Annotated in this window: 69 protein-coding genes and 1 pseudogene (2 of these 70 cut by a window edge); 39 read left to right on the plus strand and 31 right to left on the minus strand. The window is 64.4% G+C overall.

Annotated elements, in window-relative coordinates:
- Window positions 1–2054: the 3' portion of an error-prone DNA polymerase gene (locus HDC29_RS10595; protein WP_179497466.1), read on the plus strand. The gene continues 1264 nt to the left of window position 1, outside the view; the window shows 2054 of its 3318 coding nt (coding positions 1265–3318); its start codon lies beyond the left edge, outside the window; the stop codon is at window positions 2052–2054.
- A 115-nt stretch (window positions 2055–2169) separates the two neighbouring features.
- Window positions 2170–2613, plus strand: a complete 444-nt coding sequence (locus tag HDC29_RS10600; RefSeq protein WP_257018150.1) for a glycine zipper 2TM domain-containing protein — start codon at window positions 2170–2172, stop codon at window positions 2611–2613.
- 84 nt (window positions 2614–2697) lie between these two features.
- Here HDC29_RS10600 and HDC29_RS10605 read toward each other — a convergent pair whose 3' ends face one another.
- Window positions 2698–2901: a hypothetical protein gene (locus tag HDC29_RS10605; protein WP_179496949.1), complete on the minus strand. Its 204-nt coding sequence runs from the start codon at window positions 2899–2901 to the stop codon at window positions 2698–2700.
- Window positions 2902–2938: 37 nt separating this feature from the next.
- On the opposite strand from HDC29_RS10605, the gene HDC29_RS10610 reads away from it, so the two are divergent.
- Window positions 2939–3433, plus strand: coding sequence for a hypothetical protein (locus tag HDC29_RS10610; protein WP_179496951.1), 495 nt, complete (start codon window positions 2939–2941; stop codon window positions 3431–3433).
- A 28-nt stretch (window positions 3434–3461) separates the two neighbouring features.
- Here HDC29_RS10610 and HDC29_RS10615 read toward each other — a convergent pair whose 3' ends face one another.
- Together HDC29_RS10615 and HDC29_RS10620 are read right to left on the minus strand one after the other, a co-directional pair.
- Window positions 3462–3797: a hypothetical protein gene (locus HDC29_RS10615; protein WP_257018152.1), complete on the minus strand. Its 336-nt coding sequence runs from the start codon at window positions 3795–3797 to the stop codon at window positions 3462–3464.
- A 106-nt stretch (window positions 3798–3903) separates the two neighbouring features.
- Complete coding sequence (locus HDC29_RS10620; protein ID WP_077029184.1) at window positions 3904–4074, minus strand: DUF1328 domain-containing protein; 171 nt, start codon at window positions 4072–4074, stop codon at window positions 3904–3906.
- A gap of 318 nt (window positions 4075–4392) precedes the next feature.
- Here HDC29_RS10620 and HDC29_RS10625 point away from each other — a divergent pair, with 318 nt between their 5' ends.
- From HDC29_RS10625 to HDC29_RS10665, 9 genes are all read left to right on the plus strand, one after another.
- Complete coding sequence (locus tag HDC29_RS10625) at window positions 4393–4578, plus strand: DUF3606 domain-containing protein (protein ID WP_257018153.1); 186 nt, start codon at window positions 4393–4395, stop codon at window positions 4576–4578.
- Entirely contained in the window at window positions 4575–4841 is a 267-nt protein-coding gene (locus tag HDC29_RS10630) for a hypothetical protein (RefSeq protein ID WP_179496955.1), read from the plus strand. Before HDC29_RS10625 ends, HDC29_RS10630 begins: the two co-directional genes overlap by 4 nt.
- Window positions 4842–4883: 42 nt before the next feature.
- Window positions 4884–5516, plus strand: coding sequence for a TIGR02281 family clan AA aspartic protease (locus HDC29_RS10635; protein WP_179496957.1), 633 nt, complete (start codon window positions 4884–4886; stop codon window positions 5514–5516).
- Between the two features lie 70 nt (window positions 5517–5586).
- On the plus strand, window positions 5587–6042 hold the full coding sequence (locus tag HDC29_RS10640) for a hypothetical protein (RefSeq protein WP_218844320.1): 456 nt from the start codon (window positions 5587–5589) through the stop codon (window positions 6040–6042).
- Between the two features lie 10 nt (window positions 6043–6052).
- On the plus strand, window positions 6053–6712 hold the full coding sequence (locus tag HDC29_RS10645; RefSeq protein WP_179496961.1) for an SOS response-associated peptidase family protein: 660 nt from the start codon (window positions 6053–6055) through the stop codon (window positions 6710–6712).
- Window positions 6713–6770: 58 nt separating this feature from the next.
- On the plus strand, window positions 6771–7445 hold the full coding sequence (locus HDC29_RS10650) for an SOS response-associated peptidase (RefSeq protein ID WP_179496963.1): 675 nt from the start codon (window positions 6771–6773) through the stop codon (window positions 7443–7445).
- The gene (locus HDC29_RS10655; protein WP_179496965.1) at window positions 7445–7624 is read left to right on the plus strand and encodes a hypothetical protein; all 180 of its coding nucleotides are present in this window, start codon (window positions 7445–7447) and stop codon (window positions 7622–7624) included. The genes HDC29_RS10650 and HDC29_RS10655 overlap by 1 nt, the downstream gene beginning before the upstream one ends.
- Complete coding sequence (locus tag HDC29_RS10660; protein ID WP_179496967.1) at window positions 7621–8220, plus strand: alpha-ketoglutarate-dependent dioxygenase AlkB; 600 nt, start codon at window positions 7621–7623, stop codon at window positions 8218–8220. The genes HDC29_RS10655 and HDC29_RS10660 overlap by 4 nt, the downstream gene beginning before the upstream one ends.
- A gap of 71 nt (window positions 8221–8291) precedes the next feature.
- Window positions 8292–8567: an HU family DNA-binding protein gene (locus tag HDC29_RS10665; RefSeq protein WP_179496969.1), complete on the plus strand. Its 276-nt coding sequence runs from the start codon at window positions 8292–8294 to the stop codon at window positions 8565–8567.
- 177 nt (window positions 8568–8744) lie between these two features.
- Here HDC29_RS10665 and HDC29_RS19120 read toward each other — a convergent pair whose 3' ends face one another.
- The gene (locus HDC29_RS19120; protein ID WP_218844321.1) at window positions 8745–9002 is read right to left on the minus strand and encodes a hypothetical protein; all 258 of its coding nucleotides are present in this window, start codon (window positions 9000–9002) and stop codon (window positions 8745–8747) included.
- 39 nt (window positions 9003–9041) lie between these two features.
- Between HDC29_RS19120 and HDC29_RS10675 the strand changes: the two genes are divergently transcribed.
- Both HDC29_RS10675 and HDC29_RS10680 read left to right on the plus strand, forming a co-directional pair.
- Entirely contained in the window at window positions 9042–9323 is a 282-nt protein-coding gene (locus HDC29_RS10675) for a hypothetical protein (protein WP_179496971.1), read from the plus strand.
- A gap of 14 nt (window positions 9324–9337) precedes the next feature.
- Window positions 9338–9496, plus strand: coding sequence for a hypothetical protein (locus tag HDC29_RS10680; RefSeq protein WP_179496973.1), 159 nt, complete (start codon window positions 9338–9340; stop codon window positions 9494–9496).
- Between the two features lie 286 nt (window positions 9497–9782).
- On the opposite strand, the gene HDC29_RS10685 is transcribed toward HDC29_RS10680, so the two are convergent.
- Genes HDC29_RS10685 through HDC29_RS10705 form a run of 5 tightly spaced genes read right to left on the minus strand, consistent with a single transcriptional unit; the run spans window position 9783 to window position 14347 of the window.
- Window positions 9783–10166: a nuclear transport factor 2 family protein gene (locus HDC29_RS10685; protein ID WP_179496975.1), complete on the minus strand. Its 384-nt coding sequence runs from the start codon at window positions 10164–10166 to the stop codon at window positions 9783–9785.
- Between the two features lie 60 nt (window positions 10167–10226).
- Window positions 10227–10517, minus strand: a complete 291-nt coding sequence (locus HDC29_RS10690) for a hypothetical protein (RefSeq protein ID WP_179496977.1) — start codon at window positions 10515–10517, stop codon at window positions 10227–10229.
- Window positions 10514–13045: a cbb3-type cytochrome c oxidase subunit I gene (locus HDC29_RS10695; protein ID WP_179496979.1), complete on the minus strand. Its 2532-nt coding sequence runs from the start codon at window positions 13043–13045 to the stop codon at window positions 10514–10516. Before HDC29_RS10695 ends, HDC29_RS10690 begins: the two co-directional genes overlap by 4 nt.
- On the minus strand, window positions 13042–13989 hold the full coding sequence (coxB, locus tag HDC29_RS10700) for a cytochrome c oxidase subunit II (RefSeq protein WP_179496981.1): 948 nt from the start codon (window positions 13987–13989) through the stop codon (window positions 13042–13044). Before coxB ends, HDC29_RS10695 begins: the two co-directional genes overlap by 4 nt.
- A complete protein-coding gene (locus HDC29_RS10705) occupies window positions 13982–14347 on the minus strand; it encodes a cytochrome c family protein (RefSeq protein WP_179496983.1) in 366 nt (121 codons plus the stop codon). Before HDC29_RS10705 ends, coxB begins: the two co-directional genes overlap by 8 nt.
- Before the next feature lie 155 nt (window positions 14348–14502).
- On the opposite strand from HDC29_RS10705, the pseudogene HDC29_RS19440 reads away from it, so the two are divergent.
- Window positions 14503–14940 (plus strand): annotated as a pseudogene (locus tag HDC29_RS19440) (cytochrome c); the annotation flags it as partial.
- Window positions 14941–14965: 25 nt separating this feature from the next.
- Here the strand turns inward: HDC29_RS19440 and HDC29_RS19260 are convergent.
- Window positions 14966–15628 (minus strand): cytochrome b, encoded by a 663-nt coding sequence (locus tag HDC29_RS19260; protein WP_373562785.1) that lies wholly within the window; start codon window positions 15626–15628, stop codon window positions 14966–14968.
- Window positions 15625–16338 carry a cytochrome c oxidase assembly protein gene (locus tag HDC29_RS10715; protein WP_179496987.1) on the minus strand — a complete coding sequence of 238 codons (714 nt, stop codon included), beginning with the start codon at window positions 16336–16338 and terminating at the stop codon, window positions 15625–15627. The genes HDC29_RS19260 and HDC29_RS10715 overlap by 4 nt, the downstream gene beginning before the upstream one ends.
- Window positions 16339–16429: 91 nt before the next feature.
- On the opposite strand from HDC29_RS10715, the gene HDC29_RS10720 reads away from it, so the two are divergent.
- Both HDC29_RS10720 and HDC29_RS10725 read left to right on the plus strand, forming a co-directional pair.
- A complete protein-coding gene (locus tag HDC29_RS10720; RefSeq protein ID WP_179496989.1) occupies window positions 16430–16876 on the plus strand; it encodes a DUF2231 domain-containing protein in 447 nt (148 codons plus the stop codon).
- The gene (locus HDC29_RS10725; protein ID WP_179496991.1) at window positions 16873–18219 is read left to right on the plus strand and encodes a sorbosone dehydrogenase family protein; all 1347 of its coding nucleotides are present in this window, start codon (window positions 16873–16875) and stop codon (window positions 18217–18219) included. Before HDC29_RS10720 ends, HDC29_RS10725 begins: the two co-directional genes overlap by 4 nt.
- An 18-nt stretch (window positions 18220–18237) precedes the next feature.
- On the opposite strand, the gene HDC29_RS10730 is transcribed toward HDC29_RS10725, so the two are convergent.
- Window positions 18238–18825, minus strand: coding sequence for a DedA family protein (locus HDC29_RS10730; protein ID WP_179496994.1), 588 nt, complete (start codon window positions 18823–18825; stop codon window positions 18238–18240).
- Window positions 18826–19121: 296 nt separating this feature from the next.
- Between HDC29_RS10730 and HDC29_RS10735 the strand changes: the two genes are divergently transcribed.
- The gene (locus tag HDC29_RS10735) at window positions 19122–20105 is read left to right on the plus strand and encodes a cation diffusion facilitator family transporter (RefSeq protein WP_179496996.1); all 984 of its coding nucleotides are present in this window, start codon (window positions 19122–19124) and stop codon (window positions 20103–20105) included.
- Window positions 20106–20248: 143 nt separating this feature from the next.
- Window positions 20249–20443, plus strand: a complete 195-nt coding sequence (locus HDC29_RS10740) for a hypothetical protein (protein ID WP_179496998.1) — start codon at window positions 20249–20251, stop codon at window positions 20441–20443.
- A gap of 71 nt (window positions 20444–20514) precedes the next feature.
- Here the strand turns inward: HDC29_RS10740 and HDC29_RS10745 are convergent, their stop codons facing one another.
- The 5 genes from HDC29_RS10745 to HDC29_RS10765 form a co-directional block, all read right to left on the minus strand.
- Complete coding sequence (locus HDC29_RS10745) at window positions 20515–21000, minus strand: nicotinamide-nucleotide amidohydrolase family protein (protein ID WP_179497006.1); 486 nt, start codon at window positions 20998–21000, stop codon at window positions 20515–20517.
- Between the two features lies 1 nt (window position 21001).
- Entirely contained in the window at window positions 21002–21502 is a 501-nt protein-coding gene (locus HDC29_RS10750; protein ID WP_179497008.1) for a hemerythrin domain-containing protein, read from the minus strand.
- A 69-nt stretch (window positions 21503–21571) separates the two neighbouring features.
- Window positions 21572–22054 carry a DUF421 domain-containing protein gene (locus tag HDC29_RS10755; RefSeq protein WP_179497010.1) on the minus strand — a complete coding sequence of 161 codons (483 nt, stop codon included), beginning with the start codon at window positions 22052–22054 and terminating at the stop codon, window positions 21572–21574.
- Window positions 22054–22539, minus strand: coding sequence for a hypothetical protein (locus HDC29_RS10760; RefSeq protein WP_179497012.1), 486 nt, complete (start codon window positions 22537–22539; stop codon window positions 22054–22056). The genes HDC29_RS10755 and HDC29_RS10760 overlap by 1 nt, the downstream gene beginning before the upstream one ends.
- A gap of 89 nt (window positions 22540–22628) precedes the next feature.
- Window positions 22629–22811 carry a DUF3606 domain-containing protein gene (locus HDC29_RS10765; protein WP_179497014.1) on the minus strand — a complete coding sequence of 61 codons (183 nt, stop codon included), beginning with the start codon at window positions 22809–22811 and terminating at the stop codon, window positions 22629–22631.
- A gap of 271 nt (window positions 22812–23082) precedes the next feature.
- Between HDC29_RS10765 and HDC29_RS10770 the strand changes: the two genes are divergently transcribed.
- Together HDC29_RS10770 and HDC29_RS19265 are read left to right on the plus strand one after the other, a co-directional pair.
- Window positions 23083–23259 (plus strand): hypothetical protein, encoded by a 177-nt coding sequence (locus HDC29_RS10770; protein WP_167346272.1) that lies wholly within the window; start codon window positions 23083–23085, stop codon window positions 23257–23259.
- Window positions 23260–23393: 134 nt separating this feature from the next.
- Window positions 23394–24023, plus strand: a complete 630-nt coding sequence (locus tag HDC29_RS19265) for a DUF1543 domain-containing protein (protein WP_257018154.1) — start codon at window positions 23394–23396, stop codon at window positions 24021–24023.
- Window positions 24024–24319: 296 nt separating this feature from the next.
- Here the strand turns inward: HDC29_RS19265 and HDC29_RS10785 are convergent, their stop codons facing one another.
- The 3 genes from HDC29_RS10785 to HDC29_RS10795 form a co-directional block, all read right to left on the minus strand.
- Window positions 24320–24595 (minus strand): hypothetical protein, encoded by a 276-nt coding sequence (locus tag HDC29_RS10785; RefSeq protein WP_179497016.1) that lies wholly within the window; start codon window positions 24593–24595, stop codon window positions 24320–24322.
- Window positions 24596–24674: 79 nt separating this feature from the next.
- Window positions 24675–25466, minus strand: a complete 792-nt coding sequence (locus HDC29_RS10790) for a DUF1206 domain-containing protein (protein WP_179497018.1) — start codon at window positions 25464–25466, stop codon at window positions 24675–24677.
- Between the two features lie 160 nt (window positions 25467–25626).
- Window positions 25627–26454 (minus strand): alpha/beta hydrolase, encoded by an 828-nt coding sequence (locus HDC29_RS10795; protein ID WP_373562786.1) that lies wholly within the window; start codon window positions 26452–26454, stop codon window positions 25627–25629.
- A 231-nt stretch (window positions 26455–26685) separates the two neighbouring features.
- On the opposite strand from HDC29_RS10795, the gene HDC29_RS10800 reads away from it, so the two are divergent.
- The gene (locus HDC29_RS10800; protein WP_179497020.1) at window positions 26686–26982 is read left to right on the plus strand and encodes a plasmid stabilization protein; all 297 of its coding nucleotides are present in this window, start codon (window positions 26686–26688) and stop codon (window positions 26980–26982) included.
- A gap of 37 nt (window positions 26983–27019) precedes the next feature.
- Here HDC29_RS10800 and HDC29_RS10805 read toward each other — a convergent pair whose 3' ends face one another.
- Window positions 27020–27244, minus strand: coding sequence for a hypothetical protein (locus HDC29_RS10805; RefSeq protein WP_179497022.1), 225 nt, complete (start codon window positions 27242–27244; stop codon window positions 27020–27022).
- 495 nt (window positions 27245–27739) lie between these two features.
- Here HDC29_RS10805 and HDC29_RS10810 point away from each other — a divergent pair, with 495 nt between their 5' ends.
- Window positions 27740–28771: a mannose-1-phosphate guanylyltransferase gene (locus tag HDC29_RS10810; protein ID WP_179497024.1), complete on the plus strand. Its 1032-nt coding sequence runs from the start codon at window positions 27740–27742 to the stop codon at window positions 28769–28771.
- A gap of 30 nt (window positions 28772–28801) precedes the next feature.
- On the opposite strand, the gene HDC29_RS10815 is transcribed toward HDC29_RS10810, so the two are convergent.
- A complete protein-coding gene (locus tag HDC29_RS10815) occupies window positions 28802–29065 on the minus strand; it encodes a DksA/TraR family C4-type zinc finger protein (protein ID WP_179497026.1) in 264 nt (87 codons plus the stop codon).
- A gap of 127 nt (window positions 29066–29192) precedes the next feature.
- Between HDC29_RS10815 and ligD the strand changes: the two genes are divergently transcribed.
- The 4 genes from ligD to HDC29_RS10835 all read left to right on the plus strand — a co-directional run bounded on the left by ligD (window position 29193) and on the right by HDC29_RS10835 (window position 33319).
- Window positions 29193–31076: a DNA ligase D gene (gene ligD / locus HDC29_RS10820; RefSeq protein WP_257018155.1), complete on the plus strand. Its 1884-nt coding sequence runs from the start codon at window positions 29193–29195 to the stop codon at window positions 31074–31076.
- Window positions 31073–31876, plus strand: a complete 804-nt coding sequence (gene xth / locus HDC29_RS10825; protein ID WP_179497030.1) for an exodeoxyribonuclease III — start codon at window positions 31073–31075, stop codon at window positions 31874–31876. The genes ligD and xth overlap by 4 nt, the downstream gene beginning before the upstream one ends.
- Window positions 31873–32250 (plus strand): hypothetical protein, encoded by a 378-nt coding sequence (locus tag HDC29_RS10830; RefSeq protein ID WP_179497031.1) that lies wholly within the window; start codon window positions 31873–31875, stop codon window positions 32248–32250. The genes xth and HDC29_RS10830 overlap by 4 nt, the downstream gene beginning before the upstream one ends.
- Before the next feature lie 187 nt (window positions 32251–32437).
- The gene (locus HDC29_RS10835; RefSeq protein WP_179497033.1) at window positions 32438–33319 is read left to right on the plus strand and encodes a Ku protein; all 882 of its coding nucleotides are present in this window, start codon (window positions 32438–32440) and stop codon (window positions 33317–33319) included.
- A 38-nt stretch (window positions 33320–33357) separates the two neighbouring features.
- Here HDC29_RS10835 and HDC29_RS10840 read toward each other — a convergent pair whose 3' ends face one another.
- Window positions 33358–33600, minus strand: a complete 243-nt coding sequence (locus HDC29_RS10840) for a KTSC domain-containing protein (RefSeq protein ID WP_257018156.1) — start codon at window positions 33598–33600, stop codon at window positions 33358–33360.
- Window positions 33601–33768: 168 nt separating this feature from the next.
- On the opposite strand from HDC29_RS10840, the gene HDC29_RS10845 reads away from it, so the two are divergent.
- The 3 genes from HDC29_RS10845 to HDC29_RS10855 all read left to right on the plus strand — a co-directional run bounded on the left by HDC29_RS10845 (window position 33769) and on the right by HDC29_RS10855 (window position 36424).
- Entirely contained in the window at window positions 33769–34602 is an 834-nt protein-coding gene (locus tag HDC29_RS10845; RefSeq protein WP_257018157.1) for a GNAT family N-acetyltransferase, read from the plus strand.
- A 198-nt stretch (window positions 34603–34800) separates the two neighbouring features.
- Window positions 34801–35628, plus strand: a complete 828-nt coding sequence (asd, locus tag HDC29_RS10850) for an archaetidylserine decarboxylase (RefSeq protein ID WP_179497035.1) — start codon at window positions 34801–34803, stop codon at window positions 35626–35628.
- A gap of 184 nt (window positions 35629–35812) precedes the next feature.
- Window positions 35813–36424, plus strand: a complete 612-nt coding sequence (locus HDC29_RS10855; RefSeq protein ID WP_179497036.1) for a flavodoxin family protein — start codon at window positions 35813–35815, stop codon at window positions 36422–36424.
- A 228-nt stretch (window positions 36425–36652) separates the two neighbouring features.
- On the opposite strand, the gene HDC29_RS10860 is transcribed toward HDC29_RS10855, so the two are convergent.
- Together HDC29_RS10860 and HDC29_RS10865 are read right to left on the minus strand one after the other, a co-directional pair.
- Window positions 36653–37141, minus strand: coding sequence for a GFA family protein (locus HDC29_RS10860; RefSeq protein ID WP_179497037.1), 489 nt, complete (start codon window positions 37139–37141; stop codon window positions 36653–36655).
- A 196-nt stretch (window positions 37142–37337) separates the two neighbouring features.
- On the minus strand, window positions 37338–38150 hold the full coding sequence (locus HDC29_RS10865; RefSeq protein ID WP_179497038.1) for a class I mannose-6-phosphate isomerase: 813 nt from the start codon (window positions 38148–38150) through the stop codon (window positions 37338–37340).
- Window positions 38151–38651: 501 nt separating this feature from the next.
- On the opposite strand from HDC29_RS10865, the gene HDC29_RS10870 reads away from it, so the two are divergent.
- Window positions 38652–38837, plus strand: coding sequence for a YdcH family protein (locus tag HDC29_RS10870; protein ID WP_179497039.1), 186 nt, complete (start codon window positions 38652–38654; stop codon window positions 38835–38837).
- Window positions 38838–39064: 227 nt separating this feature from the next.
- Window positions 39065–39541 carry an Hsp20 family protein gene (locus HDC29_RS10875; RefSeq protein WP_179497040.1) on the plus strand — a complete coding sequence of 159 codons (477 nt, stop codon included), beginning with the start codon at window positions 39065–39067 and terminating at the stop codon, window positions 39539–39541.
- A gap of 94 nt (window positions 39542–39635) precedes the next feature.
- Here the strand turns inward: HDC29_RS10875 and HDC29_RS10880 are convergent, their stop codons facing one another.
- The gene (locus HDC29_RS10880; protein WP_179497042.1) at window positions 39636–39905 is read right to left on the minus strand and encodes an usg protein; all 270 of its coding nucleotides are present in this window, start codon (window positions 39903–39905) and stop codon (window positions 39636–39638) included.
- Complete coding sequence (locus HDC29_RS10885) at window positions 39902–40129, minus strand: hypothetical protein (protein ID WP_179497045.1); 228 nt, start codon at window positions 40127–40129, stop codon at window positions 39902–39904. Before HDC29_RS10885 ends, HDC29_RS10880 begins: the two co-directional genes overlap by 4 nt.
- A 261-nt stretch (window positions 40130–40390) precedes the next feature.
- On the opposite strand from HDC29_RS10885, the gene groES reads away from it, so the two are divergent.
- Both groES and groL read left to right on the plus strand, forming a co-directional pair.
- A complete protein-coding gene (gene groES / locus HDC29_RS10890; RefSeq protein WP_179497047.1) occupies window positions 40391–40705 on the plus strand; it encodes a co-chaperone GroES in 315 nt (104 codons plus the stop codon).
- A 47-nt stretch (window positions 40706–40752) separates the two neighbouring features.
- Entirely contained in the window at window positions 40753–42372 is a 1620-nt protein-coding gene (gene groL / locus HDC29_RS10895; protein WP_179497049.1) for a chaperonin GroEL, read from the plus strand.
- A 502-nt stretch (window positions 42373–42874) separates the two neighbouring features.
- Here groL and HDC29_RS10900 read toward each other — a convergent pair.
- Window positions 42875–44881, minus strand: a complete 2007-nt coding sequence (locus HDC29_RS10900) for a PAS domain-containing sensor histidine kinase (protein WP_179497051.1) — start codon at window positions 44879–44881, stop codon at window positions 42875–42877.
- A complete protein-coding gene (locus tag HDC29_RS10905; RefSeq protein ID WP_179497053.1) occupies window positions 44878–46392 on the minus strand; it encodes an ATPase domain-containing protein in 1515 nt (504 codons plus the stop codon). Before HDC29_RS10905 ends, HDC29_RS10900 begins: the two co-directional genes overlap by 4 nt.
- Before the next feature lie 644 nt (window positions 46393–47036).
- Here HDC29_RS10905 and HDC29_RS10910 point away from each other — a divergent pair.
- From HDC29_RS10910 to HDC29_RS10920, 3 genes are all read left to right on the plus strand, one after another.
- Entirely contained in the window at window positions 47037–47216 is a 180-nt protein-coding gene (locus HDC29_RS10910) for a hypothetical protein (protein WP_179497054.1), read from the plus strand.
- Between the two features lie 492 nt (window positions 47217–47708).
- A complete protein-coding gene (locus HDC29_RS10915) occupies window positions 47709–48224 on the plus strand; it encodes a DUF421 domain-containing protein (protein ID WP_179497057.1) in 516 nt (171 codons plus the stop codon).
- Entirely contained in the window at window positions 48221–48598 is a 378-nt protein-coding gene (locus HDC29_RS10920; RefSeq protein WP_179497059.1) for a DUF202 domain-containing protein, read from the plus strand. Before HDC29_RS10915 ends, HDC29_RS10920 begins: the two co-directional genes overlap by 4 nt.
- A 142-nt stretch (window positions 48599–48740) precedes the next feature.
- Here HDC29_RS10920 and HDC29_RS10925 read toward each other — a convergent pair whose 3' ends face one another.
- Window positions 48741–49991 (minus strand): sodium:proton antiporter, encoded by a 1251-nt coding sequence (locus tag HDC29_RS10925; RefSeq protein WP_179497061.1) that lies wholly within the window; start codon window positions 49989–49991, stop codon window positions 48741–48743.
- Window positions 49992–50261: 270 nt separating this feature from the next.
- Here HDC29_RS10925 and HDC29_RS10930 point away from each other — a divergent pair, with 270 nt between their 5' ends.
- Window positions 50262–50636, plus strand: a complete 375-nt coding sequence (locus HDC29_RS10930) for a PRC-barrel domain-containing protein (protein ID WP_179497063.1) — start codon at window positions 50262–50264, stop codon at window positions 50634–50636.
- Between the two features lie 243 nt (window positions 50637–50879).
- A complete protein-coding gene (locus tag HDC29_RS10935) occupies window positions 50880–51764 on the plus strand; it encodes an AraC family transcriptional regulator (RefSeq protein ID WP_179497065.1) in 885 nt (294 codons plus the stop codon).
- Window positions 51765–51818: 54 nt separating this feature from the next.
- Here the strand turns inward: HDC29_RS10935 and HDC29_RS10940 are convergent, their stop codons facing one another.
- Window positions 51819–52318: the final stretch of a sulfotransferase gene (locus HDC29_RS10940; RefSeq protein WP_257018159.1), read on the minus strand. Its footprint extends 904 nt past the window's final position; only the last 500 of its 1404 coding nucleotides appear in the window; its start codon lies off the right edge, out of view; the stop codon is at window positions 51819–51821.

A 52318-nucleotide genomic window follows, 5' to 3' on the forward strand; every position in this document is an offset into this window, starting at 1 on the left:
GCGAGGTGGGCAAGGCGCTCGGGCTTAGCGAGGACATCACCGCCGGTCTCGCCGGCGCGGTCTGGGGCTACAGCCGCGAGGGCGTCGAGGAAAAGCATGCCGAAGCCCTGAACCTCGACATGGGCGACAAGCGCCTCGCGCTGACGCTCGAGCTCGCGCGCACCCTCATCAACACGCCTCGCCATCTCTCGCAGCACCCCGGCGGCTTCGTGCTCACCCGCGACCGGCTCGACGAGCTCGTGCCGATCGAGCCGGCCGCGATGGAAGACCGGCAGGTCATCGAATGGGACAAGGACGATATCGACGCGCTCGGCTTCATGAAGGTCGATATCCTCGCGCTCGGCATGCTCAGCTGCATGCGCCGTGCCTTCGAATTCCTTCATCATCACAAGGGATTGAAGCACGATCTTTCCACTATTCCCGCGGAAGATCCCGCGACCTATGCGATGATCCGCAAGGCCGACACGCTGGGCGTCTTCCAGATCGAGAGCCGCGCGCAGATGGCCTCCATCCCGCTAATGGCGCCGCATACCTTCTACGATCTCGTGATCCAGGTCGCGATCGTCCGGCCCGGCCCGATCCAGGGCGACATGGTCCATCCCTACAGGCGGCGCCGGAACGGACAGGAAGAGGTCACCTATCCCACGCCGGAACTCAGGCGTGTGCTCGAAAAGACCTTGGGCGTCCCGCTCTTCCAGGAGCAGGCGATGCGCGTCGCGATCGAATGCGCGGGCTTCACCCCGAGCGAGGCCGATCTCCTCCGCCGCGCGATGGCGACTTTCAAGCTCACCGGCGGGGTCAGCCATTTCCGGGACAAGCTCATCGATGGCATGGTCGGCCGCGGCTACGACCGCGAGTTCGCCGAAAAGACCTTCAAGCAGATCGAGGGGTTCGGCTCCTACGGCTTTCCCGAGAGCCACGCCGCGAGCTTCGCGCTCATCGCCTACGCCTCTAGCTGGATGAAATGCCATCATCCCGACGCCTTCTGCGCCGCGCTGCTCAACGCGCAGCCGATGGGCTTCTATGCGCCCGCGCAGATCGTCCGCGATGCGCGGAACCATGGCGTCGAGATCCGCCCGATCGACGTCAATCACAGCCGCTGGGATTGCACGCTCGAAGAAGCGGGGGGCAAATATCATGCCGTCCGTCTTGGTCTTCGCATGGTCCGCGGCCTCGCCAACGAGGACGGCGCCGCGATCGCCGCCGCCCGCGCCGACGAGGCCTATACCAGCGCCGAGGAAATCCAGCGCCGCGCGGGGGTCGGGCGCGGAGCGCTCGACCGGATCGGCGATGCCGATGGATTTGCCTCGCTCGGAGCCACGCGCCGCGAAGGACTGTGGGAGGTAAAGGGTCTCGGCCCTGCCGCCCTTCCCCTCTTCCAGGCGGCCGACGAACGCGCCGGACGTCTCCAGCGCGAGGCGCTGGAACCCGAGACCTTGCTCGCGCCGATGGGCGAAGGCGCCGAGGTCGTCGAGGACTATCGGGCGTCGGGCCTATCGCTCAGGTCGCATCCGCTCGCCTTTCTTCGCGACGAACTTCGCGCGCGCAAGATCGTCACCTGCCGGGAACTTCAGGACATCAAGGACGGCCGCTGGGTCAACCTCGCAGGGGTCGTTCTCGTCCGCCAGAAGCCGGGTTCGGCGAAAGGCGTCATGTTCATCACCCTCGAAGACGAGACCGAGGTCGCGAACCTCGTCGTATGGACCAATATCTTCGAGAAATATCGCCGCGTCGTCCTGGGGGCCGCGATGATGGGGGTGCGCGGTCAGGTCCAGCGCGAGGGACAGGTCATCCATGTCATCGCGCAAAGGCTCGACGATCTTTCCCCGCTGCTCGCTAGCGTCGGGCAACGCACGGACATCGCCGACATCTACCGGGTCGGCCGCGCCGATGTCGTGAAGAGCCCCGTTGGCCCCGATCCCAGAGACCCAGAAACAAGGCCACTGGGGCGCAATCCGCGCGACATATATATTCCCGATCTCCGTCTGGGCTCGGGCATCATCCCCGGCCAGCCGACCGAAGGCATCAAGATCAAGCCGCGCGATTTCCGCTAGCCGGCGATGCGCGGCCCCCGCCACGGAACTCCACCTGGCTTCAAGGGTCTAGATCATGAGGGGCCAAAGCATGCCCCGCCATGTCGGCAGGCACGCAATTAATGGAGTGATGCCGATGAACCGCCTCATGATCATCCCCCTCGCCGCCGCGACCGCCATGGTCGGTGCCTGTGCCTCGACGGGTAGCAGCTATGCCTATGACGACGACGGCTGGGGCTATTACGACAGCGCCTATTACGACCAATATGGCCGTTACGATTACGACCGGCCCGATCCCCGCTACAGCGGCTATTATGCGGAAAATTATTATCGCAACGATCGGCGCTATCGCGAACGGCGGCTTAGCGACAACGACCGCATCTATCGCGGCCGCGACGACAAATATTATTGCCGCCGGAAGGACGGCTCGACCGGGCTCATCGTCGGCGGCATCGCCGGCGGCGTGATCGGCAATGTCATCGCCTCGGGCCGTTCCGAGACGCTCGGCACCGTGATCGGCGCGATCGGCGGCGCAGCAGTCGGGCGCGAGATCGACCGCAGCAATGTTCGCTGCCGATAATAGAAAAAAGAATAGACGGCCGTGGCAAGAATCCGGCCATCGGACGTGTAGATAATTTGCAAGCTCGGGTCTCAGGATCCGACGTCAGGAAAGCTCCGCAGCCGTGTGCAGCGGGGCTTTACCTTTTGGGGCCATCGAACGCGCGACCTCGAACAATTGATCAGCCTCGCCGACGAAGCGCTCAATGAAACGACGCGGAGCAGCGGCAGCATCTGCCGATATCAAAATGCTGCCGGCGTGCACGCGCGGGCATGAAAAGCGCCCAGTAGCAGCAACATCCGCGCTCATGGCGCGTTGGTACTGCAAGGGGGCATAAGGACGATCGATGCCCCGTATTCTTCTGCTAATGACCTCCGTTCTGGCGATCGGCGCCGCGACGCTTTCGCTCCAGTCCTGCGGCAGCGAGCCGGTTGAGGCCGCACCACCGGAGGAGGTAAAGAGCGTGCTCGTTACCCTGCCCGACGGCTCGACCATGGCTGCCACCAAAGGATCGCTCGCGCGCGAGATGGGCGACTGGCTCGCATCGCGCGACGGTCAGAGCCGGGCATTCACGTTCCAAGGGTTTGACGAAGACAGACCTCGGCTGACGAGTGCCGGGCTTGGCCGCGCCGCAGACCTTGCAACCGTGCTGCGCGCGGCTCCGGCCGCGACCATCGAAATAGCGGGGGGTGAAGGCCAGATCGGAGTCTTGGCCCATCTGCTTGAGGACCGCGGCATTGCGCCCGAAAGGATGAAAATCGTTCCGGCAGCCGGGATCGGAACGGCAGTGCTGACGCTCCATCGCGGCTCGACGTCTCCGCTGGTGACGGCAAAATCATGAAGCTCTGCGCGCGCGAAAGCGCGCTGCGTCAGACCGCGAGACCCTCGAACCACGCCGCATAGGGTGTGTTGACTGCCATGTGCCGATTATAGTCGGGGGCTCCGTCGTCCCACCAGACCGGCCCGCGCTCGCCTAGCGCGCGCTTGCACCGGTCGACCGCCGAGCGCGCTCTTCGCAACGCAATGGCATCCTTGGCTGCGAGCGCCGCTTTGACATCTCGGCGGGCCGCCATCAACTCGGTCACCAGTTGTTCGCGTCTGTCAGGATCGAGCGACGGGTTCGACATGCGCCAAAGGCGGCCGCGAGTAACGAAATAGCGGCCGTCGGGCGTGACATCGAGGATATCGGGAGGCTGCTCAGACAAGGTCGGCATAGGAGAGGAATATAGTCGTGTGCCGGCGATCGAGGGGTTGTTGATCGCCGGCACCCGTGAGGATGGCCAAGTCGGAAACTTCCGCCATCCCGGAAACTCAGGGCAAGGTGCGGCGCCCGCGCCCGAAAACGAAAGCGACAATGAAGAGGACGACGCCGATCACGAGCAGGATCTTGGCGAAATCGGCCGAAAGACCGGCGATCCCTCCGAAACCGAGCAGCGCCGCGACGAGCGCGACGACAGCGAAGATGATGGCCCATCTGAACATGATAATTCTCCCGTCTGGACGCAGTCCGCCATTCGCCCGGCCGCACTTGCGGAGGGACGGTGAAAGCTGCGCCAATTCATCCGTGATGGATGTGCGGGTAACGCTGTCTCGCCGCCAAAGTTCCGCGCCGAGCCAGCATCCCTGCCCCCGGAAAAACCTGTGTTAATCCGAAAAATTTCTTGGGAACGCTTGCCGCTATCGGCGCGTCTTCCGGGGTTGTGAGAGCCAATTCCGCCGAACGGGCGGAAGGCCTTCGATTCGGCCGGGCCGCAGCTCCCGCGCTGCCCGGCTTCGCGAAGGGTTTGGCACAGGAGACCCATGATGGCGGACGACAAGAAGCAGACGGGCGCCCCCGATCGCGACCGGATCAGCCTTTCCGAAGATTATGAGATTCACGACTGGACCGAGAGCCTCGGCGTCGGCGAAGCCGAGCTTCGCGAGACGGTCGATGCCGTCGGCAACAGCGCGGATGCGGTCCGCGCCTATCTGAACAGCGGCCGATGACCTGGGACGCTGCCGCAACGGCGCCGGTCGAACGCATAGCCCGGGTTCTTGCCGGACATGAGCTCAGCCGGAACGGCGAAGGAGATATCAAGTCGGCCGCTGCGGCCGTCGATGTGTCGTGGCCGGACTATACCGACGCGGCACTCGCAATCCTCAAGACGATGCGGGAACCGAGTGGCCGCATGCTGGCGGTCGGGGACGCCGCAATATGGGACCGGATGATCGCCGCCGCCATCGAGGACGAGACGATCTCCGAGCGCTGATCGTTCAGCCAGGCGACACAAGACCAGCGCTAAGACCCACCAATGCCCGTCACAACCGACGTTCCCTTGGAGCAACTCGCCATCTATGCGATCTGCGCCGCGCTGATCCTGATCCTGCTGTTCAAAATCCCCTATGTCGGCCGCGTGCTGCGCGGCCTCTTCTCCTTCGCGCTGCTTGCCTTCGCGATCTTCCTCTTTCTTCAGCAGGCGCCTTTCGATCCGAATATGGGCCGCATCACGGCCGCGCTCGGCATCGACAGGCAAGAGGTCGTGGGCAGCGAGGTCCGCATCCCCATGGCGCGCGACGGCCACTTCTGGGCCAATGCCCGCATCAACGGCGTCGAACGCCGGATGCTCGTCGACAGCGGCGCGACTGTCACCGCCCTATCGGAGGCGAGCGCAAAGGCCGCGGGCGTCGAGCCCGATGCGATGCTCGTGCCGATCCTGATGCGGACCGGCAACGGCACCGTGCGCGCCGATGCGGCAACGCTCGATACGCTCGCGATCGGCTCTACGCAGGCGAAAAATCTCAAGGTGGTGATCTCCCCCGGTCTCGGCAATGTCGACGTGCTCGGCATGAACTTCCTGTCCGCTCTCGCCTCGTGGCGCGTCGAAGGCCGCACCCTCATACTGGTGCCCGCCAATCAGGCCACGCCCGAGCTATCTCCGCGCTAGAGACGCCCGACTCGTCTTTGTTCCATTTTTGTTCTAATGTCGCCGACCGACTCGGACCGTTGGAAAAGACATGAGCAAGATCCTCCACATCTCCGCCTGGCGCGATGCAGCAAGCGCTAAGCCTGCCGACGAACCCTTGATGGGCGACCTGTTCGAGCCAGAGGGATTCCTGGCCGCGCTCAACGCTGTGACGATTACGGGCCCGCAGATGCGCTCGGCAGTCGACGCGATCGCCCATCTGCGCGTCCGCAGCCCGGCCGATATTGCGGCCCACGCGAAGCTCCTTGAAACCTTTGCGGCGGATTACGGGTTCGAGCCGGCCGCGCCCGCCGCGGCAGCGCTGCATGCCCGCGCCATCGCGATGGATCGATGGTGTCAGACCTATGACCCCTTCGGCGACAGCGATGTCGACGCCTTCTACGATGCAAGTGCCCGCGCAAGGCTCGTCGATACCGACGCCGGCATCGGTTTCGAACCGGAGAGCTTCGGCGAACTCGTCGCCTTCATCGCCGAGATTCCCTGGTAGAGCAGCCACGATGAGCCGCCTCTACACCCTTGCCGCCACGGCATCCGACGTCGCCGATCATTTCGGTGCGGGCGGCTTCACCGACATCGCGGTGCCTTCGGAGACGATCGAAGCGCTTCCCGGCCTTGTCGTCCATGAGGCGAACGGCCGCCGGCACCTGCGCCAGATGCATTGGGGCTTCCCGCGCCTCACCCGCGAAATGCGGCTGCGCGGCGATCCGCCTGGCCGCATCGGTCTCGTCGCCGATCTCACCAATCCGATGTGGGAAGGTCTCGTCGTCGAACCGCGATATCGCTGCCTCATTCCGCTCACCCACTTCGCCAACCCGAACGGATCGCCGGGCGAGAAGACACGAAGCTGGTTCTCGGCCGAAGGCCAGCCGATCATGGCCTGGGCCGGCTTTTGCAAGAACACCCCCGAAATGGGTCCCGTCTATGCGGGCATGACGATGGACGCGAACAGCCTCGTACATCCCACTAACGACCGTATGCCGGTGCTCCTGATGCCGCATGAATATGAGCGCTGGCTCCACGGCTCGATCAAGGACGTCATCGGCTTCCAGTTTCGCCCGCCGCCGCCAAGCGAGACTTTCATCGTCGAACATACCGACGATCTCTGGCGCAGCGGCAAACTGCCCCCGAGCGCGCGGCCCCAGCAAGCCCTGCTCTAGCAGACCACGCCCCGCCCGCGCCCTTTCTTCCCGGTGCGATGCTGATAGACTGACGCCCATGTGCAATCTCTACACCGAGCGCAAAAGCGCCGCCGAGGTCGCGGCGCATTTCGGCGTCGAGCTGCCCGTGCAGGCGTTCAACAGCGCCGAGGACGTCTATCCGGGATATTCGGGGATTGTCGTCCGCGAAGAACAGGGAAAGCGCGTCCTCCAGTCGATGACTTGGGGTTTCCCGCGCCACTCGACGAGCAAGAAGACGGGTCTGCTCAACAAGCCGAGCCCGACGAACAATGCGCGCGACGATCAGCTCTTCAACCCTTATGGCATGTGGAGCGAATGGTTCGCCCGGCCGGCGCATCGCTGCCTGATCCCGTTCACTGCCTTTGCGGAGGCCGTCGGTGAAAAAGGCGCGATGACGAAGACCTGGATCAGCGTCACCGATCAGCCGCTAGCAGCTTGGGCGGGCCTCTGGCGGCCCACCGATGAATGGGGCGACGCCTATACCGGCGTTATGGTCGATGCGACCGAGGAACTGCTCGATATCCACGACCGCATGCCGGTGATCCTCCATCCCGAAGATTATGAGACCTGGCTCCGCGCGCCCGCCGACGAAGCGATCAGGCTCGTCCGCAAATATCCCGGCGACCGGCTTGTTGCCGAGCATAGCAAAGATCCGTGGAGCAACCGCGGGAAGGCGTCGCCTCCGCCGCCCGAGATGCCGACGCTGTTCTGATGCTCACCGAGGAACGTCATCTCTGGGCCTGCGCGCTCGCCGTCGAGAAGCAGCATGGCGCGGACGCGCCGCGCTTCGTGACGACACGCATCGGTGCGCTCGCGCTTGCCGGCGACGATGCCGGCGTCGAGCGCTGGAAAGCGATTGCGGCGAAGATGGCCGCACTCGCAAGGCCATGAAGCACAGTCCCGTCAGCAAAGGCGTGGCGGCGCAGGCCGATCTATTCGGCCGCGCGCTGCTTCCCGGTTTGGCAGCGGCCGACGCCTTCGTCACGGCCGCCGAGGAAGCCGCGCTCATCGCCCATATCGAAGACGCCGGCCTCGAGACCTTCAAGTTCCAGCAATGGGAGGGCAAGCGCCTCACCCGCTCGTTCGGCTGGAGCTATAATTTTCAGACCGGCACCTTTGCCCGCGCCGAGCCGATCCCGGAGTGGCTCGCCCCGATCGCTTCCCGCGCCGAGCGTTTTGCCAATCTGCCGCCGGCATCCATCGCGCAGGCGCTGTTGATTTCATACGGCCCCGGCGCGGGCATCGGCTGGCACAAGGACCGGCCCGTCTTCGAGCACGTCGTCGGCATTTCGCTGGGAGCCGAGGCGGCGATGCGTTTTCGGCGCCGCAGACAAGACGGGTTCGACCGCTTCGCACTGCCGCTCGCGCCGCGCTCGATCTATCATCTCTCCGGTGAAGCGCGGCACGACTGGGAGCATAGCATCGCGCCGATCGAGGAGGCGCGCTGGTCAATCACCTTCCGCAGCCTCGCCGAACGATCACGATAGCGAAGGGCGATATTCGCTCCTATAGAACCCGCCCGGTCGGCGAGGGGCCGACCGCATAAGGGAGATACTGAATGAACCATGCCGACCTATCGGATGCAGTGGCTACCGCGCTCGGAACGAGCAAGTCCGACGGCAAGAAGGCGGTCGACGCCGTATTCGCCGCGATCGCCGATGCCGCCGCCAAAGGCGAGGAAGTTTCGGTGAACGGCTTCGGCAAGTTCAAGGTCAAGGAAAGCGCAGCCCGCGAAGGCCGCAACCCTTCGACGGGCGCGACCATCCAGATCGCAGCCTCGAAGAAGCTCGGCTTCGGCGCAGCGAAGGCGATCAAGGATCGCCTCAACGGCTAAGCCGCGACTTCAGGCGCCGAAGGTCACACGGCCTTCGGCGTCGATCGGCCAGTCGGGATTCCACGCGATCTCTCAGGCGTGGTCGTGGGGGGTCGGCAATATAGCCCCGATAGCCGCCATGCGGCGGCGCATCGCCCGGTCGCAGCACCCGCCCGCCCGCCGCTTCGAGCGCCGCGATTACAGCATCGACCTCTTCCGCGCCGACCCGACATTGTGCGCGAGCGCAAAGGACCCCGGCCCACCGAACGAGGTGCGGGTCATGTCCTCGGCAAGCTTTGCCTCCAGCCATGTGCCGAGGATCAGGCCGTTCATCTGGTAGAAGGCGATCTCTTCATTTGCGAACACCGGCGTCCAGCCGAAGCCTTCGCTGTAGAAACGTCGGGACCGGGCGAGGTCCGCTATTCCGAGCGTGACGACCGCAATCTGCTGCTGCATGCACCCGAGGCCTGGGTCGATGCCGCCGCCGAAGCGTCCGTGCGTTTCGCCGTCCTCGGCGACTGGAACCGCATGCTCGGCGTTGAGGGCGACCGCGTCTGGACCGAGATCGACGATCGCACGCCCGCGAACGCCGACCTCCGTCTCGCCGATGCCGGGCTTGGACCGAAATGCGATCCACGTTACGACAGCTTCATCGATCATATCGTCCTCGACCGGCGAGCCGGCGCGGATATGCTCGGCTTTGCCGAGACGCTCTACGGGGACGGCACCAAACATTATTCCGACCATTGTCCCGTATCGGTGACGCTGGCGCGGTGACGGAAAGAACGACCATGGATAAGGAACTTGTCGAAGCGCTTGAATTTCTGCTCGGCCGCGATGACGACGGCGCCTTGTTCGACCGCGGAGCTCCCGAAGGCGGATATCGCTCGCAGGGTCTCGAGAATGCGCTGCGGACGATCCGCCGCAAGCTTCGCGCCCGGCCGGATTGACGCCGGCGGCACCGAGGCTGGCCCGGAGGGCCCCAACTGCCGCACTCTTGCCGGAGCCGCAGCCGGGGCGGCGTGCGCGCGGGCGCGGCGGGCCGGACGCGGCGAAGCCGGGGCCGGAGCCGCGTGCAGCGCGGCTTGCCCGCCGTGAAAACGCGCGCCCGCGCCGGCAAGAAGCGAGGCAAGTGTGCCTGCGCGGCCGGATATCCGCGCGACCCCTGGCCGAGCCTGCGAGGCCAGAGCGCGCTCGACAGATGCCGCGCTCCATCTCGCCCGGCGCAGACTATGCTCAAAGCTCCGACGATGGAGACGCGGTGCACTGGGCAAGGATGATCTGCCAGCGGCCGTCCTGCTGCTTCCAGAGCCGAAGATAGGCGAATGTTCCGAAAAAAGCCGCGCCGTCATAGGTGCCTGCGACGTCGGCCGTCACGATCACGCTCGCCAACTCGCCATGGGCCCGGATGATGCGGTCGCCGCGAAAATCGAGCGAATTGAGGTCGAGAAGCCCCGAGCGGTGCGCCGCGATATCGTCGTCGCGCGATCGCCTGATGCCCAGTTGGTCGATGAAGATCATATCGTCCGCGAGCATCTGCTCTAGCGCTTCGACATCGCTGGCGAGCATGGCCGACCGTAGCTCTTCCTCGCACGTCGCAATCGCCTCGATCATCTGCATCTAGACCAACTCCCCTACCGGCACTACGCCGCGCGGACGCGGACCTCGCCCCCCTCCGTCCTAGCGATCGATAAGTACGACCGGCAAATATTGCAGGACGATACCGAACCCCCCGAACGCCAGTGCCAGCAATCCGGCGCGACGGCGCCAGCGGCCAAAGGCATTTTGCGGAACGACCCGCACCACGGTGACGCCCAGCCATGCCATGGCGCCGAGAATGGCCAAGGTACCGAGCGATGCCGCGACGCGCACGCCGCTCGCGCCGCCCCCGAACTCGGCAAGTAGGTAGAGAAGGAAAAAATGCACGGCCCACAGGATGAGACCGCCCATCATGATGAGCCAGCTCTTCATCCGCCCGCGCCGACCAGGCGCGAGACGAGCGCGCCGGTGGCCCCCTGCGCCGCAGTGTAGACGAGGAAAAGCATTGCGAGATCGATGCTGTTGTTTCCGGGCTGCGCGACGAGGCCCCGCACCCCGCGTGCGGAGCAATAGAGCGCCATCAACATGCCGATCGCCGCGGCGCAGGCTTGAAGAGCGAGCAGCGCATAAGCGGCGGCGCCCTGCCCGCTTACGGTCGGACCAATCCCGCTGCCCGACCAGCTGCCATAGTCCAGACCGAGCGCGGCACTCGATGCCGCCGCGGAGGCCAGAAGCGCTATCACCGACCAGAGGGACGAGCGCTGGAGAGCCGCGCGCGCCGTGAGCGCGACCCCGATAGCCGCAGCGTAGAGCATGAGCACCGGTATCGCCTCGCCGAGGGCCGGCGGCGGCTGCCAGAAGCCAGGCTGGTTCGACGACAGAAAGGCAAGGCTGAACAGCGCCATGAGATAGATCATGCCCATCACGACCAGCAGGATGACTATCGCCCACCAGCCATGGCTCGATGGCCCGGTGACATAGGTCGGGACACGAATGTCGGCCCCGATGTCGACGCCCGTGATTTCAACGGGGCGGTCGGTTTCCCAAAGCCAGCGCAACACAGAGATCACCGCCAGCACGCCGCTGACCCATGCGAATAGATAGGCCTGCACCGTCAGCGCGAGGAAGAAGCCCGCGGTGAAGATCGCGGCGGCGAAAGGCCATGGCGACGGCCCCGGCATGATCTGCAGATATTGGGGCTCGGCAAGCAGCGGGCTCGTGATGATCGTCTCGCGCCGGCCCGTTGCCGAGCGCGGCAGGAAATAGCGCCCCTTCTCTACCGCATCGGCGAGCGCGGGATCGTCCCACAAGGGCTCGCGGCTCGTCACGACCGGGATCGAGCGTGTCGAATAGAGTTCGCTCGGCAACCATTCAAGCGTGCCGCCGCCATAGACGTTACCGGCATTTCCGTCGCCCGGCGCGAGCCGGAAGTTCCGCGCGAGGTCGACAAGGAAGAGGAGCACGCCGAGCCCGAGCATGAAGGCGCCGATCGTCGAGATCAGATTGGGCAGCTCGAGTCCGTGCCCCGGCAGATAAGTGTAGACGCGGCGCGGCATGCCCTGCAGCCCCGCGAGATGCATCGGCAGGAAGGCGATATTCATGCCCACGAACATGAGGCCGAACACCCATTTGGCGAGCCGCTCGGACAAGGCACGCCGGCTCACCATCGGGATCCAGTAATAGAAGGCGGCAAAAAGCGGAAAGACCATGCCGCCGATCAGAACATAATGGAGATGCGCGACGATGAAATAACTGTCGTGCGCCTGCCAGTCGAACGGGACCATCGCCACCATCACGCCGGTCAGGCCCCCGGTTACGAAGATAACGATGCTTCCCATGACGAAGAGGCCCGGTGCGTTGAACTTCGGCTTGCCAATCGCGAGCGTCGCGATCCACGAAAAGACCTGGATGCCCGCCGGTACGCTGACCGCCATCGAGGCGGCAGAGAAGAAGCCGGTCGTCATCGGCGGCATGCCCGTGGTGAACATATGATGCGCCCACACGCCGAAACTGATAAAACCCGTCGCGATCATCGCAAGGACAATCAGCCGGTAGCCGACGAGCTTCTCGCCCGCGACGGTCGCGACGATCATGCTCATCATCCCGGCAGCGGGAAGGAAGATGATATAGACTTCGGGGTGCCCGAAAAACCAGAAGAGATGCTGCCACAGTAAAGGGTCGCCGCCCCGGGTCGCATCGAAGAAGGGCCAGTTGAACGCCCTTTCGATCTCCAGCAGCAAGGTGCCGAGGATGATGCTCGGAAAGGCGATGACGATCATGACCGCGAAGACGAGCATCGCCCAGGCGAAGATCGGCATCCTGTCGAGGCGCATGCCCGGCGCGCGGGTCCGCAACACGCCGACGATGATCTCGATCGCTCCCGCGATCGCGCTGATCTCGATGAAGCCGATGCCGAGCAGCCAGAAATCGGTGTTGATCCCCGGCGAATAGGCCTTCGAGGTCAGTGGCGGATACATGAACCAGCCGCTGTCGGGCGCGAGCCCGACGAAGATCGAGGCGAAAAAACAGAGTCCGCCCACGGCATAGGCCCAAAAAGCGTAGGCGGAGAGCCGCGGAAACGGCAGATCGCGCGCCGCGAGCATCTGCGGGAGGAGCAGCACCCCTGCCGCCTCGACCGCGGGTACCGCGAAGAGGAACATCATCACCGTGCCATGCATGGTGAAAACCTGATTATAGGTGCCTTGCGGCAGGATTTCGAGCATCGGGGCGGCGAGCTGCGCGCGCATGAGCAGCGGGAGTACGCCCGCCATCAGGAAGAAGAGGAAGGCAGTTCCGAGATAGTAGATGCCGATATAATTATTGTTGACCGCGAACAGATAGTCCCAGCCCTTGGGCTTGCACCAGATACGGCGGAGTTCTTCCTCCTCTTCTTTCGGCCGCTCGCCCTTGGTTGGAAAACGCTCGTACAGCGCCGGATCGAACCCTGTTTCAGACCTCATTTCAGCGCGACCAGATAGGCGGTGAGCGCCTGCAGTTCCTCGCCGCTGAACTGGTGGTAGGCGGGCATGCGGTTTGCAGGCTTGATCGCCTGGCTATTGGCGACCCAGCCCGCCATCGTCCCCGGGTTATTGGGCAATATCCCGGCGCCGAGCGTCTTGCGCGAGCCGACATGGGTCAGATCGGGACCCGCGAGCCCGCGCGCGGGCGACCCGCGGATCGTATGGCAGGCGGCGCAGCCGCTCGAGAGAAAAAGGGAAAGCCCCTCGCCGCCGGCGCGTCCCGCGGGGCGGCGCGAGGCCTGCCAGCGCGCAAAATCCGCAGGGGTGTGCGCCACGACCACGAATCCCATCAGCGCGTGCGGGCCGCCGCAATATTCGGCGCATTGTCCCTTGTAGACGCCCGGGGCATCGGCCTCGATCAGCAGGCGATTGGTGCGCCCGGGGATCATGTCCATCTTGCCTCCGAGCCGCGGCACCCAAAAGCTGTGGATGACGTCCGCTGCCTCGAGTTCGAGGAGGACGGGCTTTCCGACGGGGATGTGAAGTTCGTTCGCATCGCGCAACGTCTCGCGGCCCTGGCCATCCTGGTAGTGGACCCGCCACCACCACATCTCGCCGATGATCCTGACGCGCATCGCGCCTTCGGGAGCCGCCGTCGGCGACAGCGAGCTTGTCAGCAGCAGGCTCCAGACGAGCAAGCCCGTGAGCACGACCGACGGAAAGGCAAAACCGAGAATCCAGATCGCTTTCTCGCCGCCGAGTCGCGCCTTGAGCCGGGGCGAACCGCGCAGCGCGATCCAGAGCGCCGCGAGCACGATCGCCAAAATGACCGTTCCGCCGGCGAGCAGCACCCAGGCGAGAAGCGTCACCGGCTCCGAATAGGGGCCAGCGGGATCGAGCACGGCGGGCGGCCAGTCGCCGGGAGAAAGCGTACGGTCAGTCATCGAGGCTCAGCAGCCAGGCGGCGATATCCTCGGCCTCCGATGGTCGCATCGGTATCGCTGGCATCGCGGTGCCCGGCATCTCAGCGGGCGCATCGCGCACAAAGGCGGCGAGATGCGGGGCGCGATTGGGCAGGCGGCCGGCGATCAGCGGGCGCGCGCCGAAGCCCGCGAGCGGCGGTCCCACGCGCCCTTTCGGCCAGGCAACTCCGGGCATGGCATGACAGGCGCCGCAACCGAGCCGCGCCGCCGCGTCACGGCCACGCGCGATGGCGTCCGAGTCGGCGGGTGCCGTTTCGACCGGAGCGGGCGCGCAGGCACCGAGCAGCATCAACACCGAAATCGCAGCGCCCCCTTTCATAGCCGTTCACCGTCCTCGTTCCACTTCGGGAACCTCCTCGCGCGGCCATTGGTTCCCGATGCGTGCGCAAAGCCCCTCTTCTCCTGCTCCTCCTGCCCGCGTGCCATGCGCCCGCACCCCCCGACCGCTTTCGCGCGACCGGCGAGACGATCGCGATGAGCGGCGGGGACGCGGGTGCCAAGGCCGCCTGCTTCACCTGTCACGGGCTGAAAGGCGAAGGCGACGGGCGCGACGCGCCGCGCCTCGCCGGGCTCGATGCAGGATATCTCCACCGGCAGCTCGACGATTATGCGAACGGCCGCCGGGAACATGCCGCGATGCGCGAGATCGCCCGCAAGCTCGGCGACGGCGACAGATCGAAGGTGTCGGCCTATTATGCTTCGCTGCAGCCGACGGCGTGGCCGGTCGCAGCCCCTGACCCGGCGGGCGCCCGCATCTACGATATAGGCGATCCCACCCGCGGCCTTCCCTCTTGCGCCTCATGTCATGGCGAGAGCGGCGCCGGCGATGCGGCGAACCCGCCGCTGGCCGGTCAGCCCGCCGCCTTTATCTCGGGCCAGCTTACCGCATGGCGCGAAGCGAAGCGCAACAATGATCCGCTGGGCGAGATGCGCCGCGTCAGCCGCCTTCTTTCGCCTGCCGAGCTCGAGGCGGTGTCGCGTCATGCGGCGTCGTTTCCGCCCCGTCCTCCGGAAGTTCGGGCAACATCCCCCGCAGCACGTCGTGCCGATCCCAGAAATGATGCTTCAGGGCCGCGCCCACATGCATCGGAATCATCACGACCAGGAGGATGATCAGGAGCGCGTGGATGCCCTCGGCCCAGTCGAGGATCCACCACTGCCAGCCCTTTTCCAGACTGTCGAAGGGCATGTGCGGCCACGGCACAATTCCCCCCATCTCGAGCGGCTCACCGCCGGCCACCGACCACATCGCCCAGCCCGAGAGCGGCAGGCCGAAAAAGCAGAGGTAGAAAAGGATATGCGTCACATAGGCCGCTGCCGTCTGCCAGCCGAGACGGTCGGCATCGTTAACCGGTCCCGGGACGATCGTCCGCCAGATTGCGCGGAGCGCAGCGAGCAGGAGCATCAGCAGCCCGAGCTCGGCGTGAACCCGAAAGGCTTCCACTTTATCGCCGCCCGCATCGATGCGGCTCATCCGCCAGCCCCAGCCGAGCTGGAAGAGGATGAGCGCCGCCATCGTCCAGTGGAAAATCTGTCCGACCGGCGAATAGCGCCTGTCGTGGGCGTAGCGCGCCGCCCACGCCTGGATCGCCTCGATCACCCCGCCACCCGGCGCGGCTCGCCGAGCAGGTGCCACCCGGTCCACAGGGCTGCGCCAAGATAGAGGGCGGCGGCGGGCGCCCACATGATGAGCCCCGCGAGTTGCTGATCTTCGAGCGGCCCCAGCCCCCAGGCCGTCGTCGTCGCCAGATGGGGCAGATAAAGCGGGGTGCCAGCGAAGGTGATGAGCGCGCCGATCAGCCCCATCTGCACCATCATGACCAGCAGGAGACCGATCGCGAGCGGCGGTGAGGCCGATCGGAGCGACGTCCAGAATCCGAGTGCGGTCGCGAGCAGCGACAGCTGCATCAGCCAGAAGACACCGTCATGGGCCAAAGCGAAGGCATAGGGCGCCGGCGCATGCCAGATCCAGAAGGCGAGGATATGCGCAGCCGCCCAGAGAGCGCCGCCGCCGCGCGGCCGAAGCCGCGGCAGACCGAGCGCAAGCAGCGGAGCCGCAACCGCGGTCAAGACGATATGATGGGCGACGCGCACCGAGAAAAGCGCCGACGACAGGGCGCAGAGCGGCGAGACGAACAGCAGCGCGATCAGCCCGAAGCCGAACCAGAATGGGCCGGCGGCCTGCCGTCGCCTCGCGATCAGCGCTGCAATGCCCAGCGCCAGCAGTAGCCAGGGGTCGAGATTCCAGTGCATGATCCAGTCAGCCGGGATCGGCGCGGGACCGCAATAGGGAATAGAAGCAGTATCCATCGATTTGCCAACGTTGGGCCATATGCGCGGGTTCCGGGAAACCATTGAGCGCTCGGCGCATTGTCCAGACGGGGGCCAGCATGGAGATCTTATGGCAACGGCCCCATCGCCCCGCCTCGAACCGGCCTATCGCCGACGTGCCCCCCACCCGCTGCACGCCATCCTCCTTGCGTTCCCGCTCGCGCTGTTCAGCTGTGCGCTTCTTTCCGATATCACCTATGTCGAGAGCGCCGAGATGCAGTGGAGCAATTTCTCGGCCTGGCTAATCACGGGCGGGCTCATATTCGGGGCACCCGTGCTGCTATGGGCGGCCATAGCTTTCGTCCGGGGGCGGAAGGGCGCGACGCGCACGCCCGCCCTCGCCTATTTCCTGCTGATCCTCGTCATGTGGGTCGCGGGGCTCGTCAACGCCTTCAAGCATAGCCAAGATGCGTGGAGCTCGGTCGGCACTACCGGCGTGATACTCTCGGCCGTTTCCGCCCTCGCAGCAATTGCCTCTGCCTGGCTTCTCCACGCCGCCAAGGAGCCCCGCGCATGACCCGCCCGACATCTCTCACCCTCGTCGCCGTAGCGGCGATGGCGGCGCTGCTCGCAGGCTGCGGCAAAGGTGACGAAAAGCTCGACCAGACCGGCGCCAGCCCGAGCCTGCCGAAGATCGACGAGACGCTCGTCCCCCCAATGAAGATAGCGAGGCCCGCGGGCTGGAACGGCGAGCTTCCGACCGTTCCCGCGGGTTTCACGATCACGCCGGTCGCGACCGACCTCAAAATTCCGCGCCAGATCCTCATACTTCCCAATGGCGATATCCTTGTCGCCGAAGGGTCCGGCGGCCATGCGCCGAAACTCCGGCCCAAGGATGTGATCGCGGGCTATATCAAGAGCCTCGGCAAATCGTCGGTGAAGGGCGGCGACCGCATCACCCTGCTTCGCGACGCGGATGGCGACGGCAAACCCGAGCTTCGCACCAGCTTCATCAAGGACCTCGACGCCCCCTATGGCCTCGCGCTCGTCGGCAACAGCCTCTATGTCGCCAACCAGGGCGCCCTGCTTCGCTTCGCCTATACGCCGGGCGCGACAAGCATCGGGGGCAAGGGCGAGGAAGTCACCAAGCTCCCGGCGGCCATCAACCATCACTGGACGAAGTCGCTTGCGGCGAGCGCCGATGGCACGAAGCTCTATGTGGGTATCGGTTCGAACAGCAATATCGGCGAGCGTGGAATGAGCGTCGAGGAGGATCGCGCCGTCATCTGGGAGGTCGACGCCGCGACCGGCGCGAGCCGCATCTTCGTCTCGGGCATACGCAATCCGACCGCGCTCGCCCTCGAGCCTTCGTCCAACACCCTCTGGGCGGTGGTGAACGAACGCGACGAACTCGGGGCCGAACTCGTACCCGATTATCTGACCTCTGTACGCGAGGGCGCCTTCTACGGCTGGCCGTACAGCTATTGGGGACGCCACCCCGATCCGCGCGTCCATCCGCAAAAGCCCGAACTCGTCAGGACTGCGGTCGCGCCCGATTATGCGTTAGGCTCGCACGTTGCGCCGCTCGGACTGAGCTTCGCGACCGAAGGCGGTCTTCCGGGCTATGAGGCGGGCGCCTTCGTCGGCGAGCATGGCAGCTGGAACCGCCAGACCCTTGCGGGCTACAAGGTGAGCTTCGTCCCCTTCGCGAACGGACGCCCGGCCGCGAAGCCGAAGGATTTCGTGACCGGCTTCATCAAGGACGGTAAAGCGCGCGGCCGCCCCGTCGGCGTCACCTGGGACCCGGCGCGCGGTGCGCTCTGGATCGCCGATGATCTCTCGAACACTGTGTGGCGCGTCACCGGCCCACGCGCGCTCGCGATGCGATCGCCAGTCTCCCCGGCGGCCGGCCAGAAATAATCAGCTGGCGCCGCCCGGCTAGAAGCGGATCACGCGCCAGACATAATAAGCGAAGAGCGCCGCCATGATCGCGGTGCTCGCGGGACCGACCCATTTCTCGACGCCCTCGAAGCGCTCGGCGAGCAGATAGCCCGAGACCGCGAGCGCCGCGGTCCAGACGCCGGCACCGAGCGCCGACAGCAGCAGGAAGCGCGTCGGCGGCATCGCGAAAATGCCGGCGGGAATGGAGATTAGCGTCCGAAGACCGGGTATGAGATGGGCGAGCGGCACCGCCCATGTGCCGTGGCGGCAGAACCAGCGCTCGATCCGCGCGATATCGTCGTCGCTCAGCGTGATCCAACGCCCATGGCGGTCGGCCCAGCGGCGTAACCGCTCATCGCCGATCCTGCGCGCGATTATGTACCAAAAAAGCGCTCCGAGCAGGGTCCCCGCAAGTCCGGCAGCGATCACCAGCGGCAGGCTGTAGCGTCCGTCGGCGGCGCCGAAACCCGCGAGCGGCATGATGACCTCGGACGGGATCGGCGGGAAGACATTCTCGAGAAACATCAGGAGGACGATCCCGGCATAGCCCATCGTCTCGACGAGGTCGGTGATCCAGTCTGTCATGGCGCTTCTCCCGGCATCCGCGGGCCGACCGGCCGCCTGCTGACAACGAGCTATCGTCGATATGGATGCCGGCGCATCGTCGCACGGTCGGTCGTCGTCGCGGCCAATGGCCGGCGTCCATCTCAACGAGGCCCGGCGATTTGCCTTCACGGCAACCGATCGCATGCGGGAACATGCGCGCGCGCCGGACGTAGCCCTCCCATGACGCTTTGCATCACCGCCCCGTCTGATCCCGACAGTCTCGCCGTTTGCTCCGCGCGCATCACGGTGGCGGCGCGATGGTAGAACGAGCGGACATGGCGGGGGCGCAATCTCCATCGGCGCATATCAAGGCGAATATCGTCCTCTATGGGGCGCTCTTCGCCAATCTCGGCATTGCGGTCGCGAAGTTCGTAGCGGCCGCGATCAGCGGGTCCTCCTCGATGCTCTCGGAAGGCGTTCATTCGCTCGTCGACAGCGGCAACCAGATGCTTCTCCTCTACGGCCAGGGAAAAGCGAAGCGGCCAGCCGACAGTCGCCACCCGTTCGGGTACGGCCGCGAGCTCTATTTCTGGGCATTTGTTGTCGCGATCCTCATCTTCGCCGTTGGCGCCGGCATTTCGGTCTACGAGGGATGGATCCATTTTCGCGATCCCGAGCCGCTGCGCGATCCGACGATCAACTATGTCGTGCTCGGCATCGCGTTCCTGCTCGAGGGCGCGTCGTGGACGATCGCGGTTCGCGAATTCAACGCAGGGAGACGCGGCCTCGGCTGGTGGAAGGCCGTCCGCCGGTCCAAAGACCCGGCGGGCTTCATCGTGCTGTTCGAGGACAGCGCTGCGCTCGCCGGTCTCGCGATCGCCGCGTTCGGCATCTGGTTGAGCCATGCCACCGGCGACGCACGGATCGACGGTCTCGCCTCGATGGCCATCGGAGCGATTCTTGGGGCGGTCGCCGTTCTACTCGCAAGGGAAGCGAAGGAGCTGTTGATCGGCGAGGCGGCCGACCCCGAACTGATTGCGCAAATCTGGGCCATCGTCGAACGCCGCCCCGAAATTACCGCGGTCAATCATGTGCGTACGATCCACACCGCCCCCAACGCCATCTTTGTCGCAGTGAGCGCGGATTTCGAGGACCTTCTCCCCATGGGCGACGCCGAAACGCTGATCGAGGCAATCGAGACCGAGCTCAAGGCGGCGTCGAGCGATATCAGTTCGATCTATATTCGCCCCGAGAAACAGTCCGACGCCCTCGTCCAGCCGCGCCCGCAAATGGCGGCCGATCCGGAAGGATCGGACTAGGCTTTGAGTGCGCCCGGTCACAACTGAAGCCGGATCGTCGGGCAAGCCCATCGAACGGTGCCAGAAAAACGCCTTCACCCTTGCACGTTCGGCTCTCCGGACGGAACCTTTGCCGCGGGCTCTTCCTGCGAAGGAGTGCGATCATGAAAAACGAACCCAAGAAGGGTGAGGAGGCGATTTGGATAAGTCACGGCGGGCGCGCCGAGGGCAAGATCGCGCGGAGGATCACCGGAGCGATGGACGTCAAGGACCATCATGTGCAGCATCGCCCTCGAAGCCTGAATTTCTCGCAGATGCCGCCGAAGGCAAGCGCGCGGCACACAAAGCAGCCGCCTTGAAGCGCAAATAGGAAAAGCGGAAAGAAGCAGCCGCTGACCGACCGTCGCATTCAAGGCAGTCCGACTGCCGCTCACGATGCAGCCTCGATCATGATCTGGAGCGCGACGGCGACCGCAAGATCGAGAACATTGCTGCGGCCGATGTCGCCAAAATGAAAGTCCTCGACCCGCACGGCGTCGACGTTTGCCATGCCGATGTACACGAGACCTACCTCCTCACGACCTTCGCGCGGCCCGCAAAACCCAGTTATCGCAATGGCAAGGTCGGCGCGGCTCGTTCGAAGGGCACCGGTCGCCATCGCCGCCGCAACCTCGGGATTGACCGCCGCTGCCCGTTCGGCGTCCTCCCGGGAAACACCGAGCATCTCGCATTTGGCGTCGATCGAATAGGCGACGAAGCCGCGCTCGAGGTGGGGACCGAGCGCAGCGTCGGCTGCGAGGACGGCGGCGAGCTGACCGCCGGTGCAGCTTTCGGCCGTCACGAACCGTAAGGTCCTGCCAGCAAGATGCCGGGCCAGCTTGCGACGGCGTCGTTCGATCAGCGTCGCTGCGCTCACGCTACATTGTGGCGAGTTCGGCGGGGGGCAGCCCCGTGGTCTCGGCCTGGCGCTTCAGTTCTTCCTTCCGGGCAAGCATTCTTTCACCCAGCGCGTCGAGGTCGACGTCCGCGGCGCGCGCCTGCTGAAACATATTGTCGTGCTGCTTTTCCTCTTCCTTCACATGATGCTTGATCTCTTCGGACAGCACCGTAACCTTCGCCTCGAAGAACTCGTCCGCGGGACCGGATGCAACGATCTCGTTGATCAGGATCTTGGCGCCGTCATGTTCGACATAGGCTTCTTTCAGGAGGTCGTCGTCGATCTTGCCCTTGAGCGCCGGATAGAAGACCTCTTCCTCGATCTGCGCATGGATCTTGAGCTCGGTGCAAATCTGGTCGGCGATCTTGGCCTTGCGGTCGGTCCCGCTGGCCTTCTCGAATTCCTCGAAAAGGGCTTCGACCGCACGGTGGTCGGCGGCGAGGATATGGGTCGCGTCAGTGTCGATTTCGCTAGGTTTCATGGCAGTCTCCATCATCATGCCCCGCCCCTGTGCAGCGCGCGGCGAGCCCGAAAGTTGCCGACCCTTCGATCACACCGCGCGATCGTCGGCGTCGCGCTGGTGCGCCTCGCCGCCCGATCGCTTGATGAAGCTGATCTTGCCTTGCGGCTCGAGGATCGCCCATTCGACGTCCGAGAGGTGGGCGATGCCCGCGAGCCGCATCTCGGACTCGATTTCGTCGGCGGTGAGCCGGTCGCGGTGGAGATTGTCGCGAATGATTTCGCCCTGCTTGACCACGACGCGCGGTTGACCTTCGAGCATGTTCTTGAGTCGGGGAAAGAGATAGGTCGCCCAGCTCAGCGTGAGCGCCCAGAAGGCAAAGGTGACGATCGCGAGCAGCGCACCGGTCAGGCTGAAATCATTGTGCGTGACGCCCTGCTGGATGAGGTCGCCCATCACGACGAGAAGCACCAGCTCGAAGGGCGTCATCTGCCCGAGTTCGCGCTTCCCCAACAGACGGAGCAGCGCATAGAGAAGGAAAAACATCGCGCTCGCGCGGCGGACGATATCCATCAGGGAAGAACCTCGATGTGGAGCGGCATGCCGCCGAGCCGCCGCTCGCCATCGAACAGCGCAATCTCACCCTCGGTTCCGGCGAAGAGCGGCGGATTGATCTGCCCGTCGATCTTGACGACGAGTGTCTCGCCTGCACGAAGTTCGCCGTAGGAAAAGCGATAGGCACCCCCCTTGAAGCTCTCCTCGGAGGCAGCGGGGATCATCGTGTTGATGGTCATGTCGGTCCAGAGCGACGGCGAGACCGCAAGCACGGCGTCGGACATATCTTGCGACGCCTCGATACGAATGCGGGTTTCGAAAAACTCGCCGTTGCGGATGACCGAGGGCGTCTTCACCTCAAGCCGCGCCGCGCCGAAATCTTCGCTGCGCAGCGGACTTGTCTGCCCGCCGACGAGGCCCGACAGCGCCAAGGCGATTATCACCGCGAGGATGATGAAAGAGATAGGGCTCGCGTGGCGGTGCCAGTGCTGCCCCGAAATCATTGTCTCGCTGATCCCGTCGGGCCGAGAGCCGGCGGCGCCCGCCCCGCAATCCTCGGCCGGGGTCTGCGCTGCTTCACGTCTCCCGCCAGTCAAGCGAGCGGCTTCGGCCACGACCGGGCAAGGTAGGTCCGAACCGCATCGGCATGTTCGCCAACGGCGGCGACCGCGATCAATATCTCGGACTGGCTGATCCCGAGAATGCACGCCCAGGCGCGCATCGCATCGGGTTCGCTGCGATCGATCCGGCCACTTTCGAACGTCTGATGGATCATGCCCGTCTCCCGTCGATGTTAGCGGGCGAACGCATATCAAATGTGAAAGTTGCGGTAGCGGCGCCCGTCGCGACAGGCCAAAATCGCGTCGCAATCGACCGTCCAAATATCACATTAAGCGTCGCCTTTCGGTCTCACGAGCGCGCCGCGAAACGCTGCGACACCGCGAAAGTTGCGCGGCGGGGCTAAGATAAATCGGCGGCCCTGCACGCAACTTTTTCGCACCGCAGAGGGTTTCTCGAACCAGACCCCACAGCCAATGGAGATCATCATGAGCGTCAAGGGACAGATCAAGGAAGCTGCCGGTTATGTGAAGGAAGAAGCCTTCGAAAATGGCGACTCCCCTGAGGCCAAGCGCAAGGCACAGGAAGGCCGCGACCTTCGCAACGAAGGCCGTATCGAAGATGGCAAGCCGCCGAAGACGGGTACCCCCGGCACCGAAAACTAATCCTCCCAGCCAGGTTGATGGCACCCTCGGGTCCGCTCACGCGGACCCCTTTTTTTGGCATCACTTCGCGGCGAGATTCGATTGCTGCAAAGCAAGTTGGCCGAACTTCAGCGGCCCCGGAGCATTGGTGCAGCATGATCCGCATCGCCTTTCTCGGAGTTGGCCCGACCACCCTCTACACCTTGCACGCGCTGCTTGAGCAAAGCCCCCACCCTTTCCGGCTTTCCATCTATGAAGCGCAGCCGAGCGCCGGGCGCAGAGCGCCCTATCAGCCGGGCTGGAACGACCCCGCCATGCTGGCGAAGATCGCGAGCATCGAAATCCCGCCGGTCGCCGAATCGCCGTGCGACTGGCTGCGGCGCCAGGCCCCCGAGCGGCTCGTCGATCTCGTCGTCGATCCCGTCATGATCGGCGAACGCACCTTCTATCTGCATCGCGCTCGGCGAATATTTCCGCGATCAGTTTCGACGCGCTCCGGGGATCACAAGCTCGCACAAGATGGGCCTCGTGGTGGGCGAGCAGCTGGCCGCGGTCATCGCCGAGGCGCAGGCCGAGGAGGCGGCAGTATGAAGCTGTGCACCAATTACATCGGCGGCGAGATGGCTGGCGCCAATATCGAGCTGCACGACATGCGCTTCGTCGCTGCGCCGACCATTGCTGACACCTATGATGCGCTTCGCCGGCAATGGTGGGGCACGCCCGGCATCCTCCATATCGACTGCTGGGCCGAGATCGAGCAGCCGATGGCTACGGCATCATCCTGAGGCCCGAGTCGTTCGAGAGCCCCGAGCGGCTCTATTATGTCAGTCTTGGCGGCTATGTCACGGAGGCGGGCTGAGGTTCCCCGGAACATTGGGTACGACGTCGCGTTAGCGCGACCGGATTTCAGCGATGCGATGACCGTCAAGTCGTAGTACTTCAAGCATGTTCGCCGCTATTCCGATACTCTGCGTCAGACCGGCATTTGCGCGCTATTCGCATAGGGTTTGGCATCCTGCCGCCCTATAGACGAAGGGCGCCGTGACCGGCGCCCTTCACCCTGCCCTTAGGGAAGGCAGTCTTATTTCTTCTGCGTGTCGCCGACGCCGGTTTCGGAGGGAGCGATCTCGCCGTTGTCGTCCATCGCATTGGCTTTTTCTTCGCCCTGCTCTTCGACAACGTCGGCCTTCTGCTCCATTGCTTCCTTGGCGGGCCCCTCAGGCATCGCGTCGGCCTGATCGTCGATCGCTTCCGCCTTTGTTTCGGCCTGGTCTTCCACCTTGTCGGCGGCGGGGCTCTGGCAGGCGCCGAGCGCAAGGGCCGAGGTAGCAGCAAGGGTTACGAACAGCTTTTTCATCGAAAGTCTCCCTGTTGATGACTGCCCAGCTAACGCGGCGCGGCCCATCGGGTTCCTCAAACCTCCCCGGTGAAAATCGTCAGCGTCTCGCCGCCATGATACGCGCGACCATGTCCTCGTCGCGAAGCCGCCGCCAGCGGGCCTCGACGAAGCTGTGGACCCCGAACAGGAAAAGGCCCGCAGCGACGAGCAGATAGAGCGGCGGATTGTCTGTCAGCGCCGAGAGTGCGTCGCCGAGCCCCCTGACCTCGCCCGCTGTGCCGAACCAGCCGCCGCGCACGAGCGAGACGCCGATCACCGCGAACACCACCGCGCGCGCAGCAAGTCCCACGCGGCCAACGGGCACCGCCCAGGCGGGTGCTTCCGCATCGAGATCCTTCGCGAACTCGGTGGTCCAGGCCTTTACGGCTTGCTGCGCGGCTGCCGCGAGGAATGCGGCGCCGACCAGCCCGAGCAGCAGGCCGCCGAGGGGCAAGTCGAGCAGCATAGCCGCCGCCTGTTTCTCGCGGCCCTCTGCCGCCCCTTTGCCCGAGGCGAGGCGGAGCGCCGCCCAGGCGAGGATGAAATGCGCGATGCCGCTCGCGGCATAACCCACGCGTACGGCGATACCCTTGGCGCCCGTCCCCTTGTTTTCGCTATCCAGCGCCGCCCCGTAGAGGCGGTAGCCACCGTAGAGCGCGAGCCCCATCGCGAGAAGGGCGAGCAGGATCGCGCCAGCGGGCATGTCCCGGACCGAGCGAAACACGGCTTGAGGGCTGGGGTCGTCGGCGGACGAGCCGCTGAGCGCGATCCAGGCAAGCAGGCAATAGACGACGCCGCGCGCGAACCACCCGGTGCGCGCAAATGTCTCGAGCCGCCGAAGCCTGTTCATGATGCCTGTCCCGATGGTTGACCATCAAGCCAACGCCCGCTGCCCCCCGCAGTTCCCGCTACTCCGAGCCGCGGCGCGGGCCCCGGCCTCTCCTTTCCCGGCAGGCGCCGTTGCGCTCGCCGCCGCCCATACGGCGAAGGCCCGTTAGAGGTCTGCCGGTTCAGCCGGATTTTCTCGCGAAGGCCCCGGCCACAAAGTCACGGCCGATCCGCAGGCCAACCGGATCGACGCTGTGCGCGACACCGTAGGAGATATGGGTCTCGACCTCGACGCCGAGCCGCTTCAATTGGCTCTCCGACATGTGCAGCGCTGCGATCGGAACGACGGGGTCGGCTGTGCCATGTACCAGTAGCACGGGCGGTTTCGACGGGAGATGATGCGCAAGATCCGCCGCGCCGGCGAGCATGCCCGAGTAGCCGACGATCGCGGCAACGGGGCGCGGGCGGCGAAGACCCACCTGAAGCGCCATCATCGTGCCCTGGCTGAATCCCACCAGGGCAAGATCGGACTCGCTGAGCCCATATTGCGCGAGCTTCCGGTCGATGAACGCGTCGATCGCAGGCGCTGCCGATGCCGCACCCGCAGCGAGCGCCGACGGCGCGAAGCCCGAGAGCCCCCACCATTGGTAGCCCGCGCCCATCATCGAACATCGCTGTGGCGCGTGCGGCGCAAGAAACAGCGTGTCCGGCAGGGCCTCCTGCCATTGCGGCGCGAGCGAGATCATGTCGGTGCCGCTCGAGCCGAAGCCATGGAGCAACAACACGATGTTCTTGGGGGCGCTGCCGGAGCGAGGCTGCAGGCTGGCGCCGTTGACGATCTTGGACAGGTTTCTTCTCTCAGCTTCGGCGCCGGCCAGCGGCCCGCGATCAGGGTACAGCGGGCGGCAGGGATTGCGAAGGTGCATAGGTAGATAGGCGACCGCGCATTTCCACCCCCCGCTCGCTGGCAGCTTGGCGATTCGCGCTGCGGCATGCGCGCCCGCGGCCACAGGCTTCGCCCTTAGGGCGCGGACATCTGACCCTTAGCGCGCCCGTATTGCGATAGCGGAGACGCCATTTGCCGGATCGGTCGCTGCCAACGCATCGCCAAGCTTCGCAACCTTCCAGCTAATGCGGCGACACTTGTCTCTGGGGATTTTGGACACCGTGCCCGCGACCTGACGGAACCCGGCCGGGGCCCGTTGGTTGAGCAAGACGGGGGCCGGATATGGAGAGCTGTCATGCCCCGCGGCGACAAATCGAGCTATACCGACAAGCAGAAGCGCAAAGCCGAGCATATCGAGGAAGGGTATGAGAAGCGGGGCGTCGGCAAGAAGGAAGCCGAAAGCCGCGCGTGGGCTACGGTGAACAAGGAGTCGGGTGGCGGCAACAAATCGGGCTCCGGTCGCGGCAAACCCGATACCCATGAATCTTCGCGAAAGGGCGGCCGGATCGGCGGCTCGAGTCAAAGCAGCGAGAAGCGGTCCGCCGCCACCAAAAAGGGTTGGGAGACCCGGCGCCGAAATGTAAAAGGATAAGGGCTGAAGCGGGTCAAGCGACCGGGTCAAGAGCCCCCTAGACCGGTGCCCCGGCCCAAGCCGCTCCACCGTCCTTGTCACAATTTTTCAGACGATCGACGAGGCGTCTCCGCTCCGCCGCCACTTCGCGCAGGAGCCGAACCGCAGCCTCCGGGTCGAGGCCTACGGGATCGAGAAGCCCTTGATCGATGCGCGAGATGAGGTCGGAGACGAACTGGAGTTCCTTACCGGTCTGCATCAGAAATTTGTCGCTCTGGTTCATGGCTGTGCAACGCCCGGCGTCGCGGCGGGCTGCATCCGGCGGTCGATGAGCCGGCCCACGCCGCGACAAGCCGGTCTTGGCCAACTTTCCAAAAGGTCCGCGGCAATCGGCTACGGAGGACCGGGTGCGACCTGGCCACTCAGGCGAGAAATCGATATAACCTGCGTTAATCGGGCCGAGGTTTCCGGGCTTTCCGGGAGAAGGAGCGGCAACTCGCCCCCTCCACCAGCGTTCCCTCGACCATGGCTCATCCAGTCTCGAATTGCACAAGTCGGACCGCTTCGACACATCGGGTCGCGGCGACAGGTAGAGCCTCATCCATAGCGAACGGCAGGAGGCGTCGCTCGAATGCGGAGCTTCGGCCGGATGCCGCGAGCGGCGTGGACGCTGCACCCGCCTTACCGCACAGCGCTGCCGCTGCCCGCTCCGGCACGCCCTTCCCAAAGAACGGATGGTACCCAAACGCACCCTCCGCGCCGCAAGAAAGTTGATCCCATGTCTGCGACGATCCAGCCCGTCATCCTTTGCGGCGGTGCCGGCACGCGCCTCTGGCCCGCTTCGCGCGGCGCGCGTGCAAAACAGTTTCTCGACATCATCGGCGAGGCGAGCCTGTTCGCCCGGACGCTCGAGAGGGCAAGCGGCCGCGGCTTTTCGGCGCCGCTCATCGTGTGCGGCGCCGAGCATGTCGCCATGGTGCGCGAACAGGCGGAGGGGCGCGACCTTCGGCTGATCGTCGAGCCGGCGGCGCGCAATACCGCCGCGGCCATCGCGCTCGCTGTCGCTTCGGCGGCGGATGACGCGCTTCTGCTCGTGATGCCGAGCGATCATGTCATCACCGATGTCCAAGCCTTTCGCGACGCGATCGCGAAAGCGGCCGACCTGGCGCGCAGCGACTGGCTCGTCACCTTCGGTGTCGCGCCCGACCGGCCCGACACGGGCTTTGGCTATATCGCCAGCGGCGCGCCCCTCGGCAGCACGGGCTTTGCCGTCGACCGCTTCGTCGAAAAGCCGCCGCTCGCCGAAGCCGAAGCGATGCTCCACGAGGGCGGCTACAGCTGGAACGCCGGCATTTTCCTGTTCCGGGCGGGCCGCATGCGCGAGGCGATGCTCGCGCACTGCCCCGCGATCTATCGCGCGGCGGAAGCTGCCGTCGCCAATGCGCTGCACGATGGGGACGCCCTCCATGCGGCGCGAGAACCGTTCGAGCAGGCACCATCGGATTCGATCGACTATGCCGTGATGGAAAAGGACGCGCGCGTCGCGGTCGTCCCCGTGTCGATGGGCTGGTCGGATCTCGGGAGCTGGCAGGCGGTGCACGCGCTCGCCGACGCCGACGACGCCGGCAATGCCTGCCGCGACGATCTCTTCGCGCACGACAGCCACAATTGTCTGGTCCGCGCACCCGGCAAGCGCGTATCGCTCGTCGGCTTGGACAATGTCGGGGTCATCGTCGACGGCGACGACATCCTCGTCATCGCGCTCGACCGGTCGCAGGAGGTCCGGGCTGCAGCCCGGGCGCGCCAGTGACATGCTCGCCAAGGCCTCTATTCGCCCGGATCAGCGCAACTGGCTGTCCTTGCTCCCCCGGCGGTTGAAACCGCCCGGCCGCCGTTCGGCGTCGCGGATCGACTGACATCCGATGCAAGTGCGGCTCGCCGGCAAGGCCTTTCGCCGCGCGGCGGGGATCCGCTCGCCGCAATCGTCGCAATAGTCCGCGCCGGTGCCGGACAGCAGACGCAGGCGCGCCTCCTTCACGGCGTCGCTCACCGTGTCGTCGATCTGCTCCTGAACGGCGCCGTCGCGCGCCCAGCCATTGGCCATCTTCGCACTCCATATCTCATCGCGGACGCCGGTCGTTTGCCGCGCGTTCAACATGGGAACGCGTGGGAGCGCGGGCAAGTTGCTCCCGCAGGCGGGAACGATCGCGCGCCCGGATGGTCTTGAGTCCATGGCCAGACGGACCGCCAGACCGACACCCCCAGGTCATGCCGCCTCGCCGCCGCGCGGCGGACGAAAGGCAGCCGCTCTCCCGCCCTTCCGTCCGGTCCAGCTCGCAAGCCTTGTCGACAGCGTCCCCGCAGGGAACGGCTGGGTCCATGAGATGAAGTATGACGGCTACCGTTTGCTGATCGCGGTCGGCGGCGGCGAGGCCCGCGCCTATACGCGCTCGGGTCTCGACTGGTCCGCGCGCTTCGCGTCACTGCTCGCCGAAGCGGCGAAGCTCAAGGTCCGGAGCGCGCTGATCGATGGCGAAGCCGTCGTGCTCGGTGCCGACGGCCGCTCGAGCTTCCAGTCGCTGCAAAATGCCCTCAAGTCCGCACCGGAAAGCATCGACTATTTCGCGTTCGACCTGCTCGAGCTCGACGGCGAGGATCTGGCGGACCTGCCGCTCCTCGACCGCAAGGCGCGCCTCGCCAAAATCCTTCCCAAGGCCGCGAAGCATATCCGCTACTCGGACCATATTGAGGGCAGCGGCGAGAAGCTTCTGCAGAGCTTCTGCGCTGCGGGTCTCGAAGGCGTCATCTCGAAGAAGGCCGATGCGCGTTACATCGGCTCGCGCGCGGGTAGCTGGCTCAAGGCCAAATGCATCAAGCGGCAGGAGTTCGTCATCGTCGGCTGGACGCCCTCGGACAAACCGCGCTCGTTCCGATCGCTCATGCTCGGCGTGCATGAGCAGGGCGAGCTGCGCTACGCCGGAAAGGTCGGGACAGGTTTCGATACAGCGGAGCTGTTCCGCCTCAAGGCGATGATGAAGCCGCTCGAGCGAAAGAAGCCGACGGTAAAGGCGCCCCGCGCCGAGACGCGCGGCGCGCACTGGATCGAGCCGAAGCTCGTCGCCGAGATCGCCTATACCGAGATGACCAACGAAGGCACGCTACGCCATCCGAGCTATCTCGGGCTTCGCGAGGACAAGAAACCCGAGGCGGTCGTCCTCGAGAGCGAAGACTCCGTCGCCGAGGCGACGAGCGCATCGCCCATTCCGATCAGCAATCCGGACCGCGTCATCTATCCCGAGGCCGGGCTCACCAAGGGCGAGCTCGCGGCCTATTATGCCGCGGTCGCCCCGATCATGCTGCCCTGGGCGGGCTCGCGCCCGATCAGCCTCGTGCGCTGTCCGCGGGGCCGCGCCAAGAAATGCTTCTTCCAGAAGCATGATGCCGGAAGCTTCGGCGATGCGGTGAAGCAGGTCGCGATTCTGGAAAAGGATGGCGACGACCAGCCCTATCTCTACATGGACACGCCCGAGGGGATGATGACCTGCGTCCAGATGGGCACGATCGAGTTTCATGGCTGGGGAGCGCGCATCGAGGATGTCGAGAAGGCCGACCGGCTGGTCTTCGATCTCGATCCCGATGTCGGCCTAGACTTCGAGGCGGTGCGCAGCGCCGCCTTCCAGTTCCGCAATATCCTCCAGCAAATGGGCCTCGAGACCTTCCCGATGCTTACCGGCGGCAAGGGCGTCCATGTGATCGCCCCGCTCGTGCCGCGCGCCGAATGGCCCGAGGTGAAGGATTTCGCGCACCGGCTCGCACGCGCCGTCGCGCAGATGGATCCGGGCCGCTTCACCGCCGCGCTTCCCAAGGCGCAGCGCGAGGGCCGGATCTTCGTCGATTACCTCCGCAACCAGCGCGGCGCGACTGCGGTCATGCCCTATTCGGCGCGCGCCCGCGAAGGCGCGCCGGTCGCCGCACCCATCAGCTGGAAGGAGATGGAGACGATCGACAAGCCGTCGCATTTCCGCATCACCGATGCGAAGGCGCTGCTGAAGCGCGCGAGCCTCAAGGCGCTGCAAGGCTGGGGCCGCGCCGACCAGATGCTGCCCGACCTGTGAAGATCGCGACCTATAATGTGAACGGCATTGGCGGGCGGCTTGTCATCCTGCTCAATTGGCTCAAGCTTGCCGAGCCCGACATCGTCTGCCTGCAGGAATTGAAGGCGCCGCAGGAGAATTTCCCCGAGAGGGCGATCCGCGATGCGGGCTATGATGTGATCTGGCATGGCCAGAGCCGCTGGAACGGCGTCGCGATGCTGAGCCGCGTCGGCGAGATCCATGAGACGCGGCGCGGGCTTCCCGGCGATCCCACGGACGAACAGAGCCGCTATATCGAGGCCGCGGTCGGCGGCATCCTCGTCGCCGGCCTCTATCTTCCCAACGGCAATCCCTGGCCGGGCCCGAAGTTCGACTACAAGCTCCAATGGATGGCGCGCCTAGAGGCGCATCTGGCGACGCTCTTCTGCCTCGACGCGCCGGTCGTCGTCTGCGGCGACTTCAACGTCATCCCGACCGATCTCGATGTCTACAAGCCCGAGAATTGGAAGAAGGACGCGCTCTTCGCGCCGGAAGCAAAGGCCGCCTACCGACGCATCCTCGGCCAGGGCTGGACCGACGCGATCCGTCACCTGCATCCCGATGAGCGCATCTACAGCTTCTGGGCTTATTGGCGGCGCTCGTTCGAGCGCAACGCCGGCATCCGCATCGACCATCTGCTGCTCAACAAGCCCGCGGCGAAGCGGCTCAAGGCCGCCGGCGTCGACACCCGGCCGCGCGCGCTCGAGAAGACAAGCGACCATGCCCCGGCATGGATCGAGCTCGGCGAAGGTTCCGGCAAGCGAAAGCGCAAGGTTTCATGACCCGCACGATCACTGGCTGGAAGCTTCCGCCCGCCGAGCGCGAGCGACTGCTCAGCCGGTTCGAACCACGCTATGCCGAGGTGGTCGCCGATCATGTAACGCTGCGCTTCGGAACGGACGCCGACACGCCGCTCCCCGATCCATGCTCGGGCGAGATCATCGGCGAGGTCGACGACGGCGCGGGCGTGCAGGCGCTTATCGTCCGCATCGGGGGAACCACCGATCGCGGCGATGGCAGCCATTATCATATCACCTGGTCGCTTGCGCCGGGGCGCGAGGCTAAGGAGAGCAACGACGTGCTTGCAGCGACGAAGTGGCAGCGGGTGCATCCACCGATCGACATCCCTCTCTCGCCCGCACGCTGGAGCGCCTGACAGGCATCGCCACGCCAGGCCGCCGGCGGTGAGCGTTGGCGGCGCGTAGGCTCGCGGCTGCCCGGCCGTATCGGGGGCCTGCCGTTCCGGTCCGGTTGTTGCCGATCCTCTCGCCGCTGCGAATGCCCGCGCGGAACGCTCGGCGACCGCGCGCATTGAAGGAGTCTTGTCAAAGGAGTGAGTGACGATGGCTGCGCGTCCCTATTGGAAAGGCCAGATCCGCCTGGCGCTCGTCTCGATCCCGGTCGAGGTCTATTCGGCGACAAAGAGCGGGGCGACGATCGCATTCAACCAGATTCACGAGCCGACGGGCAAACGCATCAAATATGAAAAGGTCGTGCCCGGCGTCGGCCCGGTCGATCTCGACGAGATCGTCAAGGGCTTCCAATATGCGAAGGACCAATATGTTCTGCTCGACGACGAGGAGATCGAGGGGGTCAAGCTCGAGAGCAAGAAGACGCTCGAACTCACCCAGTTCGTCGAGGCCGAGGATATCGACGAGATATATTTCGAGAAGCCCTATTATGTCGTGCCCGCCGACGAGCTCGCCGAGGAAGCCTTCATCGTCCTGCGCGAAGCGCTCCGCCGCACCCGCAAGGTCGGGCTGGGCCAGCTCGCGATGCGCGGCCGCGAATATGTCGTGAGCATCAAGGCATGCGGCCGCGGCCTTGTCATGGAGACGCTGCGTTATGCCGACGAGGTCAACAAGGCGGCGAGCTATTTCCGCGATATCGCCGACAGCGAGCCCGATGACGACCTGCTCGATCTCGCGACGACGCTGATCGACAAGAAGACGGGCAAGTTCGACGCGACCGACTTTCACGATCGCTATGTCGAGGCGCTGAAGGAGCTCATCGAGCGCAAGAAGAAGGGCAAGACGCTCAATCTCGACGACGGGAAGGAGGAGAAGGCACCGAGTGGATCGAATGTCGTCGACCTGATGGCGGCGCTCAAGAAGTCGATCGGCGACGGCGGCGGCAAGGCGAAATCCGCCGCGAAAAAGGCGCCCGCCAAAAAGGCTCCGGCAAAAAAAGCCCCCGCGAGGAGCGCGGCGCGCAAGCGCGCATGAGCGGCGCCCCCGCAGGCGTGCGATCCGCCTTGCGGCGATCAGGCGCCGGGACCGAACCGCTTGCGCGCCGGATCGCGCTCGCACCGGAAACGATCCTTGATATGCGCGTTGAAGAAGGCGCCGAGCGACGCCGCGCTGCACAGCCCCTCGTAGATTTCGCGGGAGACGCCATGATAAAGATATTTGCCGCTGCCCCTGAAGGTAACGGCCAGCACCGCCGCCGCCTCGTCATAGGCGACATGCTCGATCATGGTCGAACGGGTGAAGCGGCGCGCGCGCATGCAGACAGAGCGCGTGGCACAAGCCGGGGTTCCCGGCCGCGCGCCGCCGGGCAGGCGCGGCGGACCCGAGCGAACCCACCCGCCCCGCCCGCCCCGCCACCCCGCCTCGCCCTCCCTTTCCGGCCCTGATCGATGGCGACCGAGCCGACAGCCGACGAGCTCCGCGCCATGGCGGAACATCGCGGCATGAAACTCGTTCGGTCGCGTAAGCGCACCCCCGGTGTCGGCGACTTCGGGAAATTCGGCCTCACCGATGGAGCGGGAAAGCCGCTCCTCGGGATCGGCAAGCAAGGTCTCACGGCGAGCGCGGCCGATGTCGCGCAATATTTGCGCGGCGGTGCGGCGAACAGCTGGAAGCTCTCGGCCGAGCGCGAGCCCCAAGCCAAAACTCCCAAAAAGCCGCGCAAACCGGCTGCACCCGCCGAAGAGCCGGCTTCGATCCGCCGCCGCGCAAGGACCGCCGCGCCGCCGCCATCGCGAAGGCGGCAGGATCCGCCGCCGCCGCCAAGGGCCAAACCCGTCTTGAGGAGCGTCGAACCCGAAGCTCCGCCCGCGCCCGAACTCAACCTGCGGCCAGCGACAGCCAAGGACAGGAAGGCGCTCTCACGTCTGCTCGCCCAGCTTGCCGATCCGCCCAAGCGCGGTTCGCTCGACGCGAACTTCGACGCGATCGGCAAATCGGGGGCCGGACTTCTTATCGCCGAAGTCGGCGTGCCGGTCGGGTGCTGCGCCTGGGCCGTCGTTCCGACCCTGCAGCACGGCCTTGTCGGCCGCGTGAGTCTGCTGCTCGTCGACGGCAATCATCGCCGCAGCGGTGTCGGAACGGCGCTCGTTGCTGCCGCCGAGGCGGCGCTCGCCAAGGCCGGATGTGCCACGATCGAGGTCATGAGCGACATCATGATCGACAACGCCCACAACTTCTTCCGAGCTCTCAAATTCGAACAGAAAAGCTACCGGTTCGTGCGCGCGACCAGATCGTTGCAAAAAGCCCGGCGAGACTGAGCACGCGCCGTCAAAGCTCCTTGCATTCTGGCACCCTGTATCGCGCGACGCTTGCCGTACGGCATAGCAATAAAGCATTACCCCGGGAACGAAGCGCCGCGCGCCACGTCCTTTTTCCATGCGGTCCGCAGGATCTTCGCGTGATCGACCAACGGATGAGATATGTTCTAACGCCTGCAAATTCTTGCCCAGCACGCGATGCCGAAGCGGCGCCTCACCGAATTCGCCGGCCGCGTCGCCGCGTCGTCCGGCCGCCACACCCCCAGGCTTATCCGCTGGTTCGTCGCCAGATATGGCGTTGACCTGAGCGAGGCCGAGGATCCCGATATTCGCAGCTATGCAAGCTTCAACGACTTCTTCACCCGCCCGCTGAAGGCCGGCGTCCGTCCGCTCGCCGACGCCGATTTCATCTGCCCGGTCGATGGCGCCATCAGCCAGTTCGGCGCAATCGACGATCATCAGATCGTCCAGGCCAAGGGCCACCACTTCACCACCGCCGACCTGCTGGGCGGCGACAGCGCGCTTGCCGCGACCTTTCGAGACGGCAGTTTCGCCAATCTCTATCTCTCGCCGAAGGATTATCACCGGCTGCACATGCCGTGCGACGGCGAGCTCATGCGCATGATCTACGTCCCAGGGGCGTTATTCTCGGTCAACCCGACCACGGCGCGCGGAGTGCGCGGGCTCTTCGCGCGCAACGAGCGCGTCATATGCCTGTTCGAGTCTCCATCCCACGGGCGTTTCGCGATGATCCTCGTGGGCGCGACCATCGTCGGCAGCATCGCGACGGTCTGGCATGGCGTGGTGAACGCGAAGCGACCCGGCAGGATTGCGGAGTGGTCCTATGCCCCCCATGAAGTTGCCCTTACCAGGGGCGAGGAAATGGGACGCTTCCTCCTCGGCTCGACGATCGTGATGCTGTTCGAGAAGTCGGCGATCGCCTTCAATCCCGAATGGTTTCCCGAACGGTCGGTGCGGCTCGGCGAGCCCATGGGCAGCGCTTCCCCTACCCACCCCTACGGGTGAGGCACGCGCTGCGCGATCCGTTTGCGAGCCGGTAAGGGGCCGCGAGCATCCGCTGTGCTGATTGTGATCCGCCGTTAGCGGACCTTCTGTTCCTGGTGGCGAACTCCAGAAGCCCCCCGGACACAACCGCGGGAACCGCGCGACCGTCCCGAACATTTCGTCTCGGGGGGCCCAAGGAGACGTCATGCCCGAACCCCTTACTGCCACCGCCATCAATTGCTCCTTGTCGGCGAAGGGCCGCAAAAGCTCGACCGACGCCATGATCGCGGTGCTCGCCGAGCATTTCGCCAAGCACGACGTCGTCGTCGGAAAGCCGATCCGCATCGCGGCGCATGACGTCAAATGGGGCGTTTCTTCCGATGAGGGCGAGGGCGATGCGTGGCCGCAGATCCGCGAGCAGATACTCGCCTCGGATATTCTCATTTTCGGCACGCCTATCTGGATGGGGCAACCCTCGAGCGTTGCGAAGCTGGTCCTCGAGCGGATGGACGCCTTTCTCGACGAAACCGACGAGGCAGGTCGCATGCCGAGCTATTCGAAGGTGGCGGTTGCCGCCGTCGTCGGCAACGAAGATGGCGCGCACCATGTATGCGCGGAGCTTTTCCAGTCGCTCAACGACACCGGCTGGACCATCCCCGCGGTCGCGGGCTGCTACTGGGTCGGCGAAGCGATGGGTTCGGTCGACTTCAAGGATCTCGAACACCGCCCGCGAATGATCACCAAGACCGCTAGCATGGTTGCGAGCAACGCCGCCCATCTCGCACGGCTGCTGAAGCGATCCCCCTACCCCGGCTGAACGATCGAGACCGCTGCGTATCGGTCGCTGGTTCCGCTGCGCCAAAATCGCATCGCGCAAACGCTGCAGGCGGATGCGACCGGCGACATGATCGAGAGCAGAAGGGCCTTAATCGCACGGCACCCGAACGGCGCCGTCGCCGCCTTCGTGCTTATTCGCACCCAGAGGTGCGCTTGAGCGATCGCCCCGCGCGGGCCGAGGAGTGCCTCGCCCCCCTGCAATCAAAGCCTAGTCGATCCAGAGGCCTCGCGCCCGGTGCCACGCCTCCAGTGCGTCGTCAGGATAGCCCTCGAAGCACAGATCATCAGGGCCGATCAGGGGCTCCACCCACGACGCCTTCGACCCCAGCATCATGTGTACGTGCGACGGAGCCTTGGGCAGGTCACTGTCGATCGCAGAGGCGAAGGGATGGAAAAGATCCGGATAATCGGGGCTGAATACCCACAGCGCGCTGGCGCACAGGGCACAGAAATGGCGTTCGGCGGAACTCAGCTCGCAGCCCTCCCGGCCATCGTCAAGAGCCGCATGAAAAACTGCCGTTCTGCCATCCACGATCAGCGTATTCTTGTCGGCGTGGAGATTGATTACATATCCGCCGCCCCCGGCGGTCTTTCTGCAAATCGAGCAATAGCAGCGCATAAACGGTACCGGTGCGTGGCTGTCTGCGGAAAAGCGGACCGCTCCGCAGCGGCACGAGCCTTCAAGCTTCAGAGGCATATCCAGATCCTTTCGGTCCGAAACCCTCAAAAGCAAGTGCCGGTTGCTTCCTCGCCCTGCCAATCCCGCATACTGTCATCGACCTCGGATCGACTTTCGGCGGTCAGTCAGAGGTTAACGAACCTCGCAAGACCGCAATCCTCGAGTATTATCGCCGTGACGTCCCCCGCCAGGCCGGCGGTCGCGGCTCCGCAGCCTATCCTGAGGCCGACCATGCAATCAGCGCGCGGGCTCCCTCGTCGATTTCGATGGTCGCGGGATCACTGAGCAGGACCGCTTCGCCAAGCTCGACACCTTCGCCGGCGGCGCGGCAGCCTGCCGAAAGCGGAACGAACGTCAACTCGCCGGCCGCCTGCTGCAGCAAGGCCCGATCGATTGGTGCCGCGAGGTGCGCAAGAAAAAAATGCGGGCCGCTCACCAGCATGCGGTTGGCGTGAGGGCCGACGACGGTGTCGCGTGGATCGTGAACCGGACCCGGATGCGCAACCTTGAGCCCCGCGTCGAGATGCAGTTCGCGCGGACGGCCATAATCGTAGAGACGATAGGTGCAGTCGACATTCTGCTGCACTTCGACCACGGTCAAGCCGGGCCCGATCGCGTGGATCGTACCCGCCGGATTATAGACGAAATCGCCGACCTTGGAAGGCCGCCAGTCGATCAAGTCGACGATCGACCCGTCGAGTGCGGCGTCGCGGAGGGCCTCACGCGTCGTTTCGACGTTCAGGCCGACCCCCAGCTCCGCGCCCGGATCCGCCGCAAGTATCAGCCAGCATTCTTCCTTGCCGCGCGGATAACCCGTGGCATGCGCTGCGTCATCGTCCGGATGAACCTGGATCGACAGCCTCTCCGACGTGAACAGGAATTTGACCATGAGCGGCGCCTCGTCGCCGGCGGGATTCGCGAACCAGATTTCGCCGATCCGGCGTCCGCCGAAGTCGCCGAACGCGCGCGGAATGTCGGTGCGGCCCCAGGGCTTCTCGACGACGATGGTTTCGAGGCGGACGAGCATCGAGACAGGATGCGGGTCCGCCCGTCAGGCGTCAAGCTCCGGAACGATACGCAATGCTGTTTCGATGCAGCATTGACTGGCTAACGTCGGGTTCCCGGCGGCCTCATCGGCAGCGGCGATTTCGGCAAGGCCTAGCCGGACGGAATCTTCGCTGCCCGGGACGGGCAAATATGACAGCCCCTATGGCGAAACGGCGCTGCGGATTCTTAAACTCGTGCCCCTACGGCCCATCTGGAGCGCCTCGAGTTTCAGTGGATCGATGACCAGATTGCGGAACGCGCACACCACCCTCCTAGTCGCTGACCGGAAACAGTCCGCCTCTGGCGGCGGCTCGAACGCCATATATCCGCACGTACCCATGAGGTTCTGATCGCAGGCCTCATATGCGTGGATATGAAGTTCCGACGTATCCCAACCCATTGAAAACCGGGTCTGGTCCTAACTATATTCCTGCCGCAGCCAACGCGGCTGTAACATCCTCAACTTGGCATGGAGAAGAAGATGTCCAGCAAACATATCCACTATCTCCGGCGCGAGCATGCCCGCCTCGACGCCGAAATCGATCGGGAATCGCGGCGCCGTCTGCCCGACGAGGTCCTGATCGCGCGGCTCAAGAAGCTGAAGCTGGCGGTCAAGGACCAGATCGCCGCGTGGAGCAACGACACCGGCGGAAGCCGCGTTGCCTGACCCATCGCGGAGCCGCTCAGCGCGGCTCCGCCCCTCGGTCGCGGACGACCTTCCGCGCTCTCCGACGAACCCCCGTCCGGGATAGATTGCGGGTCTTGAAACCCGAAAATGCCTTCCTAATTTTTTTCCGGATGCCGGATTTTCCGGGTCTGCAGGACATGGAGAGCGCCGGCTCTGTGTACCGGCGCATCTCATGCCCGAATTGCTTCAATCAGGAGGATTTGGAAATGAGAACCGACTTTGACTTCACTCCCTACCGCCGCTCGACGGTGGGCTTCGATCATCTCTTCGACCTGCTCGAGAAAAGCCAGCGCAACGAGACGTCCGACGGCTATCCGGCCTTCGACATCGTGCGCGAGGCCGACGATCGCTTCCGCATCACGCTCGCGGTTCCCGGGTTCAAGCCCGACGAGATCGAGATCGTCGCGCAGCAGAACCAGCTCACCGTCACGGGCAAACCCGCGGAAGAAGATGCGAAGAGCACCTATCTCCATCGCGGCATCGCGCGCCGCGCCTTCGAACGGCGCTTTCAGCTCGCCGACTATATCGAGGTCGGCGCGGCGAGCTTCGCGGATGGCCTGCTCGCGATCGAGCTCAACCGTGTCATTCCCGAAGCGATGAAGCCGCGCAAGGTCGAGATCGGCAGCAACGCCGAGCCGCGCCGGATTGGATCGTCGAAAGAAAAGGCGCTCGAAAACGCCTGACTTCCTGCGGGGCCGCTCGTTCAGCGGCGGCCCCGCTTCCATGAAAGGTGAGAAGAAGCTGCAAAGCGCCGGGCAGCCAGCGCCCCTGCGCCGGTCAGTCTATCGCGCGGATAATATCCGCCGCGCTCCACTCGGCGGGTCCGATCAGCGCATCATGCGCGATCCTCACCGAATGGAGCGCGGCTTCGATCTGGCGCCGCCACATCGCCAGAAAATCGAACAGCACCGGAAAGTCCGGCGGAAGATCGTAATCCTGCCAGACGTAGAGCTGGAGCAGCGAGGGATGATCGGGCCGGTAATAATGGATTTCGGCGGTCGTCAGCCCGTAACCGTCCAGCTGCGCGATCAGGGCGCGGTCGGTCATGGCGCGCGCGCCTCGCCGCTATCGAGCGACCGCAGCGCCGCGAGCACGTCGTCGACCGGGACCGCGCGGCGCGCGCCGGGCGGCTTGCGGAGCGCGGGCTTGTCGCGAACCGCCGAACGGTCCGATGCCCAGGATGCGAGGAGGGCGCGCTTGACCTCGGGCTCGAGGCTCGGGTGACGCGCCACCTCGAAGGGGTGAAGAAAACGGGAAAATGGCTCGGACATGATCGTGCCTCCTTCCTTGTCGCCATTCCTCTCTCATCATGCGGCAAGGCGCCGCGAGACGGATTTTGGGAGCGAAGCGAGTCGAGTCAAGAGGTTGCAGGCCGTTGATAAGGGGCATTTTGTCACTCTACGACAACGAGTGCCAAAAAATTTTTATCCACCCTCTTGAAGCGAAAAAATCCGCTTCCTAGCTCATCGTCGCCGCGCGTCCCGCACAGGCGCGCTGGCTTATCATATCGTTATGCAACATGGAGGTTATGCATGCATTTCCGTCCCTTGCACGACCGTGTGGTCGTCCGCCGCATCGAAGCCGAGGAGAAGACCTCGGGCGGCATCATCATCCCCGACACCGCCAAGGAAAAGCCGCAGGAAGGCGAAGTCGTCGCCGTCGGCCCGGGCCTCCGCGCCGAGGACGGCACGGTCACGGCGCTCGACGTTCAGGCCGGCGACCGGATCCTGTTCGGCAAATGGTCGGGCACCGAGGTGCGGATCGACGGCGAGGAGCTGCTCATCATGAAGGAGAGCGACATCCTCGGCGTCATCGAGCAGGCAGAGGCGCTCAAACAGGCGGCCTGACACCGCATCCATCCAACCACTGAAAGGACAGCAAGAAGGAGGTAAAAATGGCTGCCAAGGAAGTGAAATTTGCGTCGGACGCGCGTGATCGCATGCTGCGCGGCGTGGATACGCTTGCGAATGCAGTGAAGGTCACGCTGGGTCCCAAGGGCCGCAACGTCGTGATCGACAAAAGCTTCGGCGCGCCGCGCATCACCAAGGACGGCGTGACCGTTGCTAAGGAAATCGAGCTTGCCGACAAGTTCGAGAATATGGGCGCGCAGATGCTGCGCGAAGTCGCATCGAAGCAGAACGACAAGGCCGGCGACGGCACCACGACCGCGACCGTGCTCGCGCAGGCGATCGTTCGCGAAGGCTCGAAGGCGGTCGCCGCGGGCATGAACCCGATGGACGTCAAGCGCGGCATCGATCTCGCCGTCACCACCGTCGTCGAGGATCTCAAGGCGCATGCCAAAACGGTCGAGGCGAACAGCGAGATCGCACAGGTCGCGACGATCTCGGCGAATGGCGACGAAGAGGTCGGCAAGATCCTCGCCGAAGCGATGGAAAAGGTCGGCAACGAGGGCGTGATCACGGTCGAGGAAGCGAAGAGCCTCGCGACCGAACTCGAAACGGTCGAGGGCATGCAGTTCGACCGCGGCTACTTGAGCCCTTATTTCATCACCAATGCCGAGAAGCTCAAGGTCGAACTCGACGATCCGTACATCCTCATCCACGAGAAGAAGCTCTCGAACCTGCAGGCGATGCTGCCGCTCCTCGAGAGCGTCGTCCAGTCGGGCCGGCCGCTGCTGATCATCGCCGAGGATGTCGAGGGCGACGCGCTCGCGACGCTGGTCGTCAACCGTCTGCGCGGCGGGCTCAAGGTCGCGGCAGTCAAGGCACCCGGCTTCGGCGACCGGCGCAAAGCGATGCTCGAGGATATTGCGGTGCTCACAGGCGGCAATGTCGTCAGCGAGGAACTCGGCATCAAGCTCGAGAGCGTCACGATCAACATGCTCGGGCGCGCGAAGAAGGTCGTCATCGACAAGGATAATACGACGATCGTCGACGGAGTCGGCACCCGCTCCGACATCGACGGCCGCGTCGCGCAGATCCGCCAGCAAATCGAGACCACGACCAGCGACTATGACCGCGAGAAGCTGCAGGAGCGGCTCGCCAAGCTCGCGGGCGGCGTCGCGGTGATCCGCGTCGGCGGCGCCACAGAGGTCGAGGTCAAGGAGAAGAAGGACCGTGTCGACGACGCGCTCCACGCGACGCGCGCGGCGGTCGAGGAAGGTATTCTTCCCGGCGGCGGCATCGCGCTGCTCCGCTCGCTGAAGGCGCTCGAGGGTCTGAAGGCCACGAACGACGACCAGCAGTCGGGTATCGACATCGTTCGCCGCGCGCTCCGCGCCCCGGCGCGCCAGATCGCCGACAATGCCGGCGAGGACGGCGCCTGGATCGTCGGTAAGCTCCTCGAAAGCGAGGAGTATAGCTGGGGCTTCAACGCCGCCACCGGCGAGTATCAGGACCTCGTCAAGGCCGGCGTGATCGATCCCGCCAAGGTCGTTCGCACCGCGCTGCAGGATGCCGCTTCGGTCGCATCGCTGCTGATCACCACCGAGGCGCTCATCGCCGAGCTGCCGAAGGAAGAGAAGGCCGCGCCGATGCCGGCGATGGACTTCTGACATGTGGAGGGCGGTGGGCCACCGCCGCCCTCTCATTTGTAAGCAAGAAGGCGAATGACGGGAGATACGTTATGCCATTTGGCGGACAAAGCGTTCGAAGCTGCGCAGCGCAAATCAAACTTCAGCACGGCGAGCAAGCCGCCTTCCTTGTCGCCCGTCAGGCTCGGTGGGCGCGCGAGCGCGGCAATGGGGAGGAAATCGCCTTCTGGGACGCTGTCCGAGACGACCTCAATCGAAAGATCTCACGCCACTGAGGGGGAGTCCATGCAATGCGAATTCCGGGCGCGCACGGCGAGATCGGTAACAGACTAATGACGCCGTCTCGCCTCAGACACCAGGCGCTCGATGTAGGCTGCAGAAGCTTCCGGATTATAGGGTCTTCAAGATGCGGCCCGTTATCGCTTCGTTCACGCGCAGCCTTCGCTGCTGAATCGACGCTGCCAGCGATCCGCAGACAGCTGGCGTCTAGCCACGCAAATGGAGCCTAAACCAGAATCGTCCGTCAGCTGGCGTACTCCACCTCGGCCATGGCATTATGGATAGCGTGCGCCATCTCCGCCGCGCGAAAGGGCTTCGGCAAGCGAAGAACATCGCTCGCCGTATCCTCGGCAAGATCGGCAAAACCCGTGATCATCAGGACCGGCAGATCGACCCTAACCTTGCGGGCCTCGCGCGCCAGTTCCAGGCCGCTCATGGATGGCATCAGATAGTCGGTTACAACGATGTCGAAGGGCTGCGACCTGATCTGGCCAAGAGCTTGCACGCCCGAGGCGGCCTGCGTCACAAGATGTCCCATATCTTCCAGCATCGCAGCGGTTGCCTCCCGGACGATTTCTTCGTCATCGACGAGCAATATCCGTAGCGGCGCCGTTTCCAAAAGCGGGGCCGCGGCAGCCGAGACATGCGACAGGGCTTCCGACGAGGCGGCGGGCAGCATAATTTCGGCGACTGTGCCGCTGCCGGGCTTGCTATGTAGCGACAGTCGCCCGCCCGACTGCGCGGCGAGGCCGTGTACCATCGACAGGCCGAGCCCCGTGCCCTTGCCCACTCCTTTGGTCGAGTAGAAGGGCTCGATGGCCCGTGCGAGCGTCTCGGCATCCATGCCCGCCCCACTATCCGCTACCGCGATGCGGACGTAGATGCCGTCGGCAAGGCTCCCGCCCTCACCAGCTTGCTCCCAGCGATCGACCGAAATAGCGAGGCGCCCGCCATCCGGCATGGCATCGCGGGCATTGACGGCCAGGTTTAGAATGGCGAGCTCGAGCTGGTGAGGATCGACCATCGCTGCCGGAACATCGAGCGCGAGATCGACCGACAGCTCGATCGTCGGCCCGATCGATCGCCGGATCAGTTCCTCCATCCCGGCGATCAGTTCTTTCACATCGACGGGAAGGGTCTCTAGGTTCTGGCGGCGCGCAAAGGCAAGCAGGCGGGCGACGAGGGTCCGTGCGCGCTCGGACGACTGGAGTGCGCCATCGAGAAGCTTCTGGAGCCGCGGCTCGGAAATCTTCGTCCGCAATATGTCGAGGCTGCCCACGATGGGCGTCAGCAGGTTGTTGAAATCATGCGCGACACCCCCGGTGAGCTGGCCGAGCGTCTCGAGCTTCTGGGCTTCGTGGAGTTGCGCCATCACCTCGGCATGCTCGCGTGTGCGTTCTTCAACGCGTTGCTCCAGTTCGAACGCAAAGCTGCGGAGTGTTTCTTCGGCTGCTTTGCGCTCGGTGATTTCCTGACTCACGCCGATCATTCCCAGCGCACGGCCACTCGCGTCGAGCTCGGGCTTGCCACGGACCTGCACCCAATGCACCGATCCATCTGGCCAAACACAGCGATATTCGATGTCATAGTCGTCGCCCGTTTCAAGCGATCGCCGCACTTCGGCCTGCATGGTCGCGCGGTCGTCGTGGTGGACGCTTGCGACGAGCTCGTCATACGAAAACGGATCGTCGGCGGACCTGCCATAGTGGCTTTTGCAATCGGGCGATGCGTCGAGCCGCATTGTAGCGACGTCGAAAGTCCATTCGCCCAGCCGCCCGGCAGACAGGGCAATGCGGAGCTGCTGTTCGCCTTCCCGGATCGCCTGTAGGCGTGCCCGCGCCTCATATTGGCGGCGTCGCCCGCGAAGCGCCGCCTTCACGATGCTGATGAGAGTGGTAGGATGAAAGGGTCGCTCGATAAAGGTCACATTACCCAGCAGATCGAGATAGCGGCCCGCCGCAGGATTTTGCTCGATGCTACCGCCGCGCTCGGTGAGTAGAATGAAGGGGAAGTCGGACCAATCCTCCTGTGCCCGGATGAACCCGTCGATGCCGCGCAAGTCAGCGCCGCGAAGGGCCTCGTCGGTGATAAGCCCGAAACCCGCACCATGCTCCAGAATTTCGACGAATTCTTGCAGGCTTTTGGCGATCCCGCTTTCGATGCCCGCCTCGCGAAGCATCGAGGCGGCAATATCGGCATCCCTTCCGCGCGGCGCGAGAATGATCGCCCGCTCTGAAAAGGTCCGGTTCATCCGGCGGGGAGTGCCTGCGGTGTTTCCATAAGCTCGGCAGAACCGATGATCTCGGGAACGCCGCGAAGGACCCCCTGGAAACCCGTCAAAGGCGCGCCGAGCGAAATCCCCTCCGACCCGATCCGATACTCGCGGATCGTATATTCATGCGCGCCCGTGCGCTTTTTCATGATCGATATGGCCCGGCGCACGCGCCCGGCCGCTTCGAAATAGCGCAGCAGCACGATGGTATCGGCGAGATAGGTCACATCGACGGGCGCCTTCATGTCTCCCACCAGGCCATGCTGCGCGACGGTGAGGAAGGTCATCACGCCCTGCCTGTTCAGATATTGGAGCAACTCGTGCATGTGGAGAATGAGGGCGGTTTCTTCGGGCATCGAAGCCTGAAAGCCGTTGAGACTGTCAATTACTACCGTCTTTGCGTCATATTGCTCGACACAGTTGCGAACGCGCTGCGAGAACTCGCCTGGAGACAGCTCCGCCGCATCGACTTGTTCGATGATCAGATTGCCGCTGTCGACCATCTCCTGAATATCTATCCCCATGCCTTTCGCCCGGGCGAAGAGAAGGCCGAGTTCCTCGTCGAAGACAAACATCGCGGCGTTGTCGCCGCGCCGGATCGCGCTCGCTACAAAGGTGAGCGCGAAGAGCGACTTGCCCGTTCCCGACGGCCCGAGAATCAGCGCGCTCGATCCTGTGTCGAACCCGCCGCCGAGAAGCGCGTTAAGCTCGGCATTCTCGGTGGCCACCACCTTCCGCTCGAATTCGGTCTTATGCTCAAGCGAGACGAGGCGCGGAAAGGCGCGTACCCCGCCTTTTTCGATGATGAAATCATGATAGCCGCCCCGGAAACGTTGACCGCGATATTTGAGCACGCGCAGGCGGCGGCGCTCTGCCCCATATTCCGGCGACTTCTCCTCAAGCCGGATGACGCCGTGTGCGACGCTGTGCACGGTCTTGTCGGCGCTTTCCGAAGTCAGGTCGTCGAGGAGCAACACCGTCGCGTCATGGCGCGCGAAATAATGTTTGAGCGACAGGATCTGGCGGCGATAGCGGAGCGAGCTTTGCGCCAGCAGGCGGATTTCCGAAAGGCTGTCGAGCACGACACGATCGGGCTTCACTTCTTCATATTTTTCGAGGATGCGCTTGGTCGTTTCGCCAAGCTCGAGGTCTGACGAATAGAGGAGGCTCTGTTGCTGCTCGTCGTTGAGCAGTGCCTCGGGCGGAACGAGTTCGAAGATGTGAAAATTGTCGGGAAGATCCCAGCCATGCGATTTGGCCGTCTCGCGCAGCTCTTCGTCGGTCTCCGAAAGCGTGATGTAGAGGCAGCGCTCGCCCTTCGCCGTCCCCGCGAGTAGAAACTGGTTGGCAATCGTTGTCTTGCCCGTCCCCGGATCGCCTTCCATGAGGAATATCCGTCCGCGCGCGAGGCCACCGGCGGTGATGTCGTCAAGGCCGGAAACCCCCGTTTCGGCCTTGCTCTGCCGATCCCAACCGCTCGTCTCCGTCATTCCATTCCGCTCCATCATCACATCATCCGTTGAAAATGATCGACACCCGAATGCGGTTCCAAAGTTGGCTAATGCCAAGGTCATCCTTCCAGCGACGCGAGGACATCGTGCAGGCTCGCCATCGCAAGGGGTTTCGCCAGAACGGGACGGTTCTTCCACGCCAGCCCCAGCACCTTCGCAAAGCCGCCCGTTGCCACGAGAAATGCGCCGTCCGCAGCGTCAGCCCGCCCCTGCGGATGCCGCTCACCTTCCGCCTCGCGCGCGTGCAGGCTTCCAGGACCGCTGTCTCTACTTGGTGTCGTTAATGAGCATCATCTGTCGCCCCCGTTTTCTTGAAGAATTGCGTACCAATAAATCGCACTGCTCGCGGTCCGTGCCCGTAGATGCCGCCCTGCTGACGCGGTCGCTTCAATTTGAGAAACAGCCCGTTGGGACGTCCGTTGCCGCGCGACGATGCAATCCAGGTTAGCCGAGGCATCTTTTCCCGTCCCTGGGCTTGCCGGCGGCATGTCGCCGGCCTCATCGACCGATGTCGCCGCGTGCGCTCGGCGGTCACCGACATCGCTGCGGCGCGTGCCGATGGAGCCAAGCGCGCGTTCACAGGTTCTATCAATGCAGACTGACTCAACAGAAAGGAAATAAGGGTGGAATGGGGAATCATGACGATTGTGGGTCCGATCCTGCTGCTTCTGGTTCTGGCATGGGCCATGATCAGCAACCGGCGCTCGGAGGAGGAAAAGCGCCGCACGGAGGAAGGGACGCGGATACGGCGGGCCGAGGAGGAGGCTGCCGAGCAGGCGCGCGACCCCGACGATAAAGACTAGCTTTCGCCGGCGCCATCTTGGCCTGAGGGCGCTATGGGCAGCATCGCTTCGCAGCCGGATTAGCAGCTCAATGCGCTCGTGGGGCCGGTCGCCGAGGCTATCCTGCCAAATTGCGTCCTTGCCGCAGCGATCCGGACGAGCGGCCAGCAGCCACGACCCTGCGCCGGTCATCCCACCAAATTTCGGGCCCTATCCGAGGGTAAGGGGTCGCGCTGGTAACCTGCGATCCGGTGTAATCGGTCCGGTCAAATCAGCCGCTCGCTCTTTCGTCGTGTCCCGAGTTAGGCGTGCGATGCCGTCGGGTACCGCTGGTCTGATCGCGCCCGTGGCCCACGGTAAAATGCCCAAGGCCTCGGCATGCAAAAAAGCGCGTAAAGCGACCGCTACGTCAAGCGACCGCTAAAACTACGGGGCGCATCATAGTCTTGCGGCCGATGCGAAACTCTGCCCCCCTCGGTGCATTGGGACAGAGGGGGGTCTGAAAGGTCTATCATGATTTTCGATACTTGGGACGAGGTGTTGCGCGTCTTACTCCTGGGCGGTTCGGCATATATCGCTCTGATCGTAATATTGCGGTTCAGCGGCAAGCGCACCTTGGCGAAGATGAGCGCCTTCGACCTGGTGGTGACCATTGCGCTCGGCTCGACGCTTGCTACCATATTGCTAAGCCGCGACGTGGCACTTGTGGAAGGCGTAACTGCCTTGATGACGCTGGTCGCGCTGCAATATGCGATAGCGGCGCTTGCGGTCCGCTGGCGGTCTGCCGAGCGATTGGCAAAGTCGGATCCTCGGCCCCTGCTGACGGACGGCATGATCGACACCGAAGCCTTGAAGCGCGAACGGGTCACCCGGGATGAAGTTCTTTGCGCTATTCGAAGCCAGGGCTTTGGCGACATCGCGGACATTGCGGCCGTAGTGCTCGAGACGGATGGCAGCTTCAGCGTGGTGCCTCGCGATCGTGCGGGCACGCGATCCGCGCTGCCGACAGCCGTAAGCCGTTCGGCATGAGCGCGGAGGAGCGGACCGACCTTGCCCAGAATCGCACCGAGCTGGCAGAAGACCGCACGGTGTTGGCGCATGAGCGCAGCTTCGCGGGATGGGTACGCACCGGGATGGCCGCGGTTGGACTTGGTCTCGGCTTCAATGCCCTGTTCAGGACGATGGAGCCCAGCTGGATGCCGAAGGCGATCGCCACGAGCTTTCTGCTGATAGCTATTTATATCTTCGTCTCGGCCGAGCAGCGTGCGCGCACGATCATCGCCAGCCTGGAGCCGCATAATGTGACTGTCTTGAGGCCAATGCGCATCCGGCTGCTCGCCTGGGCCTTGGCAGCAGCCACCACCTCTCTCGTCGCTGCGCTCTGGCTTGCCGCTCCGGAATGAAGCTCGGCATTCCTTAGCGGATGCTCGAAATGCCCACTAGTCTGGCCAAATCTATTCGGCCCGCGGATTGGCCAACTGTCGCAACTACGCTCGCGCAAACCGGCGCGCGGGACGTCGCACTCTCTTCTTCAATGATCGTTGATCAAGCTTGCCGGCGCCGAACTATATATTCGACGACAGGACCCGCGGTGAAGCCGTGGACGACGGTCGACAGCAGGATCGTGAGCGCAATCGTCGCCCAGAGCTGCCCCTCGTCCACCAGTTCCAAGTGGCTCGCCGCATAGCCAAGATAGTAAATCGAGCCGATGCCCCGCACGCCATAGAAAGCGATCACGAGCCGGTCGGCCGGTGGCAGCCCGGTTCGCAGCATGCTGATCCAGCCGGCCAGCGGCCGCACGACGAACAGCAGAGCAAAAGCAATTCCCGCATGGGCCCAGTCGAGTTCGCCGAAGAGGCGGGGAAAGGTGGCGCCGATGAGGATGAGGAGAAGCGCGGTCAGCGCCAGTTCGATCGCTTCGTTGAAGCCATGAAGCTTGCCGTGGAACTCATGCTCGGCTTCGACCCGGCGCAGGACGACCCCCGCGACGAAACAGGCGATGAAGCCATAGCCTTCGGCAAGCTCGGTAGCACCGTAACAGAGGAGCACACCCGCGATCGCCAAGACGCCGGACGCCGTGTCGGCAAGGACATTGCCACGCGGGATGACGAACAACACGCGCGCCAGCAGCCAGCCGACCGCGGCACCTCCCACGACACCGACGGCGATACGATAAAGAACGTCGAGAAGCAGCCATTCGCCAAGCATCGCGGCCGATAAGCCCGACGTGCCGGCGAGCAGGCCGAGATAGACGAACGGAAAAGCAAGCCCGTCGTTCAGGCCCGCTTCGGTAGTAAGTGCAAAGCGCACTGGATGCTCGCCGCCTTCGGTCGGCGGCCCGACCTGCACTTCGCCCGCGAGCACCGGGTCGGTCGGCGCCAGCACCGCGCCAAGAACCAACGCGCCGGCCAGGGTCATCCCGGCAAAGGCGAGCCCCATGAAGGCGACAGCGGCTATAGTGAGCGGCATAGCGATGGCCAGAAGCCTGATCGTCGGCCGCCACCGCCGATAATCGGTCACATTGTCGATCCGGATGCCGGTACCGAACAGGGCGACGATAACTGCAAGCTCGCTGGCAAGCTCCCAGAACAGCGGTGCGTCGCGGGGGTCCAGCGCCTGCGACACGCCGGGAAGTATCCAGTGGATCGCGATGCCGAACAGGATCAGCAGCGCCGACGCCGCGGGCTCGCGCCCGGAGAGAAACCGCGGGAGCCAGAATGCGGCGATGATGCCTGCGCCGACAAGCGCCATTCCGACATGATAGCTGCTCAAACCGAAGAAGGGTTGTCCGTTCATTCATCCTGCAATGGCGCTGAGAGAAGAAAGGGAAACGATGCGCGGGGCAACACTGTTCCCCAAAGGTCCCTCCAGCTTCTAGCCGGTGCGACCCATTCGGCTAGAGTTGTCGGCAAATTGAACGGCGCCGCTCGGGCGCCGGAAAGAAATACGGCCATCGGTGCAACGGCCGCCCCATTGGCTTGTTGGTACAGAAGGGGGCCACGAAGAGCGCGGTACGCATCCCGAGGCGATCCCGCGCCATCAGCAAATGACTTCAGGAGAAACACCATGGTCGACACCATCGAACGACATTCAACGCAGCGCCTTATCGCATCCGACAGGGTCGAAGGAACCAACGTCTACAATGGCGAGAACGACAAGCTCGGATCGATCCGCAACATCATGATCGACAAGAAATCGGGCAAGGCCGAATATGCGGTGCTCGAATTTGGCGGCCTTTTCGGCCTCGGCAGCGACCACTATCCCATTCCCTGGGAAATGCTCACCTACGATACCGACAAGAATGGCTATGTCGTGAACCTCACGAAGGAGCAGGTCGAACGTGCTCCGCATTATGCGGCGGACAGCGCGCCCGAATATGACGATATCTTCGGCCGCGGCGTCTACAGCCATTATGGCATCGCCTACCCGCTGCTTCGATGATGAACGGCAACCGAAACCTCATCGATCGGGAGATGGATGAAGGCTGCCGGCCGCATCTAGCAGAAGATGTGCGTGGCGGAGAAATCATTCTCCGCACACGCCGGAGCCGCGCCATTTTTATAGGTGGGTTGGTTGCATGGGGCTTCGCCATGCTACTGGCGCCGCTCCTGCTCTAGAATGGCCGAGCCCCATAACCGCCGATCCCCCGGGTCAGGTGCGCTTAACGCTCCGTTCTAACCCGCCTTGAATATTCCGCATGCCAGCGCGGTTCCGCTGTTCCTCGATCTCGCGGCCGAACGGCTCGATTGTCCATCCTTCGGCCTCAGGCTCGGTCATATCCAGGATCTCAGCCTCTTCGGACCGCTCGCCCTGTCGATCCGTAACGCCATCACCATCCGCGACCTGATCCATAATCTCGCCGAGCTTTTTCCACTGCACACGCAAGGCGCAGTCGTCGGCGTGGCCGAGGACGCCGGCGAAATCCTGCTCACCTTCGAGCTGTCGGCCGATGTCTATCCTTCGCATCGCCAGGTGGTCGAGTTAGGCTTTGGATTGCTGGTGGGCGAGATCCGGCGGCATTCGCCTGGCTGGCAACCGCCCCACATCACGTTCCGCCATACGCGGCCTTCGGACATTCGCTGGCACCGCCGCCTGCTTGGAGAGCAGCTGCTTTTCGACGCCGAAAGCAATGCTTTGCTCTTCGATGGAGCCCTGCTGAGCCAGTCCTTGGCACCGTCCGACACCGACCCGTCGGCGCGAAAGGAAAGCCATCGCGCAACTCTGCGGCATACCGACCTGATCCCGTTTCACACCGAGAGGCTGGTGCGCGCCAGCCTGCCCTCTCGCCTTCTCACTGTCGCCGAGGCCGCGCGATTGCTCCGAATGTCGAAGCGCAGCCTCCAGCGTCGGCTAATGTCCGCGAACACAAGCTTTGACGCGATCGTCGACTCTGTCAGGTCCGATCTGGCCTTCGCCTATCTGCGAGACTCGCGCCTGACAGTCGCACAAGTCGCAGAAATACTGCATTTTTCCGAAACAAGCGCGCTGTCGCGCGCCGTGCGTCGCTGGTACGCCCAGACGCCTCGCATGCTGCGGCAAAGCGCCACGCCCCGGCCGTTGCACATATAATGGGATGCGAGGGGGACGTATTCTTCTTCGGGAGACAGCCGGCTTCAGATACGGTCAGGCTTGAGCATTCTTCAGAGGATCGAGCCAGATTTCATAGGAGCGCCAGCGTTCCAGGCCGTCGCGATTGATCGGCTGTCTGACCTGCTGCGCGCTAGGCGTATAGACCGCCCGCGGATTCTCGTGGAAGCGCAGGCATCCGGAATCAAATGGCAAGTCCAGCCGAGCGAGCAGATGCCGCACTTCGCCTTCGACATCGTCGATGAGGTCCTCGTAACATACCTTGTGAATGAAGCCGGGTGAGGCCATGTCGACATGATCGACCGCGTCGACATAATCGTCATAATATCGCGCAAGATCGGCGAGGTTCGCGGGCATGGGTGTCCGACTGTTGAAATAGGTCGTGAAAGCTGAAAAGCAGCAGGCGAGCCGGTGCCGCCTGACGTCGATGATTTTCGCCTGGGGCAGGATGAACCGGATCAGGCCGGCATATTGCCAATTCGCGGGCATCTTGTCGGTGAAGAAGGGTCGGTCGCTATGCCTGTAGCGGCGCACCG

It is taken from the genome of Sphingopyxis sp. JAI108, assembly GCF_013410105.1.
Lineage (GTDB): Bacteria > Pseudomonadota > Alphaproteobacteria > Sphingomonadales > Sphingomonadaceae > Sphingopyxis > Sphingopyxis chilensis.

Coding starts and splice junctions, on each gene's coding strand:
- HDC29_RS10600 (WP_257018150.1), top strand. CDS start 2,170: ATGAACCGCCTCATGATCATCCCCCTCGCCGCCGCGACCGCCATGGTC.
- HDC29_RS10605 (WP_179496949.1), bottom strand. CDS start 2,901: ATGAGCGCGGATGTTGCTGCTACTGGGCGCTTTTCATGCCCGCGCGTG.
- HDC29_RS10610 (WP_179496951.1), top strand. CDS start 2,939: ATGCCCCGTATTCTTCTGCTAATGACCTCCGTTCTGGCGATCGGCGCC.
- HDC29_RS10620 (WP_077029184.1), bottom strand. CDS start 4,074: ATGTTCAGATGGGCCATCATCTTCGCTGTCGTCGCGCTCGTCGCGGCG.
- HDC29_RS10625 (WP_257018153.1), top strand. CDS start 4,393: ATGATGGCGGACGACAAGAAGCAGACGGGCGCCCCCGATCGCGACCGG.
- HDC29_RS10630 (WP_179496955.1), top strand. CDS start 4,575: ATGACCTGGGACGCTGCCGCAACGGCGCCGGTCGAACGCATAGCCCGG.
- HDC29_RS10635 (WP_179496957.1), top strand. CDS start 4,884: ATGCCCGTCACAACCGACGTTCCCTTGGAGCAACTCGCCATCTATGCG.
- HDC29_RS10640 (WP_218844320.1), top strand. CDS start 5,587: ATGAGCAAGATCCTCCACATCTCCGCCTGGCGCGATGCAGCAAGCGCT.
- HDC29_RS10645 (WP_179496961.1), top strand. CDS start 6,053: ATGAGCCGCCTCTACACCCTTGCCGCCACGGCATCCGACGTCGCCGAT.
- HDC29_RS10650 (WP_179496963.1), top strand. CDS start 6,771: ATGTGCAATCTCTACACCGAGCGCAAAAGCGCCGCCGAGGTCGCGGCG.
- HDC29_RS10655 (WP_179496965.1), top strand. CDS start 7,445: ATGCTCACCGAGGAACGTCATCTCTGGGCCTGCGCGCTCGCCGTCGAG.
- HDC29_RS10660 (WP_179496967.1), top strand. CDS start 7,621: ATGAAGCACAGTCCCGTCAGCAAAGGCGTGGCGGCGCAGGCCGATCTA.
- HDC29_RS10665 (WP_179496969.1), top strand. CDS start 8,292: ATGAACCATGCCGACCTATCGGATGCAGTGGCTACCGCGCTCGGAACG.
- HDC29_RS19120 (WP_218844321.1), bottom strand. CDS start 9,002: ATGCAGCAGCAGATTGCGGTCGTCACGCTCGGAATAGCGGACCTCGCC.
- HDC29_RS10680 (WP_179496973.1), top strand. CDS start 9,338: ATGGATAAGGAACTTGTCGAAGCGCTTGAATTTCTGCTCGGCCGCGAT.
- HDC29_RS10685 (WP_179496975.1), bottom strand. CDS start 10,166: ATGCAGATGATCGAGGCGATTGCGACGTGCGAGGAAGAGCTACGGTCG.
- HDC29_RS10690 (WP_179496977.1), bottom strand. CDS start 10,517: ATGAAGAGCTGGCTCATCATGATGGGCGGTCTCATCCTGTGGGCCGTG.
- HDC29_RS10695 (WP_179496979.1), bottom strand. CDS start 13,045: ATGAGGTCTGAAACAGGGTTCGATCCGGCGCTGTACGAGCGTTTTCCA.
- coxB (WP_179496981.1), bottom strand. CDS start 13,989: ATGACTGACCGTACGCTTTCTCCCGGCGACTGGCCGCCCGCCGTGCTC.
- HDC29_RS10705 (WP_179496983.1), bottom strand. CDS start 14,347: ATGAAAGGGGGCGCTGCGATTTCGGTGTTGATGCTGCTCGGTGCCTGC.
- HDC29_RS10715 (WP_179496987.1), bottom strand. CDS start 16,338: ATGGATACTGCTTCTATTCCCTATTGCGGTCCCGCGCCGATCCCGGCT.
- HDC29_RS10720 (WP_179496989.1), top strand. CDS start 16,430: ATGGCAACGGCCCCATCGCCCCGCCTCGAACCGGCCTATCGCCGACGT.
- HDC29_RS10725 (WP_179496991.1), top strand. CDS start 16,873: ATGACCCGCCCGACATCTCTCACCCTCGTCGCCGTAGCGGCGATGGCG.
- HDC29_RS10730 (WP_179496994.1), bottom strand. CDS start 18,825: ATGACAGACTGGATCACCGACCTCGTCGAGACGATGGGCTATGCCGGG.
- HDC29_RS10735 (WP_179496996.1), top strand. CDS start 19,122: ATGGCGGGGGCGCAATCTCCATCGGCGCATATCAAGGCGAATATCGTC.
- HDC29_RS10740 (WP_179496998.1), top strand. CDS start 20,249: ATGAAAAACGAACCCAAGAAGGGTGAGGAGGCGATTTGGATAAGTCAC.
- HDC29_RS10750 (WP_179497008.1), bottom strand. CDS start 21,502: ATGAAACCTAGCGAAATCGACACTGACGCGACCCATATCCTCGCCGCC.
- HDC29_RS10755 (WP_179497010.1), bottom strand. CDS start 22,054: ATGGATATCGTCCGCCGCGCGAGCGCGATGTTTTTCCTTCTCTATGCG.
- HDC29_RS10760 (WP_179497012.1), bottom strand. CDS start 22,539: ATGATTTCGGGGCAGCACTGGCACCGCCACGCGAGCCCTATCTCTTTC.
- HDC29_RS10765 (WP_179497014.1), bottom strand. CDS start 22,811: ATGATCCATCAGACGTTCGAAAGTGGCCGGATCGATCGCAGCGAACCC.
- HDC29_RS10770 (WP_167346272.1), top strand. CDS start 23,083: ATGAGCGTCAAGGGACAGATCAAGGAAGCTGCCGGTTATGTGAAGGAA.
- HDC29_RS19265 (WP_257018154.1), top strand. CDS start 23,394: ATGATCCGCATCGCCTTTCTCGGAGTTGGCCCGACCACCCTCTACACC.
- HDC29_RS10785 (WP_179497016.1), bottom strand. CDS start 24,595: ATGAAAAAGCTGTTCGTAACCCTTGCTGCTACCTCGGCCCTTGCGCTC.
- HDC29_RS10790 (WP_179497018.1), bottom strand. CDS start 25,466: ATGAACAGGCTTCGGCGGCTCGAGACATTTGCGCGCACCGGGTGGTTC.
- HDC29_RS10800 (WP_179497020.1), top strand. CDS start 26,686: ATGCCCCGCGGCGACAAATCGAGCTATACCGACAAGCAGAAGCGCAAA.
- HDC29_RS10805 (WP_179497022.1), bottom strand. CDS start 27,244: ATGAACCAGAGCGACAAATTTCTGATGCAGACCGGTAAGGAACTCCAG.
- HDC29_RS10810 (WP_179497024.1), top strand. CDS start 27,740: ATGTCTGCGACGATCCAGCCCGTCATCCTTTGCGGCGGTGCCGGCACG.
- HDC29_RS10815 (WP_179497026.1), bottom strand. CDS start 29,065: ATGGCCAATGGCTGGGCGCGCGACGGCGCCGTTCAGGAGCAGATCGAC.
- ligD (WP_257018155.1), top strand. CDS start 29,193: ATGGCCAGACGGACCGCCAGACCGACACCCCCAGGTCATGCCGCCTCG.
- HDC29_RS10830 (WP_179497031.1), top strand. CDS start 31,873: ATGACCCGCACGATCACTGGCTGGAAGCTTCCGCCCGCCGAGCGCGAG.
- HDC29_RS10835 (WP_179497033.1), top strand. CDS start 32,438: ATGGCTGCGCGTCCCTATTGGAAAGGCCAGATCCGCCTGGCGCTCGTC.
- HDC29_RS10840 (WP_257018156.1), bottom strand. CDS start 33,600: ATGCGCGCGCGCCGCTTCACCCGTTCGACCATGATCGAGCATGTCGCC.
- HDC29_RS10845 (WP_257018157.1), top strand. CDS start 33,769: ATGGCGGAACATCGCGGCATGAAACTCGTTCGGTCGCGTAAGCGCACC.
- asd (WP_179497035.1), top strand. CDS start 34,801: ATGCCGAAGCGGCGCCTCACCGAATTCGCCGGCCGCGTCGCCGCGTCG.
- HDC29_RS10855 (WP_179497036.1), top strand. CDS start 35,813: ATGCCCGAACCCCTTACTGCCACCGCCATCAATTGCTCCTTGTCGGCG.
- HDC29_RS10860 (WP_179497037.1), bottom strand. CDS start 37,141: ATGCCTCTGAAGCTTGAAGGCTCGTGCCGCTGCGGAGCGGTCCGCTTT.
- HDC29_RS10865 (WP_179497038.1), bottom strand. CDS start 38,150: ATGCTCGTCCGCCTCGAAACCATCGTCGTCGAGAAGCCCTGGGGCCGC.
- HDC29_RS10870 (WP_179497039.1), top strand. CDS start 38,652: ATGTCCAGCAAACATATCCACTATCTCCGGCGCGAGCATGCCCGCCTC.
- HDC29_RS10875 (WP_179497040.1), top strand. CDS start 39,065: ATGAGAACCGACTTTGACTTCACTCCCTACCGCCGCTCGACGGTGGGC.
- HDC29_RS10880 (WP_179497042.1), bottom strand. CDS start 39,905: ATGACCGACCGCGCCCTGATCGCGCAGCTGGACGGTTACGGGCTGACG.
- HDC29_RS10885 (WP_179497045.1), bottom strand. CDS start 40,129: ATGTCCGAGCCATTTTCCCGTTTTCTTCACCCCTTCGAGGTGGCGCGT.
- groES (WP_179497047.1), top strand. CDS start 40,391: ATGCATTTCCGTCCCTTGCACGACCGTGTGGTCGTCCGCCGCATCGAA.
- groL (WP_179497049.1), top strand. CDS start 40,753: ATGGCTGCCAAGGAAGTGAAATTTGCGTCGGACGCGCGTGATCGCATG.
- HDC29_RS10900 (WP_179497051.1), bottom strand. CDS start 44,881: ATGAACCGGACCTTTTCAGAGCGGGCGATCATTCTCGCGCCGCGCGGA.
- HDC29_RS10905 (WP_179497053.1), bottom strand. CDS start 46,392: ATGACGGAGACGAGCGGTTGGGATCGGCAGAGCAAGGCCGAAACGGGG.
- HDC29_RS10915 (WP_179497057.1), top strand. CDS start 47,709: ATGATTTTCGATACTTGGGACGAGGTGTTGCGCGTCTTACTCCTGGGC.
- HDC29_RS10920 (WP_179497059.1), top strand. CDS start 48,221: ATGAGCGCGGAGGAGCGGACCGACCTTGCCCAGAATCGCACCGAGCTG.
- HDC29_RS10925 (WP_179497061.1), bottom strand. CDS start 49,991: ATGAACGGACAACCCTTCTTCGGTTTGAGCAGCTATCATGTCGGAATG.
- HDC29_RS10930 (WP_179497063.1), top strand. CDS start 50,262: ATGGTCGACACCATCGAACGACATTCAACGCAGCGCCTTATCGCATCC.